This is a genomic window from Vibrio aquaticus (genome assembly GCF_003970385.1).
GTDB classification, from domain to species: Bacteria; Pseudomonadota; Gammaproteobacteria; order Enterobacterales; family Vibrionaceae; genus Vibrio; species Vibrio aquaticus.
On record NZ_RXZH01000010.1, the window covers coordinates 1 to 57671 of the forward strand.

General features: G+C 45.4%; 51 protein-coding genes, 7 tRNA genes, 1 rRNA gene and 1 riboswitch (1 of these 60 running past the window's edge). Of the genes, 45 read left to right on the top strand and 14 right to left on the bottom strand.

Annotated features, from left to right (window positions below):
• The first annotated feature begins 5 nt into the window (after positions 1-5).
• The 10 genes from rrf to thiH all read left to right on the top strand — a co-directional run bounded on the left by rrf (position 6) and on the right by thiH (position 7809).
• Positions 6-121 (top strand): 5S ribosomal RNA (gene rrf, locus EJ063_RS17090).
• 42 nt (positions 122-163) lie between these two features.
• A tRNA-Asp gene (locus EJ063_RS17095) sits at positions 164-240 on the top strand.
• 66 nt (positions 241-306) lie between these two features.
• Positions 307-383: transfer RNA gene (locus tag EJ063_RS17100), tRNA-Trp, on the top strand.
• Positions 384-774: 391 nt separating this feature from the next.
• Positions 775-1158 carry a fluoride efflux transporter CrcB gene (crcB, locus tag EJ063_RS17105; protein ID WP_126575542.1) on the top strand — a complete coding sequence of 128 codons (384 nt, stop codon included), beginning with the start codon at positions 775-777 and terminating at the stop codon, positions 1156-1158.
• Positions 1159-1226: 68 nt separating this feature from the next.
• Positions 1227-1325, top strand: a riboswitch (TPP riboswitch).
• 143 nt (positions 1326-1468) lie between these two features.
• Entirely contained in the window at positions 1469-3409 is a 1941-nt protein-coding gene (gene thiC, locus EJ063_RS17110) for a phosphomethylpyrimidine synthase ThiC (protein ID WP_126575543.1), read from the top strand.
• Positions 3409-4803, top strand: a complete 1395-nt coding sequence (locus EJ063_RS17115; RefSeq protein ID WP_126575544.1) for a thiamine phosphate synthase — start codon at positions 3409-3411, stop codon at positions 4801-4803. Before thiC ends, EJ063_RS17115 begins: the two co-directional genes overlap by 1 nt.
• The gene (locus tag EJ063_RS17120) at positions 4793-5554 is read left to right on the top strand and encodes a HesA/MoeB/ThiF family protein (RefSeq protein ID WP_126575545.1); all 762 of its coding nucleotides are present in this window, start codon (positions 4793-4795) and stop codon (positions 5552-5554) included. The genes EJ063_RS17115 and EJ063_RS17120 overlap by 11 nt, the downstream gene beginning before the upstream one ends.
• 82 nt (positions 5555-5636) lie before the next feature.
• Positions 5637-5891, top strand: a complete 255-nt coding sequence (gene thiS / locus EJ063_RS17125; protein ID WP_126575546.1) for a sulfur carrier protein ThiS — start codon at positions 5637-5639, stop codon at positions 5889-5891.
• A 5-nt stretch (positions 5892-5896) separates the two neighbouring features.
• On the top strand, positions 5897-6664 hold the full coding sequence (locus EJ063_RS17130) for a thiazole synthase (protein WP_126575547.1): 768 nt from the start codon (positions 5897-5899) through the stop codon (positions 6662-6664).
• A gap of 17 nt (positions 6665-6681) precedes the next feature.
• Entirely contained in the window at positions 6682-7809 is a 1128-nt protein-coding gene (gene thiH / locus EJ063_RS17135; protein ID WP_126575548.1) for a 2-iminoacetate synthase ThiH, read from the top strand.
• Between the two features lie 107 nt (positions 7810-7916).
• On the opposite strand, the gene EJ063_RS17140 is transcribed toward thiH, so the two are convergent.
• Together EJ063_RS17140 and EJ063_RS17145 are read right to left on the bottom strand one after the other, a co-directional pair.
• The gene (locus EJ063_RS17140) at positions 7917-9707 is read right to left on the bottom strand and encodes an aminopeptidase P family protein (RefSeq protein WP_126575549.1); all 1791 of its coding nucleotides are present in this window, start codon (positions 9705-9707) and stop codon (positions 7917-7919) included.
• Positions 9708-9804: 97 nt separating this feature from the next.
• Positions 9805-10746 (bottom strand): LysR family transcriptional regulator, encoded by a 942-nt coding sequence (locus EJ063_RS17145; RefSeq protein WP_126575550.1) that lies wholly within the window; start codon positions 10744-10746, stop codon positions 9805-9807.
• Positions 10747-10851: 105 nt separating this feature from the next.
• On the opposite strand from EJ063_RS17145, the gene EJ063_RS17150 reads away from it, so the two are divergent.
• Positions 10852-12045, top strand: a complete 1194-nt coding sequence (locus EJ063_RS17150; RefSeq protein WP_126575551.1) for a multidrug effflux MFS transporter — start codon at positions 10852-10854, stop codon at positions 12043-12045.
• Between the two features lie 82 nt (positions 12046-12127).
• A complete protein-coding gene (gene tsrA / locus EJ063_RS17155) occupies positions 12128-12412 on the top strand; it encodes an H-NS-like global regulator TsrA (protein ID WP_126575552.1) in 285 nt (94 codons plus the stop codon).
• Positions 12413-12454: 42 nt separating this feature from the next.
• Here tsrA and asnC read toward each other — a convergent pair whose 3' ends face one another.
• Positions 12455-12919 (bottom strand): transcriptional regulator AsnC, encoded by a 465-nt coding sequence (asnC, locus tag EJ063_RS17160; protein ID WP_126575553.1) that lies wholly within the window; start codon positions 12917-12919, stop codon positions 12455-12457.
• Positions 12920-13021: 102 nt separating this feature from the next.
• Between asnC and EJ063_RS17165 the strand changes: the two genes are divergently transcribed.
• The 3 genes from EJ063_RS17165 (at position 13022) to EJ063_RS17175 (ending at position 17653) form a co-directional block, all read left to right on the top strand.
• Positions 13022-16159: an EAL domain-containing protein gene (locus EJ063_RS17165; RefSeq protein WP_126575554.1), complete on the top strand. Its 3138-nt coding sequence runs from the start codon at positions 13022-13024 to the stop codon at positions 16157-16159.
• Between the two features lie 61 nt (positions 16160-16220).
• Positions 16221-17000 (top strand): class I SAM-dependent methyltransferase, encoded by a 780-nt coding sequence (locus EJ063_RS17170; RefSeq protein ID WP_126575555.1) that lies wholly within the window; start codon positions 16221-16223, stop codon positions 16998-17000.
• A gap of 101 nt (positions 17001-17101) precedes the next feature.
• Positions 17102-17653 (top strand): hypothetical protein, encoded by a 552-nt coding sequence (locus EJ063_RS17175; protein ID WP_126575556.1) that lies wholly within the window; start codon positions 17102-17104, stop codon positions 17651-17653.
• A gap of 47 nt (positions 17654-17700) precedes the next feature.
• On the opposite strand, the gene EJ063_RS17180 is transcribed toward EJ063_RS17175, so the two are convergent.
• Together EJ063_RS17180 and EJ063_RS17185 are read right to left on the bottom strand one after the other, a co-directional pair.
• Positions 17701-18576 (bottom strand): carboxylate/amino acid/amine transporter, encoded by an 876-nt coding sequence (locus EJ063_RS17180; RefSeq protein ID WP_126575557.1) that lies wholly within the window; start codon positions 18574-18576, stop codon positions 17701-17703.
• A 57-nt stretch (positions 18577-18633) separates the two neighbouring features.
• Positions 18634-19059, bottom strand: a complete 426-nt coding sequence (locus EJ063_RS17185; protein ID WP_126575558.1) for a universal stress protein — start codon at positions 19057-19059, stop codon at positions 18634-18636.
• Positions 19060-19216: 157 nt separating this feature from the next.
• Here EJ063_RS17185 and ftnA point away from each other — a divergent pair, with 157 nt between their 5' ends.
• The 4 genes from ftnA (at position 19217) to EJ063_RS17205 (ending at position 22352) form a co-directional block, all read left to right on the top strand.
• Complete coding sequence (gene ftnA / locus EJ063_RS17190; protein WP_004409725.1) at positions 19217-19744, top strand: non-heme ferritin; 528 nt, start codon at positions 19217-19219, stop codon at positions 19742-19744.
• A 71-nt stretch (positions 19745-19815) separates the two neighbouring features.
• Positions 19816-20139 (top strand): universal stress protein UspB, encoded by a 324-nt coding sequence (uspB, locus tag EJ063_RS17195; RefSeq protein WP_126575559.1) that lies wholly within the window; start codon positions 19816-19818, stop codon positions 20137-20139.
• 106 nt (positions 20140-20245) lie between these two features.
• Positions 20246-21439 (top strand): BaiN/RdsA family NAD(P)/FAD-dependent oxidoreductase, encoded by a 1194-nt coding sequence (locus tag EJ063_RS17200; protein ID WP_126575560.1) that lies wholly within the window; start codon positions 20246-20248, stop codon positions 21437-21439.
• 82 nt (positions 21440-21521) lie between these two features.
• Positions 21522-22352 carry an HDOD domain-containing protein gene (locus tag EJ063_RS17205; RefSeq protein WP_126575561.1) on the top strand — a complete coding sequence of 277 codons (831 nt, stop codon included), beginning with the start codon at positions 21522-21524 and terminating at the stop codon, positions 22350-22352.
• 20 nt (positions 22353-22372) lie between these two features.
• Here EJ063_RS17205 and EJ063_RS17210 read toward each other — a convergent pair whose 3' ends face one another.
• The gene (locus tag EJ063_RS17210) at positions 22373-23278 is read right to left on the bottom strand and encodes a DMT family transporter (protein WP_126575562.1); all 906 of its coding nucleotides are present in this window, start codon (positions 23276-23278) and stop codon (positions 22373-22375) included.
• Between the two features lie 169 nt (positions 23279-23447).
• Between EJ063_RS17210 and rmuC the strand changes: the two genes are divergently transcribed.
• The 7 genes from rmuC (at position 23448) to tatC (ending at position 29639) form a co-directional block, all read left to right on the top strand.
• Positions 23448-24998, top strand: a complete 1551-nt coding sequence (rmuC, locus tag EJ063_RS17215) for a DNA recombination protein RmuC (protein ID WP_126575563.1) — start codon at positions 23448-23450, stop codon at positions 24996-24998.
• Between the two features lie 56 nt (positions 24999-25054).
• Positions 25055-25837 (top strand): bifunctional demethylmenaquinone methyltransferase/2-methoxy-6-polyprenyl-1,4-benzoquinol methylase UbiE, encoded by a 783-nt coding sequence (ubiE, locus tag EJ063_RS17220; RefSeq protein ID WP_126575564.1) that lies wholly within the window; start codon positions 25055-25057, stop codon positions 25835-25837.
• An 11-nt stretch (positions 25838-25848) separates the two neighbouring features.
• Complete coding sequence (locus EJ063_RS17225; RefSeq protein WP_126575565.1) at positions 25849-26454, top strand: ubiquinone biosynthesis accessory factor UbiJ; 606 nt, start codon at positions 25849-25851, stop codon at positions 26452-26454.
• Positions 26451-28085, top strand: a complete 1635-nt coding sequence (gene ubiB, locus EJ063_RS17230; RefSeq protein WP_126575566.1) for a ubiquinone biosynthesis regulatory protein kinase UbiB — start codon at positions 26451-26453, stop codon at positions 28083-28085. Before EJ063_RS17225 ends, ubiB begins: the two co-directional genes overlap by 4 nt.
• A 50-nt stretch (positions 28086-28135) precedes the next feature.
• Entirely contained in the window at positions 28136-28378 is a 243-nt protein-coding gene (tatA, locus tag EJ063_RS17235) for a Sec-independent protein translocase subunit TatA (protein ID WP_126575567.1), read from the top strand.
• Positions 28379-28381: 3 nt separating this feature from the next.
• Entirely contained in the window at positions 28382-28813 is a 432-nt protein-coding gene (gene tatB / locus EJ063_RS17240) for a Sec-independent protein translocase protein TatB (protein WP_126575568.1), read from the top strand.
• A gap of 73 nt (positions 28814-28886) precedes the next feature.
• Complete coding sequence (gene tatC / locus EJ063_RS17245) at positions 28887-29639, top strand: twin-arginine translocase subunit TatC (RefSeq protein ID WP_126575569.1); 753 nt, start codon at positions 28887-28889, stop codon at positions 29637-29639.
• Positions 29640-29712: 73 nt separating this feature from the next.
• On the opposite strand, the gene EJ063_RS17250 is transcribed toward tatC, so the two are convergent.
• Complete coding sequence (locus EJ063_RS17250; RefSeq protein WP_126575570.1) at positions 29713-30474, bottom strand: TatD family hydrolase; 762 nt, start codon at positions 30472-30474, stop codon at positions 29713-29715.
• A 163-nt stretch (positions 30475-30637) separates the two neighbouring features.
• Between EJ063_RS17250 and hemB the strand changes: the two genes are divergently transcribed.
• The 4 genes from hemB to spfP all read left to right on the top strand — a co-directional run bounded on the left by hemB (position 30638) and on the right by spfP (position 35851).
• A complete protein-coding gene (hemB, locus tag EJ063_RS17255; protein ID WP_126575571.1) occupies positions 30638-31687 on the top strand; it encodes a porphobilinogen synthase in 1050 nt (349 codons plus the stop codon).
• Between the two features lie 65 nt (positions 31688-31752).
• Positions 31753-32190: a GNAT family N-acetyltransferase gene (locus EJ063_RS17260; RefSeq protein ID WP_126575572.1), complete on the top strand. Its 438-nt coding sequence runs from the start codon at positions 31753-31755 to the stop codon at positions 32188-32190.
• A gap of 624 nt (positions 32191-32814) precedes the next feature.
• Complete coding sequence (gene polA / locus EJ063_RS17265) at positions 32815-35610, top strand: DNA polymerase I (protein ID WP_126575573.1); 2796 nt, start codon at positions 32815-32817, stop codon at positions 35608-35610.
• Between the two features lie 193 nt (positions 35611-35803).
• Positions 35804-35851, top strand: a complete 48-nt coding sequence (gene spfP, locus EJ063_RS21565) for a small protein SpfP (protein WP_438356636.1) — start codon at positions 35804-35806, stop codon at positions 35849-35851.
• A 479-nt stretch (positions 35852-36330) separates the two neighbouring features.
• Here the strand turns inward: spfP and yihA are convergent, their stop codons facing one another.
• The gene (gene yihA, locus EJ063_RS17270; RefSeq protein ID WP_126575574.1) at positions 36331-36996 is read right to left on the bottom strand and encodes a ribosome biogenesis GTP-binding protein YihA/YsxC; all 666 of its coding nucleotides are present in this window, start codon (positions 36994-36996) and stop codon (positions 36331-36333) included.
• A 136-nt stretch (positions 36997-37132) separates the two neighbouring features.
• On the opposite strand from yihA, the gene EJ063_RS17275 reads away from it, so the two are divergent.
• The 5 genes from EJ063_RS17275 (at position 37133) to hemN (ending at position 41730) form a co-directional block, all read left to right on the top strand.
• Complete coding sequence (locus tag EJ063_RS17275; protein WP_126575575.1) at positions 37133-37750, top strand: c-type cytochrome; 618 nt, start codon at positions 37133-37135, stop codon at positions 37748-37750.
• 722 nt (positions 37751-38472) lie between these two features.
• The gene (locus tag EJ063_RS17280; protein ID WP_126575576.1) at positions 38473-39111 is read left to right on the top strand and encodes a class I SAM-dependent methyltransferase; all 639 of its coding nucleotides are present in this window, start codon (positions 38473-38475) and stop codon (positions 39109-39111) included.
• Positions 39111-39659, top strand: coding sequence for a Der GTPase-activating protein YihI (yihI, locus tag EJ063_RS17285; RefSeq protein WP_126575577.1), 549 nt, complete (start codon positions 39111-39113; stop codon positions 39657-39659). Before EJ063_RS17280 ends, yihI begins: the two co-directional genes overlap by 1 nt.
• An 8-nt stretch (positions 39660-39667) precedes the next feature.
• Positions 39668-40156: a DUF2489 domain-containing protein gene (locus tag EJ063_RS17290; protein ID WP_126575578.1), complete on the top strand. Its 489-nt coding sequence runs from the start codon at positions 39668-39670 to the stop codon at positions 40154-40156.
• Positions 40157-40341: 185 nt separating this feature from the next.
• Entirely contained in the window at positions 40342-41730 is a 1389-nt protein-coding gene (gene hemN, locus EJ063_RS17295; protein ID WP_126575579.1) for an oxygen-independent coproporphyrinogen III oxidase, read from the top strand.
• A 200-nt stretch (positions 41731-41930) separates the two neighbouring features.
• On the opposite strand, the gene ilvY is transcribed toward hemN, so the two are convergent.
• Positions 41931-42821, bottom strand: a complete 891-nt coding sequence (ilvY, locus tag EJ063_RS17300) for an HTH-type transcriptional activator IlvY (protein ID WP_126575580.1) — start codon at positions 42819-42821, stop codon at positions 41931-41933.
• Between the two features lie 227 nt (positions 42822-43048).
• Between ilvY and ilvC the strand changes: the two genes are divergently transcribed.
• Together ilvC and EJ063_RS17310 are read left to right on the top strand one after the other, a co-directional pair.
• Complete coding sequence (gene ilvC / locus EJ063_RS17305) at positions 43049-44533, top strand: ketol-acid reductoisomerase (protein ID WP_126575581.1); 1485 nt, start codon at positions 43049-43051, stop codon at positions 44531-44533.
• A 380-nt stretch (positions 44534-44913) separates the two neighbouring features.
• Positions 44914-45453, top strand: a complete 540-nt coding sequence (locus EJ063_RS17310; RefSeq protein WP_126575582.1) for a hypothetical protein — start codon at positions 44914-44916, stop codon at positions 45451-45453.
• A 45-nt stretch (positions 45454-45498) separates the two neighbouring features.
• Here EJ063_RS17310 and ubiK read toward each other — a convergent pair whose 3' ends face one another.
• The 4 genes from ubiK to EJ063_RS17330 form a co-directional block, all read right to left on the bottom strand.
• Positions 45499-45750 carry a ubiquinone biosynthesis accessory factor UbiK gene (gene ubiK, locus EJ063_RS17315; protein ID WP_126575583.1) on the bottom strand — a complete coding sequence of 84 codons (252 nt, stop codon included), beginning with the start codon at positions 45748-45750 and terminating at the stop codon, positions 45499-45501.
• A 136-nt stretch (positions 45751-45886) separates the two neighbouring features.
• Positions 45887-49009: a multidrug efflux RND transporter permease subunit gene (locus tag EJ063_RS17320; RefSeq protein WP_126575584.1), complete on the bottom strand. Its 3123-nt coding sequence runs from the start codon at positions 49007-49009 to the stop codon at positions 45887-45889.
• A gap of 11 nt (positions 49010-49020) precedes the next feature.
• Complete coding sequence (locus EJ063_RS17325; RefSeq protein ID WP_126575585.1) at positions 49021-50127, bottom strand: efflux RND transporter periplasmic adaptor subunit; 1107 nt, start codon at positions 50125-50127, stop codon at positions 49021-49023.
• Between the two features lie 18 nt (positions 50128-50145).
• Complete coding sequence (locus tag EJ063_RS17330; RefSeq protein WP_126575586.1) at positions 50146-50712, bottom strand: TetR/AcrR family transcriptional regulator; 567 nt, start codon at positions 50710-50712, stop codon at positions 50146-50148.
• Between the two features lie 217 nt (positions 50713-50929).
• Here EJ063_RS17330 and rep point away from each other — a divergent pair, with 217 nt between their 5' ends.
• Complete coding sequence (gene rep, locus EJ063_RS17335) at positions 50930-52945, top strand: DNA helicase Rep (protein ID WP_126575587.1); 2016 nt, start codon at positions 50930-50932, stop codon at positions 52943-52945.
• An 82-nt stretch (positions 52946-53027) separates the two neighbouring features.
• Here rep and EJ063_RS17340 read toward each other — a convergent pair whose 3' ends face one another.
• Positions 53028-53441, bottom strand: coding sequence for a c-type cytochrome (locus tag EJ063_RS17340; protein ID WP_126575588.1), 414 nt, complete (start codon positions 53439-53441; stop codon positions 53028-53030).
• A 310-nt stretch (positions 53442-53751) separates the two neighbouring features.
• On the opposite strand from EJ063_RS17340, the gene EJ063_RS17345 reads away from it, so the two are divergent.
• The 7 genes from EJ063_RS17345 to EJ063_RS17375 all read left to right on the top strand — a co-directional run.
• Positions 53752-53828 (top strand) — tRNA-Arg (locus tag EJ063_RS17345).
• A gap of 33 nt (positions 53829-53861) precedes the next feature.
• Positions 53862-53937, top strand: a tRNA-His gene (locus EJ063_RS17350).
• 165 nt (positions 53938-54102) lie between these two features.
• A tRNA-Pro gene (locus tag EJ063_RS17355) sits at positions 54103-54179 on the top strand.
• 46 nt (positions 54180-54225) lie between these two features.
• Positions 54226-54301: transfer RNA gene (locus EJ063_RS17360), tRNA-His, on the top strand.
• Positions 54302-54353: 52 nt separating this feature from the next.
• Positions 54354-54430, top strand: a tRNA-Pro gene (locus tag EJ063_RS17365).
• Positions 54431-55154: 724 nt separating this feature from the next.
• Positions 55155-56870 (top strand): dipeptide ABC transporter ATP-binding protein, encoded by a 1716-nt coding sequence (locus tag EJ063_RS17370; protein ID WP_126575589.1) that lies wholly within the window; start codon positions 55155-55157, stop codon positions 56868-56870.
• 93 nt (positions 56871-56963) lie between these two features.
• Positions 56964-57671, top strand: the beginning of a protein-coding gene (locus EJ063_RS17375) for an ABC transporter substrate-binding protein (protein WP_126575590.1). 846 nt of this gene lie beyond the right edge of the window; 708 of the gene's 1554 nt are visible here — the first part of the coding sequence; it begins with the start codon at positions 56964-56966; the stop codon falls past the right edge of the window.

Consider the following 57671-nt stretch of genomic DNA (forward strand, 5'->3'; position numbering starts at 1 on the left):
ATTTGCTTGGCGACCATAGCGATTTGGACCCACCTGATTCCATGCCGAACTCAGAAGTGAAACGAATTAGCGCCGATGGTAGTGTGGGGTTTCCCCATGTGAGAGTAGGACATCGCCAGGCTTTAAATTATGGAACCATGCCCAAGGGCATGTTTGCCACTGCGGAGTGGTAGTTCAGTTGGTTAGAATACCGGCCTGTCACGCCGGGGGTCGCGGGTTCGAGTCCCGTCCACTCCGCCATTATTCTAGAACCTCGCTTATGCGAGGTTTTTTAGAATCTACAATATGATAAACTGTAGTTTCTACAGGGGTGTAGCTCCAATTGGCAGAGCAGCGGATTCCAAATCCGCGTGTTGGGAGTTCGAATCTCTCCACCCCTGCCATATCTAAGGCCTTAGTCGAAAGACTAAGGCCTTTTTGCTTTTATGTTTAAAGACGCTGATACAGTGCAGCGGATTCCCCGATTTACCCAAACAGTGCGTGTTGGGAGTTTGAATCTCTGGATCGCCAGCCCAGCCCACCCCTGACATATTCAAGGCCGTAGTCTTTAGAGTCGGGCCTTTCTGCATTATTACTTTCCAATTTATGCCCCACACATTTTTAGTATAGAATGTTTTTAGAACAGCTCTAAACCAGCTCAAATTTTGATTTTCGCCTAGGCTTTACACTAAAGTGACTCCTGTAACTTTTAAATTGTATAGATTAGGCGTAAATGAAGTGTCGTTGTTCATGCGACTTTTTAGATGAATAAGATTAACTAGCGGAGTAATAATAATGGGACAGCTTTCAATATTGGGCTTCATTGCAATTGGTGGGGCAGTTGGTGCTTGCTCTCGTTACTTAGTCGCTGAACTATGTGCCTTACTCCTCGGAAGAGGCTTCCCTTATGGTACGCTTACAGTCAACGTGGTTGGTTCGTTAATGATGGGGCTACTTATTGCAGCCTTTGAGAATGAAATGATCTCGACAGAACCGTGGCGCCAAATCATTGGGTTAGGTTTCTTAGGTGCCTTAACAACTTTCTCCACATTCTCCATGGATAACGTTCTCTTAATGCAGCAAGGTGCGTTTTTTAAGATGGGCCTCAACGTATTACTGAACGTGGTTCTCAGTATTTCAGCGGCATGGATTGGCTTTCAGCTACTAATAAAAAGCTAGTAACTGCTCACTTTTTAACATTTTTGTACAAGTCGGCTTGGTTTAACCAAGCCGATTTTATATACTGATTTCACTTGTCGGAGTGCCATAAGGCTGAGACCGTTAATTCGGGATCCGTTGAACCTGATCAGATTAGAATCTGCGAAGGGAACAGGAGAAGAGATCACTACACCTTCACATCAGTGATCTATCTATTATCAAGCTACAGTATCTTTCTTTATGTAGCCCTGATACCTCTTGTCGCATCTATCCGCCAAGCATTTTTATCCAAAATCTTTTTATTTAGAATAACAAAGCAAGGAAAAATGCTATGTCGAGTCGCAAACAAGCGAGACTGGAAGCAAAACAGTTTATTGATACTCTTTCGGTACAGCCGTATCCGAATTCAAACAAAGTCTATGTAGAAGGCTCACGCCCGGACATCCGCGTCCCGATGCGTGAAATATCTTTAGCCGATAGCCTTAGAGGCGGCACTAAAGAAGATCCAATATTCGAGCCTAACGAGCCTGTACGTGTTTATGACACTTCAGGAGTGTATACAGACCCTAAGCATACTATCGACCTCTATAATGGCTTACCGAAGCTTAGAGAAAGATGGATTGAAGAGCGTACAGATACTGAGCTATTAAACAATGTGAGCTCTGTTTACACCAAAGAACGCTTGAATGACGAAACGCTCGATGAACTTCGTTATGGCAACCTTCCTCGTATTCGTCGTGCCAAAGCTGGCCAATGCGTCACGCAATTACACTATGCTCGAAAAGGGATAGTTACCCCTGAGATGGAATACATTGCACTGCGTGAGAATATGGGACGTGCTCAGTACCGTGATGAAGTATTAAATCAGCAGCATCCGGGCCAGAGCTTTGGTGCGAATTTACCTAAAGACATTACGGCTGAGTTTGTACGAAAAGAGGTAGCCGAAGGTCGCGCGATTATCCCTTCTAATATCAACCACCCTGAATCTGAGCCAATGATCATTGGCCGTAACTTCCTTGTTAAAGTTAATGCCAATATTGGTAACTCATCAGTCACCTCATCAATTGAGGAAGAAGTTGAGAAACTGGTATGGGCGACTCGTTGGGGTGGTGATACTGTCATGGATTTATCGACTGGTAGAAACATTCATGAAACGCGAGAGTGGATACTGCGTAATAGCCCAGTTCCGATTGGTACTGTACCTATGTATCAAGCACTAGAGAAGGTTAATGGTATTGCTGAGAACCTTAACTGGGAGGTGATGCGTGATACTCTAATTGAGCAAGCAGAGCAGGGTGTCGACTACTTCACTATCCATGCTGGTTTACTTCTTCGTTATGTCCCAATGACGGCAAAGCGTGTAACAGGCATTGTTTCTCGTGGCGGATCTATCATTGCTAAGTGGTGTCTTGCTCATCACCAAGAGAGTTTTCTTTATACTCATTTCCGAGAAATCTGTGAAATCTGTGCTCAGTATGATGTTGCACTGTCGCTGGGTGACGGTCTTCGCCCTGGCTCGGTCGCTGACGCTAATGATGAAGCGCAGTTTGCTGAGCTTCGTACCTTAGGCGAGCTGACCAAGATTGCTTGGGAATACGATGTTCAAGTTATTATCGAAGGCCCAGGTCATGTCCCAATGCACATGATCAAAGAGAACATGGAAGAGCAACTGGAGCACTGCCATGAAGCCCCATTTTATACACTAGGCCCACTGACTACCGATATAGCCCCTGGGTATGACCATATCACTTCCGGTATCGGTGCCGCGATGATTGGTTGGTATGGTTGTGCGATGCTTTGTTATGTTACGCCAAAAGAGCACCTAGGTTTACCAAACAAAGATGATGTAAAGACTGGCTTGATTACCTATAAGCTAGCTGCACATGCCGCTGACTTAGCGAAAGGCCATCCAGGTGCACAGGTGCGTGATAATGCATTATCAAAAGCGCGCTTCGAGTTCCGTTGGGAAGACCAATTTAACTTATCGTTAGACCCTGATACTGCACGTACTTTCCACGATGAAACCCTGCCTCAGGAGTCAGGTAAGGTTGCTCATTTCTGCTCGATGTGTGGACCAAAGTTCTGTTCGATGAAGATCTCACAAGAAGTCAGAGAGTATGCTAAGGACACAGAACAGGTAGCGGCCGATCAAGCGATTTCAATTAAAATGCTTGATGATCCATTAGAAGGGATGCGCAAGAAATCTGAAGAGTTCAGAGCAACGGGCTCAGAGCTATATCACCCAGCTGCGACAGCGGAAGTGAGTGACTAATGGCAAAAATCCTAATTCCGCCTGCGCAGAACGATATTACTGGTTTAGTTCAGCAATGTCTGCTGTTGGCTGAGGAACAAGGGTTTTGTATCGAAGATATTGAGTTGGGTGTTAGCCCAACTCATTCCATTCAACTTGTTCACGAACAGCAGTGCATTCACTTTAAATCTGATTTGATCGAGATGGATGACTCTCATATTGAAGAGTCTTTTCTAATCCACTATCGATCAAGTTTATCCGTAGAAAATTGCGCGAATCAGGGCACCAACTCAATTTTTGTTGGCATTAAGGATCACGATAGAGTTGATGACAACTCATCGTATCTTGATATATGGCGTCATCAGATTACCAATGATATGAGAGCGCTGTCCTTTTACTCCGACTTCAAGGATGAGTTTATACCTGAATATCATCTATCATGGCTTGTGACTTTGTCAGTTCTCGACTTTCCTATTGAGGACTCACTAACGCTTGCCAGAGCGATGGCGACTCGACAAGCTCATGTTTCACGTGAAACGCGATTGGGTGAAGGTGGAGCTTCGTCTTCGTCTAACCTTTGGGCTCACCAATTTAGTGACTTTCCAACCCCAGTTCTAGAAGATGAACGTTTAGGAATTCACGTCGGTTGGGCTAGTACCGGATCCAATATCCACTTTTCTAAGCTGAATAAGCAAAGCCTTGGACTTTATCCCGTTGTAGATGATGTTGAGTGGATTAAGAAACTGCTTCATTTAGGCATTAAGACGGTACAGTTACGAATTAAGAACCCGCAGCAAGGTGATTTAGAGCAGCAGGTTATTCGTGCCATTGAGCTTGGTCGTGAGTATGACGCTAAAGTGTTTATTAATGACTATTGGCAGTTGGCAATAAAGCACAACGCTTTTGGCGTACACCTTGGTCAAGAAGACATTGAAGAGTCGAACCTAAGTCAATTGAGTGATGCCGGAATCCGATTGGGCCTATCTACCCATGGCTATTACGAACTATTACGAATTACTCAAATCCACCCAAGCTATATCGCTCTTGGCCACATATTCCCAACTACAACTAAGAAAATGCCGTCAAAGCCGCAAGGGCTTGTACGCTTAGCTTTGTATCAGAAGTTGATTGATAGCATTCCTTATCGACCTATTTCTCCAGTGGAACCTTCGTCAAAAGATACTGTGGAACTCGGCTATCCTACTGTCGCGATTGGTGGCATTGATCTAGATAATGTGCGATCAGTGTGGCAAACCGGTGTGTCGAGTTTGGCGGTAGTTCGAGCAATTACTTTGGCGGACTCTCCAAAGGCAGTCATTGATATGTTCTCTCAGTTAATGAGCAGAGAAGAAGGTAATCAGAGTGGTGACGAGGTCAACTTGAGTGGTAATGAAAGGAGTGAATGTGCTCTCTGATCAACAATTTCTTCGTTACCAGCGACAAATCTCTATACCTGAAATTGGTGAAACTGGTCAGCTCCAACTATCAAAGGCTCATGTGCTAATTATTGGCTGCGGTGGGTTGGGTAGTGCGGCGAGTTTGTATTTGGCGGCGGCTGGTGTTGGCAAGTTAGTGATTGTCGATGACGACGACGTTGATTGCAGTAACTTGCAACGCCAGGTGATTTATCGTGAAGGCGACATAGGTGCCTCAAAAACTACAGCGGTAACTAAGCAACTTTCTCAGGTCAATCACTTAGTCCAAGTTCGTGCTATCAACAAACGTTTGGATAAATCGCAACTGCTCCTAGAAGTGATGTTGGCGGATGTTGTTTTAGATTGTAGTGACAATATGCCGACAAGACAGCTAATCAACAGTGCGTGTTTTGAAAGATCGACACCGTTAATCTCTGCCGCCGCGATCGGTTGGCAAGGCCAGTTTGCTGTTTTTGATTTTCAAGCATACGAAGGTGACCAACCTTGTTACCGTTGCTTATTTCCTTTTGATGAATTGCCTCGGGCCCAATCATGCAGTGAGAACGGAATTGTGGGGCCAGTTGTTGGTACGCTTGGCAACTATCAAGCATTGGCCGCTATCCAAAAAATTGCAACTGGAATGTTTCACGTGAAACCTTTCCACTTGAATCAATTCGACGGTATGCAAATGCAATGGAGCACTATGGCAATCGGCAAAGATAAAGCATGTCAGGTATGTTCCGAAGGGTAACAGTATTGACTCCGCGCCACGACGTAACGAAGTGTGCAAACTGGCGATGGGTTAATACCAACAGATAAACATGGAAGCAATTATGTCATCGCATCAAATCTCAGAATCAGGTTCACTGACTGAAGACAATGACTTGATAACCATTGTGATAAACAACCAATCTCATCAAGTCGCGAGTCAATCCAATCTGACGCAAATCATTAACCAGTTCGAATTACCCGAAATGGGCTGTGTGCTGGCAATCAACAACAATGTCGTCCCTCAAAGCGAATGGGCGAACACGGTGCTTTCTCAAGGAGATAGCATCTCTCTATTTCAAGCAATAGCAGGAGGGTGAGCGAGATGCTGAAACTAGGTGATAAGCACTTTGAATCTAGGCTGTTTACTGGGACTGGAAAATTTTCTAACAACCAGCTGATGAGTGATGCGATTCAAGCGTCGGGTTCTCAATTGGCGACAATGGCTCTAAAGCGTGTTGATGTAAATGATCGTCAAGACGATATTCTCAAGCCACTAGTTCAAGCAGGTGTTAACTTGCTGCCTAATACATCAGGTGCAAAAAATGCCAAAGATGCAGTGTTCGCAGCTCAGTTGGCACGAGAAGCACTTGGCACCAATTGGGTAAAGCTGGAGATTCACCCAGACCCTAAATACCTCATGCCTGATCCTATCGAAACGCTTGCCGCAGCTGAGCAGCTTGTCAGACAAGGTTTTATCGTGCTGCCTTACTGCCACGCTGACCCTGTTTTGTGTAAGCGACTTGAAGAAGTCGGCTGTGCTGCAGTGATGCCATTGGGTGCGCCGATTGGTTCGAATAAAGGAGTCGTCTCTCAGGACTTCCTCGAAATCATCATTGATCAAGCCAACGTTCCTGTCATCGTTGATGCTGGTATTGGTGCGCCTTCACATGCCGCGCGAGCGATGGAAATGGGTGCCGACGCGGTACTTGTTAATACAGCGATTGCTGCATCAAATGATCCCGTGGCGATGGCTATCGCGTTTAAGCTTGCTGTTGAATCAGGTCGAATGGCCTTCGAAGCGGGGCTTGCTGGAAAGGTATCTCACGCAGTTGCTTCGAGCCCATTGACTTCATTCCTTGATGAGCTTTAAAAGTAAGCGAGGGTAACATGAGTTTCATTGAGCAATTTAAAAAACTGGATTGGGATGATATCTCAATGTCGATCTACGCTAAAACTGCGAGTGACGTTGAACAAGCACTCAGTAAACCTAAGCGAAATTTGGAAGATTTCAAAGCACTAATATCTCCAGCAGCAGAGCCATATTTAGAGCAAATGGCGCAGTTATCTTATACCGCGACTCGACAGCGGTTCGGCAATACCATGTCGTTGTACATCCCATTGTATCTCTCCAACTTGTGCGCTAATGCTTGTACCTATTGTGGTTTCTCTATGGAAAACCGTATTAAGCGGCGCACGTTAAATAGGGATGAAGTGACTGCGGAAGTACAAGCGATAAAAAGGATGAAGTTTGATAGTGTGTTGTTGGTGACCGGAGAGCACGAAACCAAAGTAGGGATGAAGTACTTTCGTGAAGTGGTGCCGATGATTAAGCAAAGCTTCAATTACTTGGCGATGGAAGTACAGCCTCTTGATCAACATAGTTATGCTGAACTTAAAACGTTGGGCTTGGATGCCGTGATGGTCTATCAAGAAACCTATCATCCATCGACCTATGCAGAGCACCATTTGCGTGGCAATAAGATGGACTTCGAATATCGCTTAGATACCCCCGACCGTTTAGCCAAAGCCGGTATTGATAAGATTGGTATTGGAGCGCTAATTGGCTTAGAAGAGTGGCGAACGGATTGTTTCTATGTCGCAGCGCATCTCGATTACTTAGAGAGAACCTATTGGCAAACTCGATACTCCATTTCGTTTCCGAGATTGCGCCCTTGTGAGGGAGGCAGCTCATTAAATGGAATGCAGCCTAAGTCGGTGATGACAGATAAACAGCTTGTACAACTTATTTGTGCTTATCGTTTGTTAAATCCAGAAGTAGAACTATCACTTTCAACTCGAGAGTCATCTGTATTTAGAGATAACGTATTACCTTTGGGGGTTACCTCGATGTCCGCTGCTTCAAAAACTCAACCCGGTGGTTATGCCATGGGAGATGTAGAACTAGAGCAGTTCGAGATCAGTGATGAGCGGAGTGCTGCATCTGTTGAGGATATGATTCGCTCTAAAGGGTTTGCTCCTGTATGGAGAGATTGGCATTCCGCATATTCAGGATAGCTTAAGATTAGCGGTTTGGACCGTACAAACTAAGATGTTTCACGTGAAACACAAACAAAAAAGGGCTGACGCAAAACGTTAGCCCTTTCTATGATTATCGGCTCAGCTTAGCTGTGTGCTAGAGGCTGGGTAGCTTCACGCAGCCACTCTTTCACATCGCCTTCTACAAGTGGGCTAATGTCATCCCATACTTTCTGGTGATAGTCGTTTAGCCAAGCAAGTTCTGGACGGGTAAGCAAATCCACATTGATGTTACGTTTGTCGATAGGACAACGAGTCAATGATTCGAACGTCAATACAGGGAAGTCGCCTTGAGTTTCAAGTTCAACCACCAACTCTAGGTTTTCGATTCGAATACCGAATTCATCAGCTCGGTAATAACCAGGCTCGTTTGAAAGAACCATTCCCTCAACAAGCGGTGCTTCGATAAGCTTCTTAGAAATACTTTGTGGGCCTTCATGAACACTCAGGAAGTGGCCGACGCCATGACCAGTGCCGTGGTCGTAGTCAAAGCCTTCTGCCCACAGGTGCTGACGCGCTAAGATATCTAACTGGTAACCACGGGTTCCTTTCGGGAAGCGTGCGCGAGCAATACCGATATGGCCTTTCAGTGCGAGAGTAAACTGACGGATCATCTCTTCTGACGGTTGGCCAATGGCGATAGTTCGGGTGATATCTGTTGTGCCATCAAGGTACTGACCACCTGAGTCGACAAGGTAAAGCGTGTTTAATTCTAGCTTACCCGGTTCCGGCTGGTTTGCATGATTATAGTGACACATTGCCGCATTGCCACCAGCTGCCGAAATGGTGTCAAAGCTTAAGTCTTTAAGGCTTGGGTCTTGGCGACGGAATTGCTCGAGAGTATCTGAAAGAACGGCTTCATCATGCAGGTTACCTGCTAATACTTCCGCGTCTAGCCATGTTAAGAATTGCACCATCGCCACGCCATCACGAATATGACACGCTTTCATACCTGCAATTTCAACATCATTCTTCGCCGCTTTTGGCATCAAGCACGGATCAGCAATTGAAAGTACTTCAGCACCACTGTTTTGCAGTACTAACTTAAACCACGCATTTGAAGTATTAGGGTCAACAAGAACCTTCTTACCTTGAAGTCGTTCTAAGCGCTGTTGAAGTTGCTCTGGGGCAAACACGTCTACGCCTTGTCCAACGTGAGAGGCAAATTGCTCAGGGATACGTGCTGGGTCTAGGAAAAATTCAACAGAAGCGTCTTTGTGAATAATTGCATGTGAAAGTAGGACTGGTAGACAAGAGACGTCTAGGCCGCGAATGTTGAGTAACCAACAGATGGAGTCCAATGCAGTAATCACAGCGCTATCTGCACCAGTATCCGAAACCAACTTAGCGATTTCTGCACGCTTACTTGTACTTGTTTGACCCGATGTTTCATCTGGCATCAAAATCATATCAGAGATCACTGGCTCAGGTCGGTCACTCCAAAGAAGGTCGATAGGGTTTTGCTCAAGAATTACCAACTCGTTGTTTGCTGCTAACTTGGCTTGCGCTTGATTCAACCAGCCTGCGTTGTGCATGCGAGGGTCTATCGCAACGGTGCAGTTACGTGGCAGTTGTTGAGTGATCCAGTCTAACGCCGGTTCTTCGATTAGATGGCGGTACTCAAATAGGTCTTGTGGTACTTCTTTGGTGACCTGAACGGTGTAGCGTCCATCAACAAAAATAGCGGCTTTTTCTTGGCTGATTACGGCTACGCCTGCTGAGCCAGTGAAGCCCGTTAACCAATGAAGACGTTCGTTATGTGCAGGAACGTATTCACCTAAATATTCGTCTTCATGTGGGACTAGTAAAGCGTCGATATTGTTTTGTGCAAGCCATTGGCGAATCGCGGTTAAGCGCTGCTCAGTATTCGTTAGCATCTGTGTTAATCCTTCATTATGGTTATAGCGTCCATTTCAACAGGCGCACGCTGTGGACGAAGTGAATAAGCTACTCTTTTTATACCCGAGCTGCAAACTATCTCAGGGCAGTGGTTTTATCTTCAATCATTTGGCGAATCCAAGACAAAGCTGGGTCGTTTTCTCGGTCTCGATGCCAAAACAAGGTGTAGGCCATTGGTGGGAATTCCATTGGCAAAGGAAGTACCGTTAAGTCGAGCTGTTTAGACGCTAGCTTAACGAAGTGGCTTGGAGCCGTGAAAACGAAATCTGTGTATGAACATAAACTGGCTGCGCTATTAAAATCCGGTACAGTAATCGCAATATCTCGCTCTTTGCCGAAGTCCGCCAACCGGTAGTCGAGTAGCCAGCGCTCATTGCCATCACACCTTACTTGTACATGTCGTTGCGACAGGTAGTTCTCCAAGTTCCAGTTTTGTGTAAGAGCAGGGTGGTCTTTACGTACCAGGCACATTTGAATGTCACGATAGATTTCTTGCTCGCAAATATCGCTCGGTGGCAGCATGGTCAGTTTTGCGTCATTAATGTCGATGTCTTTGCCAGTGATGCCTAAATCGATTTCGCCTTTTTGTATCTGACGAAACGTTTCATCGGCCCAAGCATGCGTGGCAATAGTCACCCCTGGTGCACTCTTGAATATCTCAGGTAAGAAGTGAGGAAGAATCAGTGGGTAGACACTTTCAACCGCAGCAATCTGATAGCGGTAATCACTCGAACTAGGAGAAAACTCTTCTGGCTGAGTGAGTTGCTCTAATTGGTTGATTAGAATATCAAGCTTTGGCTTTAGGAATAGTGCTTTTGGTGTCGGCTTTAGCCCATGAGCATGACGAATAAAAAGGGGGTCATCAAATTGTGTACGCAGTTTGGCTAAGTTCTTACTCACCGCAGATTGGCTTAAGCAAAGTCGGTGAGCAGCTCGAGTCACATTGAGTTCTTCAATAAGGACACGTAAGCAAACGAGAAGGTTGAGATCGATACGGGCGAGTTTTTCAATGTTCACTAGAAATTCCTATATAGAATAACTTTGATGATTAATTGTCATTATGAGGCATAACTAGTTTAGCCTACTATATGGCCAAATTCATCAGCTGCTATGGAGTAATAAGTGCAACTGGCAAATCAAAATGGTCCATCAAAAACTCAGCTCGCGTTATTGACGCTGCTTGTTCTATTTAGCCCTCTTGCGATAGATATCTATTTGCCTGCATTGCCTTTGATCTCGTCAACGTTCCACGTGGAACATGCTTTAGCACAAGATACGATTACATGGTTTTTGTTTGCGATGGGTGTAGGACAGTTGTTTGCTGGCCCGTTGGCAGACAAACTAGGACGTCGGACTGTTGCATTGGCAGGCGTTAGTATCTATGCCGTGAGCGCTTTATTGGCGTGGAGTGCTCAGAATATCGAGTGGATGCTAGTGGCTCGTTTGCTACAAGGCTTAGGTGCGTGTGCGACATCGGTAGCAGCCTTTGCAACAGTTCGCGACATTTTTGGACCAAAGAAAAGTGGAAAAATGATTAGCTACCTAAACGGTGCAATCTGCTTTATTCCTGCACTGGCGCCTATTCTTGGTAGTTGGTTGACGCAGCAATTTGGCTGGCGCTCAAACTTTAGTTTTATGGCGGGCTTCGCTGTAGTGGTGCTTGTGTTCCTTTGGGTAGGTATGAAAGAGAGCAATCCACAGTTAAGCAAAGAACCAGTGTTTAAGCTCAATCGCTACTTAGATGTATTGAAGACGCCATCATTTATTTTCCATGCATCTCTTTGTATGTTGGCCATGGCGGTAATCATAGGCTATGTCACATCTGCGCCCGTGGTATTGATGGAAAACTCAGGTCTAACAATGAACGAGTTTACGTTCTGGTTTGGTGTGAATGCGGTAATTAACATCGCAGCATGCATGAGTGCACCTAAGTTTATGGAAAAGTATGGCACTCACGCTGCACTGACGGTTGGTATTACCACCTTGATGATTGCGGGTATGGTGATGCTGCTGATCATGAACCACGCGACGCCTCTCGCGTTTATGCTGCCGATCTTCATGTCATCGATCGGGTTTGCTTGGATTCTTGGTGCAGCGGCAGGTAAAGCGCTGGCGCCATTTGGAGATAAAGCGGGCACCGCGGCGGCACTGCTAGGGCTATTTCAGATGAGTGGTTCTGGCTTGGTTGTGGGTACGGTACAACGCTTAGGGATGGAGCCTCAGATTATGATCGCCACATTAATGTTGATTGTCACGCCGGCTCTCGCAATCTTATGGTCGAAGTCAGGAAAAACTTGGCATTATGCAGAGGCTTAAAGCGCATCTAGCTCTTTGCTATTGATTGTAAACGCTGTATATTTGAGCTTCTTATATCGAAATCTGTGGATACAAACCAACGATGTCAATGACTGCCTACGAGATGGCTCGCGTTATGGAGCAATTGGATACTGCTCCAGATAAAATTATGTTTGGTAAAGTGCTTAATGAATTAGGCAGCCAAAGTGCAGAGCGCATCCAAAGCGCGGCAAAACAGGTACCGATTGCGGTCCTACGCGACATGGTCTATCAGTTTCAACAAGTGATTGAGTCTCGTAAAGAAGAGCAGCTTGATGTGTTAGCAAAAGAGATCGCTGCTCAAGGTATCTCAGTTGAGCAGCTAAAAGCGTATCTCGCTAATAACTAGCAGACAGATAAATCGCAATTAAACTCGCTTCGGCGAGTTTTTTTATGGGTTCACGTTACGATTGATAGGGTTTTGCAATGAGATTAACGTCTCGGTTGATTGGACTTCATCGATGGCTTGTAGCTTATCAATAAGCACATATTGCAACTCTTCTATCGAACGACACATCAACTTAACGAAGATATTGTAAGCCCCCGTCGTATAGTAAGCTTCAACCACCTCCTCTAATGCATTGAGCTTTTCAAGTGCAGAATGGTAATCGCGCGCGGCATTCAAGTTGATCCCAATAAAACAGCACACGTCATAACCAAGCTTCTTGGTATCCACGATGACTTCCGTTCCCTGAATAATATCGGCTGACTTCATCTTTTCTATCCGCACGTGGATAGTGGCTGGGCTGACTTCAAAAAGCTTGGCCATCTCTGCGTAAGGAGTACGAGCATCTTCCATCAATGTCTTTAAAATCGCTTTATCCAGGTCATCTAACTTCATACTTTGAGTGTGCATTCTTTCGGGTCGCTCATGTTAACATCATGGAATAAGTACAAATTATCACCATTGATGATACAATTAAACTCATTCTTCCATTCAATTTAAGACTTCCAATTAGTGCGCTTTTGTCTCTTATTTCTTACTGCTTTCGTAAGCTTTTTCGCTACAGCTGATGATAAAGACGTGCTGATCGTCCACTCCTATCATCATGGCTTCTTCTGGACCGACAGCTTCCAAGACGGGCTTGAGGTGGGTCTTAAAGGCAAAGATATTTCAACGCGAGTGCTCTATTTAGACTCAAAGCGTTCACAGACTGACGCTTATTTAGATCGGCTGTACCAGTTATACAAAACCAAGTTTGAGCAAGAGTCATTTCGGGCCGTGGTTGTCAGTGACAATAACGCTTTGAGCTTAATGAATCGGTTGGCACCAGAGTTAGGAGATACACCGGTTATTTTTGGTGGGATTAACAATTACTCTCCCGAGCTGCATGCCGAGCTTCACTCTACCGGTGTGATTGAAGATATCGATCTCTATAGCAACATCTCTTTGATTGAACGCCTGCAGTCCGACATTGAGTCGATCTACATCATTAGTGACTACTCGGTCACAGGAGATGCGGTTCGCCAGCAGACGAAACGATTCCTCACTAATCATCCTAAATACCAAAATAAAGTCATTTCAGTGGTACCAGAAAGCTATAGTGAGCTTTTGACATTTGTTGCTAGCTTAGACGAAAGCAGCAGCGTGTTGTTTTGGGTCTATTATAGAGATAGAAACGGAACGGTGAGAACCGAACTCAGCCAGTGGAAGCAGCTGAATGAAGTGTCAAAGGCGCCAATTTACATGGTTCATGACTTAGGTTTGGGTTACGGTGCGGTAGGGGGCGTAATCCAAAATGGTAAGGCACATGGCCAGAAAACGGCGGACATTTTACTCGATGTATTGGCTCATCCAGAAAAGTCGTTACCGAAAGTCAGTGTGGGTATCCCTGAAATTAAACTCGATTATCAAGCGGTGCTGAAGTGGGGGCTTGGTATTGAAGGTGAAGCGGCGTCGGTGATCTTCAATAAACCGCTCTCGTTTGCTCAGCGTTACCGAAGTGAACTGCGATTATTGGGTAGTGTGGTCTTAGTACTCTCGGGCGTCATACTCGCGTTGGTTTACTATCTAAGCCGAATCAAGCGCAGTGAGCAAATGGCCAAAGAGAGCCAAACGCTGATTGAAATGGTCTTTGATCAAAGTTATCACTTTATTGGCTTGCTGGATAAAAACGGCACAGTGACCTCAAGTAACAGCAAACTTCAGCAACTACTTTATGACCAAAACTATCAGGTTGAACGACCTGTATGGCAGCACCCGCACTGGGAAGATGCGGCGGCAACTCAGCTCAAAAGTTATTTTAATGGCGATAGCAATGATTCAGTGACTCAGTTTGAAGCGGAAATATGGAACGCTGAGCATGGTTCATTGGTACTAGAACTGTCGTTAAAACCGATCCCATCACTCAATAATGAGCAGCAATACCTGCTGGAAGCTCGTGATATCTCCTCAAGGAAAATAACCGAAGAGCGTCTGTTTCAACGCGAAGCGAACCTAAGTCATTACTACGACCAACAGCCAGTGATGATGCTAACGCTGGATGAACAAAATCGCATCCAACAAGCGAACCAGTTTGCAGAGCAGCTCTTGGGTTATACCTCTGAGCAATTACTAGGTCATCGTCCAAGAGAGTTCTACCTCGACCCAAATGCATTAATACCTCGTCAGGTGTTGTTACAACCTCAGCAAGCGATCAAAGGAGTCTGGAGACGAGATATTGAGTATCGTCACGCAGATGGTCATACCGTGTGGATTCGCGAAAATATTCGTCCATTGGTAGAGTCGGGCCACCTATTGATTGTGGGTGAAGACGTTACAGAAACTCGCCAATTGTCTGAGCAGCTCCAATACCAAGCACAACATGACTTACTGACTGGCACTTATAGCCGTAATTACTTTGAGCAAGAGCTGATAAAAGCGCTGCAAGAAGTGGAAAGCTATACTCGAACCCATGCGATGTTGTATATCGACTTGGATCAGCTAAAGGTGCTCAATGACACCGCTGGCCATGATGCAGGCGACGCCGCGATTCAATTTTGTGCCAGCATGTTGGAAGAGATCTTGCCATATAACACAATATTGGCACGTATGGGCGGTGATGAGTTTGCCATTCTATTTAAAGACTGCACTGAAACCGACACCAAGAAGCTCGCATCATCGATCATTAATACCCTCGGTGAGTACCCATTTGTTTGGGAAGATATCCGCCTTAGCTTGAACTGCTCTATCGGCATTCGTTTGATTGACCATACCGCGTTGTCACCACAAATGGTTCATGCGCAGGCCGACACCGCTTGCCACATCGCCAAAGAAGAAGGGCGTAACCGCTTCAGCTTATATTGCCTTGATGACAAAGAACTGCGTCGTCGAGAGCAAGAAATGGAAAGTGTTAACTTGGTACATAACGCATTGGCGAACGACCGCATTGAACTGTTTGCTCAACAAATCTTAGATCTTAAAGATAACTCAGAAGGCATTCACTTCGAGATTCTGATTCGAATCAAGAATGCGCAAGGAGAGTACATTTCTCCTGGGATCTTTATGCCTGCATCGGAACGATACAATATTGCCCACTTGTTGGATAAACAGGTCGTTACCCAGACATTAGATTGGTTTGCCACCCACCCAAGAGAGTTAGAGGCTCTGGGTATGTGCGCAATTAACTTGTCTGGTCATTCGATGGGTAACAAAGAATTTATCGCGTTTCTCTTGGATAAGTTGCAAAGCAGCCCAGTACCGTGTGACAAAATTTGTTTAGAGATCACCGAAACAGCAGCCATGAGTAATATGAATCAAGCCATAGAGTTCTTTACTCAATTGAAAGAGCTTGGTTGCTGGATTGCCTTAGATGATTTCGGTTCGGGCCTGTCTTCATTTGGTTATTTGAAAAAGCTGCCTGTTGATATTGTGAAGATTGATGGCTTGTTTGTTCGTGATATTGATGTCAACGAAATGGACCATTTGATGGTGCGCTCGATTAACGATCTCGCGAGACAGATGGGCAAAAAAACCGTGGCTGAATTTGTCGAAAATACCCGAATCATCGATCAACTGGTTGAGCTCGAAGTGGACTATGCTCAAGGCTATATCATTGGCAAGCCAAAGCCGTTGGGCGAACTCGTACAAGAGCTGATGCACAAGCAGAAAGCTTAGTACCTAATTAGAAAATCCAGTACACTGCGCACAGATATCGTAATCGGCTTTGGAGCACTTCGTGCAACTACAACTTCAATGTGAAGACTCAACTCAACTCGACCGTTTTCAACAGCTCACCGCACGCTGGGGGCTGACTCATGATCAAGACAGTCTTTTCGCTTTAGTGCTGACGGCGGAACGTCTTGAGCTGCGTAAGCTCGATGAGCCAAAGTTGGGCGCGATTTTTGTTGATCTTGCCGGTGGGGCTGTCGCTCATCGTCGTAAGTTTGGTGGCGGTAAAGGGCAGGCAATTGCCAAAGCTGCAGGCCTCAATAAAGGTACGACACCGACCATTCTAGATGGTACAGCGGGCTTGGGCCGAGATGCGTTCGTGTTGGCTTCATTGGGTTGTAAAGTTCAAATGGTTGAACGTCACCCAGTGGTCGCAGCGTTACTTGATGATGGCTTAGAGCGCGCTAAACAAGACGCTGAAATTGGCGGATGGGTGAGTGAAAGAATGTCGCTCATTCACGCATCAAGCCTCAATGCGCTTGATGATCTCGCCCAAGATGAAGAATTTGCTAAGCCTGATGTTGTGTACCTCGATCCAATGTACCCACACCCAGAAAACAAAAAGAAAAGCGCTCTGGTTAAGAAAGAGATGCGAGTTTTCCAATCTTTAGTCGGCGCTGACTTAGATGCTGATGGATTGCTAGAGCCTGCTTTAGCGTTAGCGACTAAACGAGTTGTAGTAAAACGCCCGGATTATGCCGACTGGTTACATGAACAAAAGCCGTCAATGGCGATCGAGACCAAAAAGAACCGCTTTGATGTTTATGTCATTGCTTCAATGACTTAGTGAACAGAGTAAAAAACTGACGATTTTATTGCTTGCGCATCAATACTTTTGAAGGTATATCTTACTAAGAACTATTCGTATTCTTAGCTAAGGTTGTGGGTGTGGCTAAACGTCTGTGTAAGATGAATCGCAAACAAATTGCAGAAAACTTGGGAGATATTCACCGCCTTGTCGTTGAACCTAAGTTTGTATGTCGATCCTGTGCTCGTTCGTCATCGGACAACGCTAGTCTGTGCAAGCCTGCAGCGATTCCTCCTCAAGCCTGCCAAGATAAGCCTATCAGTGAGCAACAGAAATGCGGCTTATTAATCGAAGCATTACCTAAACCTCAGCAATCACCACAAAAAGCCGAAGCGGTTCGTCGCATTGTAGATCGAGTGAAGCACAAAGCTCAGCAAGATAAGTCCGTTGTGCGTGAAGATAGTATCGAAGCAACTGCATTAGAGTTAGTCGACAAAAAGGCGATTAAGAAAGCGAAGAAGGCCGCTAAGAAGCAATTTAAGCAGCAGAAAAAGCTGATTAAGCTGGCGAAAAAGCAACACAAGCTGATGAAGAAACAAAGGAAGCTAGAAGCGAGTATTGAATACTCTCAAAAGCAGTTGGCGGTTATCCCGCAAGAGAGCTCAGCTTGCAAAGGTGCTAATCTGCACTAATCAAACCGGTATTAAAAAAATCGCCCTCCAAACGGAGGGCGATTTTTTTATGCTTGGTAGCTTTGCTCAACTCTGCGTTTTACCCAGGTTTCATTGACCCAAAGAGACAACAAGATAATTGCACCACCAATGGCTAATTGTGGGATATCAACATCGCGATTCCAGATAACTATGTTAACGATCAAGCCGGCAGGAACGAGGGCATTGTTCATCACAGCCAGCGCGCCGGCATTAACCATGGTTGCACCTTTGTTCCACGCAAAGTAACCCAGGCCAGATGCAATTAATCCTAAGTAGGTTAATACGCCCCACTGAGTGCTGGTGGTTGGTAGCTTATCTAGGTTACCCATTAAGGCGAAAGCCACGGTTGCCACACACAGAGCACCTAAGTAGAAATAACCAAAGATCGTGTGCTGAGGCAGTTCAACTTCATACTGCTCCATTAAATGTTTATAACCGACTTGGCCTATCGCAAAACAGATGTTCGCCCCTTGAACGACTAAAAAGCCCGCTACAAAGTTTTCGTTGACGCCGGCAAACTTAATGAAGGCCGCACCTGCTACCGCAATGACCGCGCTAACCAAATACCAAGGTGAGAAACGACGTTTCAGTAAATCATAAATCAGAGTGACGTAGATCGGCGTGAAGACGGTGAAAAGTAGCACTTCTGGAACAGAAAGCAGTAGGAAAGATTGGTAGTAGAAGCAGTACATTAAACCGAGTTGGAATCCGCCAACGGTCATTAACTTAGCAATCAGTCTTTTATCGACCCCTTTGAATTTAAGGAACGGCAAAAAGACCAAGCTTGCCAACGCGACACGCATGAAAACGGAAAACCATGAATCAACCTGACCGGCAAGATAGACACCAATCAGGCTGAATGAAAATGCCCACAGAAGAGTGACGGCAGAAAGATAACCCATAACTAAGACTCATTATCAAAAATTATGGGCGCAGTTTATACCAATATCGCTCACGAATCAGTCTTTCAGTGGTACAACCAACATATCGACTGGCGAACAGTTGATTAACTGACGCGTTGAGGAAAGCAGCTTACTCCAGAAATCTTGATGATGGCCGCACACAACCAAATCAATATTGAACTCTTTGATGGTATCGCACAGCTCATTACTTAAGTCGCCACTGCCGACCAAGGTATGTTTCACAGGGAAGTTAGCGTGTTCGGCTAGGTTCTGTAACTGGCGCTGAGACGCTTCAATTGCCTGATGCTGGGTTTCCGCAAGGTTAATATCAATTAAGCCAGTATAGAGCTCAGCGTAGTTCACATCGATATGAACAAAGGAAAGATCTGCGCCCAGTGGTTTGGCTAACGCGACGCTCTTCTCGACCAACAGCTTGCTGTCTTCAGACAGGTCAATGGCAACCAAAATATGTCGATAACTCATGATGCTATCTCCTTGTAGAGGGTACTGATTAAAGATTAGCACCTTCGTTAGGCAAATTTTGTAGAAGTGATCTCAGATCCACATTTGTTAAACAAAGTGTTAAGGTGGCGATAATGATATAGTCAATTTAACTTCATAGACTTAGTAGGAGTAGCAAATGCTTTCTCAAGCAATGGTTGAACAATTGAATGAGCAAATTAATCTCGAATTTTTCTCATCCAATCTATACTTACAAATGAGTGCTTGGTGTGAAGACAAAGGATTCGAAGGCGCCGCTGAATTTTTACGTGCGCACGCCGTAGAAGAAATGGAGCACATGCAACGTCTTTTCACTTACGTGAGCGAGACAGGCGCAATGCCAATTTTGGGTGCGATTGAAGCACCAAAGCACGAGTTCAATAGTCTGGGTGATGTATTTCGCGAGACGTTTGAACATGAACAAATGATTACTGAGAAGATCAATAAACTGGCTCATGTCGCGTTTACTTCTCAAGACTATTCTACGTTCAACTTCTTACAGTGGTACGTTGCTGAGCAGCACGAGGAAGAGAAGTTATTTAAAGGGATCTTAGATAAGCTGGATCTAGTAGGTGAAGATGGCAAAGCGCTGTTCTTTATCGACAAAGATTTAGCTGCTTTGGCAAAAGAAGGTTCATCTTCAATTATGGATGCCCCTGCTGAATAAACTTCAGCAAAAGACACTCTAAGCAGATCGTCTTTTTCTCCGGGGATGCATGAAGATGTAGGGAGGAAAAGATGATCAGTGCAGACACAATTCTATTCGCATTAATGATGGTAACCATCGTCAATATGGCGCGTTACCTTACCGCATTACGCTCTCTCATTTACATTATGCGAGAAGCGCACCCCTTGCTTTATCAACAAGTCGATGGCAATGGTTTCTTTACCACCCACGGCAACGTGACCAAGCAGTTTCGACTTTTCCATTACCTGAAGAGCAAAGAGTACCACCATCACCATGATGAGGTATTTACTGGTAAATGCGATCGTGTCAGAGAGTTGTTTATTCTCTCAACGTCACTGTTGGCTGTAACCTTACTGGCAGCGATGATTCTTTAGCCACTCAATTGGCTTTCCAATGAAAAGTCGATAGAATAAGCGTTCGAATTACAAAGGATGTGCGTTATGCACATCCTTTTTTATTGGTTATTTGTGAGTAGTTTTCATGTCTGAAAAGTTTGATGTCGTCATCATCGGTGCCGGTGCTGCAGGGTTAATGTGTGCGGCAGAAGCGGGTAAACGAGGTCGTAAAACCTTGGTACTAGACCACGCGAAAAAACCGGGGCGTAAAATCCTTATTGCGGGTGGCGGTCGATGCAACTTCACCAACTACGATGTTTCTGCGAACAATTTCCTATGTCAGAACCCTCACTTTGTGAAATCGGCGTTGTCTCAATACACCAACTGGGATTTTATCTCGATGGTGAGCAAGCACGGTATTGAGTTTGAAGAGCGCGATCACGGTCAGCTATTTTGTGTTGGTGACTATGACTCAAAAGACATCGTTAAGATGATGCTCGCTGAGTGTGATTTACCAAATGTCAGTCAGCGCTATCAGCAAGATATCCACCAAATCGAAAAGACTGAAGCTGGTTTTACACTGCGTACCAATACCAGCGAGATTGAATGTGAGTCGCTGGTGGTCGCGACAGGCGGCTTATCAATGCCGAAATTGGGCGCTACGCCATTTGGTTATAAGATTGCTGAGCAGTTTGGCCTAGAGATCGTCTCAACTACCGCTGGTCTTGTGCCATTTACATTGCACAAAGAAGACAAAGAAGCCTTTGCTGAATTGTCTGGGATTGCGATTCCTGCTGAGATCACCGCGCAAGACGGAACGGTATTTAAAGAAGCGTTGCTGTTTACTCACCGTGGTTTATCTGGCCCATCGGTACTTCAAATATCATCTTTCTGGAAAGCGGGTGAGAAAGTGACGATTAACTTAGTACCAGAAGCCGATATCGATGAATTGCTCGAACGTTCACTTGAAAAGCACCCAAACCAGAGCCTTAAAAACACCCTAGCTAAGGTTCTGCCAAAGCGCTTAGTCGAAGTGTTGATTGATAGAAAAGTGCTGCAAGATAAGCCACTTAAGCAGTTTAATCCCAAGCAGCTTAAAGAGATCACTCATACGTTAGAGAACTGGCAGATCATGCCGAATGGCACGGAAGGCTACCGAACAGCCGAAGTGACTTTGGGCGGCGTAAATACCAAGCACATCTCCTCTAAAACAATGGAGTGTAACCAGGTCAACGGGTTGTACTTTATCGGTGAAGTGATGGACGTGACCGGCTGGTTGGGCGGCTACAACTTCCAATGGTGCTGGAGCTCAGGCTTTGCTGCCGGACAAAGGGTCTAACTTTCTCTGATAATTTCCGATTAGAGTTCATTCATGCGACTACACTTATTTTAGTAATAAGGGTGTCAAAGGAGTGAACTCTATGAGCCAACAAGCACTTATCTCACGTATTAACGAGTTGCCACGTATTGAGAGCGTTCTTCAAGAGCTGCTTGAGATGGTTAACCGTGATTCCATCGACTTTGGGGAATTGGCCCACAAAATGGCGATGGATCAAGTGTTATTGGCAAGAGTGCTCAGGATGGCCAATTCTGCTCAATTTGGCGGAATCAAAGGCGTCTCCAACATTAACGATGCCATCGTTCGTATCGGTATTGGTGCGATTCGAAACCTCATTTCATCTTCGATACTTGCTTCAACCTTCCCGAAAATTGAAACTCTCAATATCAAAGACTATTGGGCCGGGACGTTTGAGGTGGCCACCATTGCCAGTGCCATCGCCAAAGACATTAAGCTCGACCCCAATGAAGCGTTTACCACCGGAGTTTTACACAACATTGGTGAGTTGATGATTCATACCTTAGAACCTGAAAAAGCGGTGATCATCAGTCACCGTATTGAAAGTGGTGAAAATCCTGCGCAAGTTCAGCGAGAGCTGCTCGGTGTCGATGCCCAGCAGCTAGGCGCGGTATTGGCTGAAAGCTGGATGTTCCCCAATCAACTGGTCGATGCGATCGCTAATGTGAATCACCCAGCCAAAGCGGTGGAGTCTAAACGTTTAGCATGCTTGATGTATCTAGCGCGTGACGCACACCAACGCTGGGATAATATGCTTGATGTGGATGAAAAACAGCGCTATCTCGCCAATAGTAAAGCGGCGCAAGCACTGCACGTGTCGCCTTTACTGGTTGAAAAAATCGATGAGATAAGAGGTCAGGGAAGTGAACTTGCCTATCAACTGTTTGACGGTTAACAGGCAAGGTTAATTAAATGTTAAGTGGTTTGTTTTGACGGATCTTTTTTGCCAAATTTGATCTGTTGGATCACAAGACCAGTGATAATCAACAATAGGCCGATTAGGGTTGTTGGATGTATTTGCTCACCAATGATGGTGGCCAGTAGCACCAGCGAAATAAACGGTGAAGCAAAAATAAGGTTACTGATTCGAGCCGTATTTTCCGTTGCTTTTAGGGCGCTTAGCCACAAGACGAACGTCACGCCCATTTCAAATAAACCCACGTAAGTCACCGCTAACCAACCTTGAGTGGTAATCTGAGCAAAGCTTTCACCTTCATAGAGGGTTAAGCCGATAGCAAAAGGGATCGCCACTAAAAAGCCCAACAACACGCCTACCACTGGATCGGCTTTATTCTTGGCATTGAGGATCCAATATCCTGCCCATAATAACGTTGATAGCAGCGCTAAACCCACACCTAATGGGCTATCAAAGTTCAGTCCTAAGATGTCGCCCTTAGTCGCAATCACAATCACGCCAATGTAGCTGAACGTACAGGCAATCCAGTCTTGCTTGCGGATTTTTTGGCCTAAGAATACCGCTGCCATCAGGGTTAATGTAATCGCCCAGCTGTAATTGATTGCTTGAGCTTGAGAGGCAGGCAATAAGTCATAGGCTTTAAACAAGATGATGTAATACGCCAGTGGGTTAACTAAGCCCAGTAACAAGTAATACCAAGGGTTAGAAAGAAAGGTGCTTGGCAGCAACTTGAGTTTGCCAGACACGGCACAAATCACGAGCAGCGCAAAGGCCGAGACAATACTCGCGATCGTTAGCATTTGAATGGGAGAAAACTCAGCCAAAGTCAGCTTGAAAGCCGTGGCGACCGTTGACCAGAGTAGTACAGCAGATAGACCTAATCCTAAAGCGCGGCGCTCGTTCATGATGTTCCTTATGCAAAACCAACGACTTATTGTTCACTGATTCATTGAGAGTGGTACAGAGTACGGAGCGCCTAGTCTAGCTGTTCGATATCTAGCCGACAAACTGGACATTTATCCAGTGGTAAAATACCATTGAAAACATCAAAGTTTGAAAAGTTAAATCATTATTATGCAATGGATTCTTGAGCATCAAAGCGTGTTGGTCAGTGGCTTAGCAGGCGCGATTACCAGTGGTGTCGCGGTAGGCTGGTGGGTGAAGCAGAAAATGCGTTTTGATAATCAGCTTTTAGAGCAGCAATTGGAATCAAATCAGCAATTATCGACCAGTCAAATCACCCAATTACGAAAAGAGCTGGCTGAAGCTCAAGATGAGTTAGATGAGCTTGATACTGAACGTGATAAAGCGGCCTACGAGCTAAAACAGTCTCATGGCAAACTGATGGCGGTATTGGAAAAGCTGCGTTACTTCGATGCTGTGAAGCAGGAGCGCCAGCAATACGCCGACGACCTTAATCAGGTACGAGAGCATAAATCACAACTTGAAGCGCAATTGCGTGAACAAGAAGCTCGCCATGAACAAGAGAACAAAGCCAATCAAGAAAAGCTGCAGCTGTTAGAACAAGCAGAAGAGCGTCTAAAGCAGCAATTTGAACACTTGGCGAATCAACTTTTCGAAGCAAAAACCGCTAAAGTCGATCAACAAAACCGCCAGAGTCTGGATGGTTTGCTTTCGCCACTGCGTGAGCAACTGGAAGGCTTTAAAAAGCAAGTTAATGACAGCTTTAATCAAGAAGCCAAAGAACGCCACACCTTGGTACATGAGCTTAAGAACCTACAGCGTCTTAATGAGCAAATGACCAAAGAAGCCCTCAATCTGACCCAAGCCTTAAAAGGGGATAACAAGCAGCAGGGTAATTGGGGCGAAGTGGTGTTGGCGCGCGTGTTAGCCGAATCGGGATTGCGCGAAGGTCACGAGTACCAAACCCAAGTGAGTTTGCAAAATGAGGCAGGTAAGCGTTATCAGCCGGATGTGATTGTTCACTTACCTCAAGACAAGCAAGTGGTGGTCGATTCGAAAATGGCGCTGGTGGCCTACGAGCGCTACTTCAATGCGGAAAACGACCATGAACGTGACAGAGCGCTAAGTGACCACTTACTTGCCTTGCGTGCCCATATTAAAGGGTTATCACAGAAGGATTACCATCAACTGAAAGGCATTCAAAGCTTAGACTATGTGTTGATGTTCATTCCGGTCGAACCGGCTTTTCAGGTCGCTATTCAAGCTGACCCAAGTTTGGTTAAAGACGCCATGGAGCAAAATATTATCTTGGTCAGCCCAACCACTTTACTAGTGGCACTGCGCACCATTGATAACTTGTGGCGCAATGAACGACAAAACCAGAATGCGCAAATCATCGCTGAGCGAGCAAGTAAGCTTTACGACAAGCTGCGTCTGTTTGTTGATGATATGGAAAGCTTGGGCGGCGCATTGGACAAAGCTAACCAGAATTACCAAGGCGCAATGAATAAGCTAGCGACAGGACGTGGCAACGTGATTCGCCAAGCAGAAAGCTTTAAACAGCTGGGGGTTGAAGTGAAAAAACCGATCTCTAATGAACTTGCGCAGCTTGCTCAACATGATGGCCTCACAGAAAAGAATGTATTGAATAAAAATGATTCTTTCCTCGAAAGACATCCGGATGAGGATAAAGTAAACTAATCGCCCGCAGCGCTTAGGTCGTATTATTTTAAAGCGCTGCTCGAAGAGGAATCATCATGACGGATACAAGCGTGCAATCGAATACAGCTTTAGAATCAAATGAAACCACGCATTTTGGTTTCACAACCGTAGCGAAAGACGAGAAAGTGACGAAAGTTGCTGAGGTTTTCCACTCTGTGGCAGCCAAGTACGACATTATGAATGACTTAATGTCGGGTGGTATCCACCGTCTATGGAAGCGTTTCACTATCGATTGTAGTGGTGTTCGTCCTGGTCAGCGTGTGCTTGACCTTGGTGGTGGTACTGGTGACCTGACGGCTAAGTTTTCACGCATCGTGGGTGAAAAAGGTCATGTGATCCTAGCAGACATCAACAACTCAATGCTGAATGTCGGTCGTGATAAGCTTCGCGACAGCGGCATTGTTGGTAATGTTCACTACGTTCAAGCGAACGCAGAAGAACTGCCGTTCCCTGATGACTACTTCGATGCCATCACGATCAGCTTCTGTCTACGTAACGTAACAGACAAAGACAAAGCGCTTCGCTCAATGTTCCGAGTGCTTAAGCCTGGTGGCCGTCTATTGGTTCTTGAGTTCTCTAAGCCAGTGCTTGAGCCATTATCAAAAATCTACGATACCTATTCTTTCCACCTATTGCCGAAAATGGGTGAGCTGGTTGCGAACGACGCAGAAAGCTACCGTTACCTCGCGGAATCTATCCGTATGCACCCAAATCAAGAAACCTTGAAAGGCATGATGGAAGAAGCAGGCTTTGAAAACACCAGTTACTACAACCTAACCGGTGGTATTGTTGCGCTTCACCGTGGTTACAAATTCTAAGGTGACTGACGATGCCATTTGAACCTCTTGTAACGGCTGTGATTGAGACAACGCTCAACACCTTGATTAAAGACGACCCTGAACTGGGTCGTCGACTTGCTCGCTTAAAAGGGCAAGTGATTCAAGTTCATCTTAAAGAACTGAACAAAACTCTTACCTTTATCTTTAGCCAACAAATTGATGTGTTGGCCAATTATGAAGGTCAGCCAGATTGTTACCTTTCTCTTAATCTCTCTGTGCTTCCAGAGCTGCGTGACCAATCCAATATTACTAAGCTGATTAAGCAAGATAAGCTGATTTTGGAAGGGGACATTCAACTCGCTCAGAAATTCTCTCAGCTAATGACTGACTGCAAGCCAGATATTGAAGAGTGGCTTTCAAAAGCGACGGGCGATGTTGTCGCTCACACGGTCGTTCAAGGTGTGACAGGCGTTGGTCAAATGATCAAAGCACAAGCGCAAAAGCACCAGAGTCATCTTGCTGAAGTATTGACCGAAGAGTGGCGAGTAGCACCTGCACCACTTGAAGTAGCACACTTCTGCGACCAAGTGGACGAGGTGAAAAGCCAAGCTGCTCGCGTTGAAGCAAGACTGAATAAATTGCTGGAGCTGGCATGACGTTAACCGAGCTACGCCGCTTATATCAGATAGTTAAAGTCCAGCTTGAGTATGGCCTTGATGAACTTCTTCCTGAACATCAGCTCACCAAAGCGCCTCTACTCGCGAGAAAGAGCCTATTCTGGATTAAGAATCAGCACCCAGAAAAACCTTTGGGTGACAGACTGCGTTTAGCTCTGCAAGAGCTTGGTCCGGTATGGATTAAGTTCGGCCAGATGATGTCTACCCGTCGTGATCTCTTTCCTCCACATATCGCAGACCCTCTAGCACTGCTGCAAGATCAAGTGTCACCGTTTGATGGTCAATTAGCGAAAGAGCAGATTGAACAAGCGCTTGGTGGTCCGGTTGAAAATTGGTTCAATGACTTTGAGATTAAGCCTTTGGCGTCGGCATCGATTGCTCAAGTGCATACTGCAACGCTCAAAGAGACTAACCAAGAAGTAGTATTAAAAGTGATCAGGCCAGATATTCGCCCGGTCATTGATGCAGATCTAAAACTGATGTACCGCATGGCGCGTATAGTCGCCAAGGCACTGCCTGAAGCACGTCGTTTGAAACCGGTCGAAGTGGTTCGCGAGTATGAGAAAACGCTACTTGATGAACTCGACCTTCGCCGAGAAGCTGCCAATGCCATTCAGCTGCGTCGAAACTTCGAAGGCAGTGAAGAATTGTACGTTCCTGAGGTAATTACTGACCTTAGTAATGAAACTGTCATGGTTTCTGAGCGAATATACGGCATCCAAGTCTCTGATATTGAAGGCTTGAAGGCGAACGGCACCAACATGAAGCTATTGGCTGAGCGTGGTGTGAGCGTATTCTTCACTCAGGTATTCCGTGATAGCTTTTTCCATGCGGACATGCACCCGGGCAACGTATTTGTTGAACCTGAGCATCCAGAAAACCCGCGTTGGATTGGTTTAGACTGCGGCATCGTGGGCACACTGAATAGTGAAGATAAGCGCTATTTAGCGGAAAACTTCCTCGCTTTCTTCAATCGTGACTATCGCCGAGTGGCTGAATTGCACGTTGATTCAGGATGGGTTCCACGTGAAACCAACATTGATGAATTCGAGTTTGCGATTCGCATTGTGTGTGAGCCTATTTTTGCTAAACCACTGTGTGAAATCTCGTTTGGTCATGTGTTGCTGAACCTGTTCAATACGGCACGTCGCTTTAACATGGAAGTGCAGCCTCAGTTGGTGTTGTTGCAGAAAACCTTGCTTTATGTAGAAGGTTTAGGTCGCCAGTTATACCCGCAGCTCGATCTATGGGAAACTGCTAAGCCATTCTTAGAAGAATGGATGATGAACCAAGTTGGTCCGCAAGCGGTAATCAATGCGGTGAAAGACCGAGCGCCGTTCTGGGCAGAGAAACTGCCAGAACTGCCAGAGCTTCTGTATGACAGCTTGCGCCAAGGTAAAATGATGAACCAACGTATGGATCAGCTTTACCAAGGTTACCGAGCGAGCAAAAAGCAGCAAGCAACCGGTAAATTTTTATTTGGTGTTGGGGCCACATTAGTCGTATGCTCGGCAATATTGGTCAACAGCCCTTATGAGCAACTCTCATTGGCTAGCGCTATCGGCGGAGTCACATTTTGGTTGCTAAGTTGGCGAGCTTACCGTCAATAGACGTTAAACTCTTGAAATAAATTTGTTTAATAAGACCCGAGGTAAAAAGAATGGGTGGTATTAGTATTTGGCAACTTCTTATCATTGCTGTCATCGTTGTTCTACTGTTTGGTACAAAGAAACTGCGTGGTATTGGTGGTGATCTTGGCGGCGCTGTAAAAGGCTTCAAGAAAGCAATGAGCGAAGAGGATGCGGACAAAGACAAGAAAGACGCAGACTTCGAACAGAAGAATTTAGAGCAGCAGAAGACGGAAGCGACTGCTGAAACTAAGAAAGACAAAGAGCAGGCGTAACTCGTGTTTGATATCGGTTTTTGGGAACTGGTATTGATATCTGTCGTTGGGCTGGTGGTGCTTGGTCCTGAGCGATTGCCACATGCGATTCGCAGCGTTTCCAAATTTATTGGTGCGGCGAAAAGTATGGCAAACAGTGTGAAAGACGAACTTTCTCATGAGCTTAAGGTACAAGAACTGCAAGAGAACTTGCGTAAAGCGGAGCAAATGGGAATGGAAGATCTGTCTCCTGAGCTTAAGTCTTCAGTGGAACAATTGAAGCAAGCAGCGCAAGACGTTCAACGCCCTTATGCGAGCAAAAGCGACTCAGCCACGAACAGTACTGAGACTGCGGATGACAAAGTAGCATCCGTTCAGAGCGCCAATGACTCCGCTGGTGTTGTGGAGAGTCTAGAGACTCAAACAGCACCACAGGCAGATAAAAAAGCCGAATAGTCTCGTATTAGAGGAGCTACGACATACATCTTTGTTCGTAGCTCCTTTTCTTTCTTTTAGAGTAGAGGTTTTCATGTCTTCTGTAGAGCAGACACAGCCTTTGATCAGCCATCTGTTGGAACTTCGTAACCGTCTTCTACGCGCAATCGTAGCGGTTTTGGTGGTGTTCTTAGGTCTGATCTATTTTTCCAATGACATCTATGAGTTTGTCTCAGCACCTCTGGTAGAACGCTTGCCAGAAGGCGCAACGATGATCGCAACGGATGTGGCATCTCCGTTTTTTACTCCGCTTAAGTTAACCCTAATAGCGGCCATCTTCCTTGCGGTCCCGTTTATCTTGTATCAGGTTTGGGCGTTTGTCGCTCCGGGTTTGTATAAGCATGAACGTCGCCTGATCATGCCACTGATGTTTTCAAGCTCGCTGTTGTTCTACTGCGGTGTAGCCTTTGCTTACTTTGTGGTGTTCCCATTAGTGTTTGGCTTCTTTACTGCCATCTCTTTGGGTGGGGTTGAGTTTGCCACGGATATCTCGAGCTACCTCGATTTCGTTCTGGCGCTGTTCTTGGCCTTTGGTATCGCGTTTGAAGTGCCAGTGGCGATCATCTTGCTATGTTGGACAGGGGCAACGAACCCTAAGAGCCTGAGCGAGAAACGTCCGTATATCATTGTTGGTGCGTTTATTGTCGGTATGATGCTGACGCCACCCGATATGATTTCTCAAACTCTGTTAGCGATTCCAATGTGCTTACTGTTTGAAGTCGGATTGTTCTTTGCGCGCTTCTATGTACGCAAAGATCGAGATGAAGAAGAGCAAGTGGAAGAATAACCACAACGCTTAATGAGTAAAATAAAAAGGGGCTGATACGGTGAGTATCAGCCCCTTTTTGCTATTCGGTGTTTTACAGTTTGAACAGTGAGGTCGCATTCTGAGTCGTGATGGTATCGACTTCTTCGATGCTCAGTTCACGCAGGTCAGCCACTCGCTTCGCCACGAGTTCCGTATAAGCGGGCTCATTACGCTTGCCGCGATGTGGGACTGGCGCCAAATAAGGACAGTCTGTTTCTAAGATAACGTAGTTCAGATCAAGGTGAGGGATAACTTTGTCCATGCCACCATTCTTGAATGTTGAAACGCCACCTAAGCCAAGGTGAAACCCAAGGTCATTGATTGCTTTCGCTTCTTCAACGCTGCCGCCAAAGCAGTGGAACACGCCACTCAATGAGCCATTTTGCTCTTGGCGAAGCAGGGTAAGCGTCTCTTCAATTGAATCACGCGTGTGGATCACGACGGGCAAGTTCATCTCTTTTGCCCAGTTGAGCTGAGTGATAAACGCCATCTCTTGCTCAGCTTTATAGGTTTTATCCCAATACAGGTCGATACCGATCTCACCGACCGCAATGAAGTTGTGTTTATCAAACCAAGAATGAACGATGTCGAGTGTCTGTTTGACATTCCCATCCACGTAGCAAGGGTGCAGACCCATCATCGAGCGACAAATCTCTGGGTAGGCCGCTTCGGTTTTTAACATCGGCTCAATGGATTCTAGGTCAATGTTAGGAAGAAGGATCTTATCAATACCTTGGGCAAGGGCGCGCTTTACGACATCATCGCGATCAGCGTCAAACTCGCTGGCATAGATATGGGCGTGGCTATCAATCATGGTCGTTCTCTTGGCAAACTAATTCTTGGTTATCGGTGTGGCGTTAGTATACGGCAGTGTGAGCATTGGGTCATTTTTTGCATTTTTATTGTTTGTTGCTAGCGTAGTCTCGAAGGAGTGATATCATTCATTTCAAGCACTTTCACCACACAAGGAGAATAGAGTGTCAGTTTCGATTCAAGGCCAATTCCCTGGCCGTCGTATGCGCCGTATGCGTAAACATGACTTTAGCCGTCGCCTAATGGCTGAAAACCAACTCTCTGTTAACGATCTGATTTACCCAATGTTTATCTTAATGGGTAAAGATCGCCGCGAAACCGTGGATTCAATGCCTGGTATTGAGCGTCTGTCTATCGACTTGATGTTAGAAGAAGCGCAATACCTTGCTCAGCTGGGTGTTCCGGCTATCGCTCTATTCCCTGTGGTAAACCAAGATGCAAAAAGTCTCTGTGCTGCTGAAGCTTACAACCCAGAAGGTTTGGTTCAGCGCGCGGTACGCTCACTCAAAGAGCATGTGCCTGAAATCGGTGTGATTACTGACGTGGCACTCGACCCATTCACGACGCATGGCCAAGATGGCATCATCGATGAAGAGGGCTACGTACTGAATGATGAAACCACCAAGGTATTGGTTAAGCAAGCACTGTCTCACGCGGAAGCGGGCGCAGATGTGGTCGCGCCATCAGATATGATGGATGGTCGAATTGGTGAGATTCGCAAAGCACTCGAGCAAGCGGGCCACATTAACACGCAAATCATGGCGTACTCAGCAAAGTATGCGTCTTGTTATTACGGTCCTTTCCGTGATGCGGTCGGCAGTGCAAGCAACCTAAAAGGCGGCAACAAGAAGAACTACCAAATGGATCCTGCTAACAGCGATGAAGCGATCCATGAAGTCGCAATGGACGTTAACGAAGGTGCTGACATGGTGATGGTTAAGCCAGGCATGCCTTACCTAGACATCGTTCGCCGTGTGAAGTCTGAACTCGAAGTCCCGACGTTTGCTTACCAAGTATCTGGTGAGTACGCGATGCACAAAGCCGCGTTTGCCAACGGTTGGCTTAAAGAGCGTGAGACAGTAATGGAATCTCTGCTTTGCTTTAAGCGTGCGGGTGCAGACGGTATCCTAACTTACTTTGCTAAAGATGTGGCTGAGTGGTTAGCGGAAGAAAATGCCCAAGCGGCGACCTTCTTGAAAGGCGAACAAGAGTAATCTCTTGAATTGATCAAGTTCTAAAGGCTGGCGATTGTCAGCCTTTTTTAATGGCGAGAAAAACTATGAGTGTGACTTATCGTCTAGGGACGCTGGAAGAATGTGTTCAAGTCGTGGAGCAGATCGATGAGTTTGCCCTTAAAGAAACGGTTGAAAGCTTATCGGCTCGGTTAGAGGGTAAGCAGCGTTGGTTGATTCAAGTTGCTCAAGAAGAGGACAAGCTGCTTGGGTTTAAGATTGGCTACCAGTTGGATGACGAGACGTTCTATAGCTGGTTTGGCGGGGTATCGCCGCTTGCGAGAAATAAGGGCGTTGCTCAGTCTTTACTGGAACACCAGGAAGAATGGGCGCAACAGCAAGGATATAAATACCTCAAAGTGAAGTCGCGTAACCAGTTTCCGAGCATGCTAAGACTGTTAATAAAGAATGGTTATCTGATTGAAAATCATGAACAAAAAGAGCCAATGCTAGAAAGCCGCATACACTTTTTAAAGTCATTATAGTGCTGTCATAAAAATTAAATGAGATTTTTTCTCATTTAGGTGTTGACGAGATAAATGAGAATGGTTATTATTTATCTCGTCTTAGGGAATGAGAGAAGTTCACAAGGACGTTGACTTACCAGATTCAAATTGGAGACGGTGATGACACAGAACTTAATCGAACTTGCACGAGTTCTTTTTGACACGACATTGCTCACATTGCTTCCAGTGTAATTTATAGCTTTATGGCAAAGCGGATCATTCACCTGAAATGCTTTGACCCCTTTTTGCTAGGCGACATCGAAAGATGTCGCTTTTTTTATGCCTGCCGTTTTTGATCGAATAAAAGGACACCAATAGTCTTTTCCACAACGCAAGATCGTTTCAGGATCGATCTGTTAATGATCGATCTGTGTTAATTGTCCATACTTACAATTACTTATGTTTGTTTTTTCGTTTGGACCATCGCATTTCACATCCTGTGAATAAATACTATAAACAGACTTATCCACAGATGGTTGCTTGCATCGGTGGAAGAATAATCACACTCCTTTATCGAGTTCTGAGAGTTAAAATGGATTCACTGACCCAGTCATGGCATCCTAAGCAGATCTTTTTTGCATTTTCTTTGGATACGTAAAGACTATGGCTAACATTCCTGATAATCCGTTGATTCTTATCGATGGTTCTTCTTACCTATATCGCGCATTTCATGCCTACCCAGGCACGATGAGTAATGGTGATATTCCAACTAATGCGGTTTACGGCGTGGTTAACATGCTGCGCAGCATGATGCGTCAATTCGCTTCTGACCGTATTGCCGTAGTCTTCGATGCGAAAGGTAAAACTTTCCGTGATGATATGTATCCTGAATACAAAGCCAATCGTCCACCAATGCCAGACGATCTTCGTTGTCAGATTGAGCCATTGCACAATGTGATTCGTGCGATGGGCTTACCGTTGATCTGTATTCCTGGCGTGGAAGCGGATGACGTGATTGGTACTTTGGCTTACCAAGCGTCGCAAGCGGGTATGCCGGTTTTGATCAGCACGGGCGATAAAGATATGGCTCAGCTGGTGGATGACAACGTTACTTTGATCAACACCATGACTAATGTAGTAATGGATCGTGAAGGCGTGGTTGAGAAGTTTGGTATTCCACCAGAGCTTATCATCGATTACTTAGCGCTAATGGGTGATAAGGTTGATAACATTCCGGGTGTACCGGGTGTGGGTGACAAAACAGCAACGGCACTGCTGCAAGGTATTGGCGGCCTAGATAAGCTGTATGACAACCTCGACGACATTGCACCGCTTGGTTTCCGTGGCTCTAAAACCATGGCGAAGAAGCTGGTCGATAATAAAGACAATGCGCAGCTGTCTTACGAACTTGCGACCATCAAGCTTGATGTTGAACTAGAAGAAACCCCTGAGTCTCTACTAAAAACAGAACCCAACACAGATGAGCTGATTAAGCTTTACGGTCAGCTTGTGTTTAAGTCTTGGTTGAATGAGCTGCTTGACGGTGGCACTGGCGTAGTCGAAGCGGACGAAAAGTCGGGTGCTGCGACAGGTGCGGCGAAAGCGTCTAGTAGCGTAGAGATGAACACGTCAGCAGTGACTATCGATCGCAGCCAATATGAGACTATCTTAGATGAAGCGAGCTTTAACGCGTGGCTAGAAAAGTTGAAAGCGGCAGAAGTCTTCGCTTTTGATACTGAAACTGACAGCCTAGATTACATGGTTGCCAATCTGGTTGGTCTGTCGTTTGCGACCGAAGAAGGCGTCGCGGCGTATGTTCCAGTCGCTCATGACTACTTAGATGCGCCACAGCAGCTTGATCGTGACTGGGTGCTAGAGCAACTGAAACCGATTCTTGAAGATGATGCTCAGGCGAAAGTGGGTCAAAACCTCAAATACGATGCGAGCGTATTAGCACGCTACGGTATTGAGATGAAAGGCATCAAGCATGACACTATGCTCGCTTCGTATGTTTACAACAGCGTTGGCGGCAAGCACGACATGGACAGTTTGGCACTGCGTTTCCTTCAGCACAGCTGCATTTCGTTCGAACAAATTGCAGGTAAAGGTAAGAAGCAACTGACGTTCAACCAGATTGAGCTTGAGCAGGCTTCACCTTATGCCGCTGAAGATGCCGATGTGACATTGCGTTTGCATAACCGCCTCATGGAAAACATTGATCAAGATGAGAAACTGAAATCTATCTATGAAGAGATTGAAGTTCCGCTTGTGCCGGTATTATCTCGCATTGAACGTACTGGTGTTCTCATTGATGACATGAAGCTAGGTACGCAATCACAAGAGATCGCTCAGCGCCTTGATGAGCTAGAGCAAAAAGCGTACGAAGTGGCTGAGCAAGAGTTCAACATGAACTCACCGAAACAGCTGCAAGCGATTCTGTTTGAGAAGATGGGCCTACCCGTTATCAAGAAGACGCCATCAGGCACGCCTTCAACCAATGAAGAAGTGCTGCAAGAGCTGGCTCTGGATTACCCATTACCAAAACTGATTTTGGAATACCGTGGTTTAGCGAAACTAAAATCGACCTACACCGATAAGCTACCGAAGATGATCAACCCAGAAACGGGCCGTGTGCATACTTCTTATCATCAAGCGGTGACGGCAACGGGGCGTTTATCATCCACCGATCCAAACCTGCAGAATATTCCAATTCGTAATGATGAAGGTCGCCGTATTCGTCAGGCCTTTGTTGCGCCACATGGCTTTAAAATCCTAGCAGTCGATTACTCTCAGATTGAACTGCGTATCATGGCGCACCTCTCGGGTGACAAGGCATTACTTGAAGCGTTCCAACAAGGTAAAGATATCCACGCGGCAACGGCAGCAGAGATCATGGGCACAACCATTGACCAAGTGAGCTCAGAGCAGCGTCGTCGTGCCAAAGCGGTCAACTTTGGCCTTATCTACGGTATGAGTGCATTTGGTTTGGCGAAGCAGCTGGGTATCCCACGTGGTGAAGCGCAAGATTACATGAACAAATACTTCGAGCGTTACCCTGGCGTTATGCAGTACATGGAAGACACGCGCAGTGCAGCGTCCGAGCAAGGTTACGTAGAAACCATCTTTGGTCGTCGTTTGCACCTACCAGAAATTCAGTCTCGTAATGGCATGCGTCGCAAAGCGGCTGAACGTGCTGCGATCAACGCGCCAATGCAGGGGACCGCGGCAGACATTATCAAGAAAGCAATGTTGCTTGTGGATGAGTGGATTCAAGCGGAAGGCGCTGGTCGCGTTAAGCTATTGATGCAAGTACACGATGAATTGGTATTTGAAGTTGAAGAGTCAGCTTTGACCGAAATTGAAAGTAAAGTACAAGAATTGATGGAGTCAGCGGCAGCGTTAGATGTACCGCTGGTGGCGGAATCAGGACATGGTGATAACTGGGATCAGGCTCACTAGACACTAATTCATCAAAAAGCAGAAAATAACATGAGCTAGTGCACAAACACTGGCTTTTTTTTATCAATAAATAAGTTTGTCTGAACTGACTATAAATGTAGTTTAGTAAAAGTGTAATGAAAAAAAATTACGAAAATAGTTTCCATTTCTGACCAATTGTTGTACATTTAACGGCGTAGGGTACAGAGGTAAGATGTTCTATCTTTCAGACCTTTTGTTTCACGTTATTGGATTAGGCTGATTCAGCCGCCCCAGTCAGTTTTTGATTGGGGCGTTTTTTATTGGGCCAAAGAAAAGTCAATAAATTCATAACTCTACGTCTCATCTCTCTGCTTTTATCTTTATCACCACTCCGATGATGCATTCTCTTTATCGAATAGCCCTGTTTCAGCCAAAAAATCATTCGTTGACGCGTTGTAAATTTACTCCCTTCACATTTTGGTTATTTTGGGCTGAAAATCAAACCTGTTTTGGTGACGTTAAGATGTTTTAAATTTCATTAAGTTATTGATTAATAATATTTAATTCTATTTTTGAGATTGCTAAAACAGGCAGGGGTGGGAGTTGACTGGAAAGAGGAAACGAGTAATCTTGAATGCATAATAACGTATAACAACGATTTCTCTCCCGTTGCCCTGCCAGGATGGTGGGGCATTTTATTTTCAGCAGAGACAAAAAACCCCGCTATTACAGCAGGGCTTCATTAATCAACGAGAGCAATTATTCTTGTTCGTTATCTAGATTCTCTTCTTCAACAATCTCTTCGATTATCGAATCAGCAAAGACAGGTGCAAACCACTCATCCAGTTTATTGCGAAGAACATCCACACCGATCCCTTTCAGTGAAGAGAATGCAGCCACGCTAACATCACCACCAAAACCAACTGCATCTTTCTTGATTTTTAGCACTTGAGCTTTGCGAGCACCGCTTTTCAGTTTGTCCGCTTTTGTTAACAAAACTTGAACAGGAATGCCGCTGTCGACTGCCCAGAAGATCAGTTGTTGGTCGAGATCTTTCATTGGGTGACGAATATCCATAAGGACAACAAGACCCTTTAGGCTTTGACGTTTTTGTAGGTATTCACCTAGAGACTTCTGCCACTTTTTCTTCATCTCAAGTGGAACTTGAGCAAAACCGTATCCTGGCAAATCGACGATATGACAACCGTCAGTGACCTTAAATAGGTTGATAAGCTGCGTACGACCAGGGGTTTTACTGGTTTTCGCTAAGCTACGCTGGTTCGTCAGGCGATTAAGAGAGCTTGATTTGCCCGCATTGGAGCGTCCTGCAAACGCAACTTCGATACCTTCATCTTCTGGCAAGGCGCGGATATCCGGCGCACTTGTGATGAAATGAGTGTTTTGATAATGAATTTTTACGCTCACTGTTAACTCCATCTCGACTTTGTGTAGTCGATTGATTACTTTTTTGTGAAATTGTGTAAAATAACCGTGCTCGGCATAAGGTCGCCTATTGTACCATGAGTGGTACTGGAAGCTTGATAATTATAAATGGAATGTCATGAAGAAATTAGCGCTAATATTGAGTCTTTTAGCCAGCTGCTCCGTATGGGCCCAAGGCAGCATCGAAGCTGGTAAAGCAAAATCTCAAACCTGTGTTGCCTGCCACGGTGCAGACGGCAACAGTCAACTCGCAATGTACCCTAAACTTGCTGGTCAGCATGCTAAATATATTGAAAAGCAGCTGAGAGACCTAAAACTAGGTATGACAAGTGGTGGTAAACAAGGCCGCGTTGAACCTGTTATGGGTGGTATGGCGATGCCTCTGTCTGAGCAAGATATGAAAGATCTTGCGGCTTACTACGCATCTCTGCCTATCTCAGACAACTCAACACCTGAGAACGTAGTTGAAGCAGGTAAAGTTCTCTACACCGCTGGTGATGCAGAGCGTGGCCTAACAGCATGTATCGCGTGTCATGGTCCTCGTGGTAACGGTACTGAACTTTCAGGCTTCCCGAAAATTTCTGGCCAGCATGCTGACTACATTAAGCAGCAGCTAGAAAAATTCCGTGATGGCTCTCGTGCAAACGACATGAACGCGATGATGCGTGATGTAGCGAAGAAGCTAACGGATGAAGATATCGATACACTTTCAAAATACGTTGGTGGCCTACACTAAGCCCAATCACTGTGTTCGAGCATAAAGTTGTATTGAAAAAGCCCAGACCTGAGTCTGGGCTTTTTCGTATGATCAACATCACACACCGAAAATCACTCAATCGTTGAGATCTCCGCTCGTAATGTAAGAGATCGCCCATACTTGCTTGGTCTATCTTCTTGCCTCTTTATATAACGCATTGAAAAACAAGGCTTCAAAAAAACGGAACAAAAAAGAGCGTATTTATTCTGTTTGGTGGATTGTTGTTATGGCCTAAGAAGGTAAAGTGGACTCATCGGCAGGGCGCTGATAACGGATTTCAGACTAGGAGGTCTCCAAGGACGCAAGCGAGGATTGCTTGGGTGATAAGCATGAAGCTGGGTAGGTAGGAAACCTACTGGATATGGATGGTCACCTTGTCTAATGGTTTAGATATCGAAACGGATCAGGTTCAGGATGAACCCAGGTAGCAGGAAGTAAACGGAAAGCCAAAACTCACCAGGATGGTGGCAAACAACACTTTTGGCAGGGAAAGCACTTAAAACAAATGGAATATTGGTGTACTGAAATCAGTACCACACAGTTTGGCCGCAAGGCATTTAGAAAGCGATAGTTAACCCTATCGCTTTTTTTATCTCTAAATTTTAAAGAATCGATGATTATTTGCACAATAGTGCTCCACTCCAAGGCCAGTTTCTGGTATGTTTCGCATCCCCGTTTGAGGATGAGTTAACGCAGTCGATATGCACCATTGCCCCCTTTGTCAAAGCCAAGATACTCAGCACTACTATCAAGATAAGCGCCGAGAATATCTTCAGTGCTCGCAATGTGAGCTTGTGTTTGTTAATCCAGACCAGCGTTTGGGGGCTCAAGAAGAAAAAGCGCACTATGATCTGCATGAGAACAACCCATTAGATCAAGGGTATAGACGCTTCTTATCTCGCGTAGCTGATCCAATATTAGAGCGTGTAGAGCCGAGTTCTCACGGGATAGATTTTGGCTGTGGCCCAGGCCCAACATTGTCATTGATGTTGGAAGAGCAGGGACACACCATGAGTTTGTACGATATCTACTATCACCCTGATACTGCGGTGCTAGATCAGTCGTATGATTTTATGACTGCTACGGAAGTGATTGAGCATCTTTATGAGCCCAACAAAGTGTGGCAGCAATGGTTGAATTTAGTTAAGCCAGGTGGCTGGATTGGTGTAATGACCAAGATGGTTATCGATGTTGAAGCGTTTGCCTCATGGCACTATAAGAACGACCAAACCCATGTGGTGTTTTTTAGTCGTAACACGTTTCAATTTTTGGCAGAGCGGGATCAGCTCAAGCTTGAATTTATTGGTAATGATGTAATTTTACTGAGGAAAGCCCAGTAATGAGCCGTAATAAAAAAGTAAGATCAGCTGGCAACAGTGATGTTGTCGTTGTACGTAACCGTACTCAGTCAGACGTTGATGGACGTCTGCGCAAAAAAGAGAAAAAGCGCAAAGGCCTAAAAACAGGTGGTCGTAACTCTGAAGCAAAGACGAGTAAGCAACAAACAGCAGGCCAGCAGCGTGATCCACGTTTAGGCAGCAAAAAGAAAATTCCACTGATTGTAGAGCCGCAGAAGAAACTATCGAAAGCTGAGCGCCGTATGAGTGCAGAGAAAGAGCTTGAGATGCTAGAAAATGATGCTCAACTGAACGTGCTACTGGATCGTATCGAAGAAGGTGAACATCTAGGTGCTGGTCTACAGAAGTATGTTGATGGGAAATTGGCACGTATTGAAGTGCTAATGAAGCAGCTTGGCATTTATGAAGATGACGAGTTTGAACAGCCTGAAGATGCGCCATCTATTGAATCAAAAGGGCAGTCAGTTTCATCAGACGATGACCTGCTTTCTCAATTTGAAGATATGGACCTGGATCAGTTTAAAGGATAATAGCGCCAATGAACGTAACCTTATTAGCCATTGCAGGCGGAGCAATCATTCTCGGCCTAGCGTCTTATGCAGGTTACCTTCTGCTCAAGCTTAAAAAGCAAAAGGAATTGCAGTTGCAGCAACAAAAGCTGGCAATTGAAAAACGCAACGCTAACATTTTTGAAAGCGTTAACGTCCTTTGTCTCGCAGGCATCCAAGAGCAGTGTGACTTGTCGGAAATCAGCATTCGTCTCTATAACATCATGGACTATGTTCAAGGTGAAGATAGAGTCGACTTTGACAAAGAATACCCAGCAACGTCTGAGCTGTTCCATATCGTAAAAGATATGGCACGTGGTGAAGCTCGTCAGGAGTTAGCCAAGCAAGATCGCATGAAGCAAAACCTTGAGCGCCATAAAGCAGAGTCTCGTCTTCAAGAGAACATTGTGGAAGAGCTAAAAGCGCTGCAGAAAAAGGTCCAACCTTTAAACAATCAGATCAATATTCAAATGATCTAGAACCAAGCATTTGTAACTCGATCGCTTACACTTAATGGGTAGTGATCGAGTTATCATTTCTGACTTTTACTACTTAAAAAGCACTTTGCCCATCCGTGACTCGTAACTAGGTGTGGCAAAATAGTCTGCTTATTATAATGGCCCTTTCGCCACACGAAGCATTACAGCCCAACGGAAATACCATCATGTCGCAGCCAGTCGCCTCAAGCCAACAAATTGTTTGGGATCAAGCCGTTCTTGATAAGTACAACTACTCAGGTCCTCGCTATACCTCATACCCAACCGCGTTAGAGTTTCATGAAGCCTTTACGGTTTCTGACTATGACATGGCTTGTACTCAGTACCCAGAGCGACCGCTTTCTCTCTACATTCATATCCCTTTCTGCCACAAGCTTTGTTACTACTGTGGCTGTAATAAAGTGATCACTCGTCATGCTCATAAAGCCGATGAGTATTTGGATGTGTTAGAGCTAGAAATTCGTACTCGCGCGGCGTTGCTACAAGGTCGTAAAGTGACTCAGCTTCACTTTGGTGGTGGTACTCCCACTTTCCTAACCAAAGCACAAATTAGCCGTGTGATGGCCATTCTTCGCGGTGAGTTCTACTTTGAAGGTGATGCTGAAATCAGTATCGAAGTCGACCCGCGTGAAATTGAACTCGACATGCTGGATCACCTGCGTGGTGAAGGCTTTAACCGTCTAAGTATTGGTGTTCAAGACTTCAATAAAGAAGTGCAGGTGTTGGTGAATCGTGAGCAGGATGAAGAGTTTATCTTCGCGATGGTTGAGCGAGCGAAGCAGCTTGGCTTCCGTTCAACCAACCTGGATTTGATTTACGGTCTACCTAAGCAGACTAAAGACTCTTTTGCAGAGACATTAAAGCAAGTGCTTGAGATGCAACCTGGTCGGTTGTCCGTGTTTAACTATGCGCACATGCCTCAGCTTTTCGCTGCGCAGCGTAAGATTAAAGATGAAGACCTACCAGCTGCAGAAGAGAAGTTGGCGATTCTGCAAGACACCATCAGCACGTTGACGGGTGCAGGTTACCAATTTATCGGTATGGACCACTTTGCACTGCCTGATGATGAGTTGGCTGTGGCGCAACGTGAAGGCATTCTTCACCGTAACTTCCAAGGCTACACCACACAAGGTGAAGCCGATTTAGTGGGTTTTGGTGTCTCAGCGATCTCTATGATGGGTGATGCCTACGCGCAGAACCAGAAAGAGCTGAAAAAGTACTACGCACAGGTGAATGACCAGCGCCATGCTTTATGGAAAGGTGTCGCTCTTGATAGTGATGACTTACTGCGTCGCGAAGTGATCAAGCAGCTAATCTGTAACTTTAAGCTCGATAAAACGATGATTGAGTCTGAGTTTAACGTCACGTTCAATGATTACTTTAAAGAAGACTTGGGCTTACTACAGACATTCATTAATGATGAGTTGGTTGAAGTCGATGACAAAGAGATCCGCGTGACACTACGTGGTCGCTTACTGATTCGTAACATCTGTATGTGTTTCGATAAGTATTTAAGAGCTAAGGCTAGGCAGCAGCAGTTCTCTCGCGTAATCTAAATTTTCTTCGTATTTGAAGCCACAGCGTTGTTGTCTTCACCACCTTATCCCAATCACATAGCGAACTATGCTCATGGGAATAAGGTTGTTTGACGCCTAGCTGTGACTCCAACTACTTTGAAAATTACAACTGTTTGAAGCCACCGTGTTTCTTTATATCTGAAGAAGCGGTGGCTTTGTTGTATTTGGCTGTTGGAAAGTTAAGGTGCGATATAGGTATCGTGCGCCATTTCCCACAAGGCTTTAACTAGCGGGTTATCGAGCTGTGAGCGTTTGCAACATACGCCCAGTTTAAATGGCTTAATCGACGCCACCTTCAAGCGTTCAATCTTATCTTTAACTGGGCTGTTATTGATCACCACATCGGGCGCAATCCCCACACCACACCCCAGCGCCACCATACTCACAATCGCTTCGTGACCTGATACCTGAGCGTAGATGTTCGGTTTTATCTTCATTGCCTTAAACCAAGCGTTCGCTCGCTCTCGGGCGGTACCGGATTCAGGCACGATAAAAGGAATCGCTGACCAATCTGGCTTATCTTTTTGCAGCTCCTGAGCAAAGTTACTGACGCCACCTGGCGCGATCACCGAGAGTGGAATTTCACTGATGGTTTCAAATTCAATACGAGCAGGAAGCTGCTCTGGTTGGGCGGAAATCGCAATATCCACTTCATCGGCTAACACTTTCTCAATCGCTTGAGCTGGGTCGCCTGTCGAGAGCTTAAATTCGATAAACGGATGCTGAATCCGAAAATCTGACAGCAGCTCAGGTAAGTGGCTGTAGCTGGCGGTTACTGAGCAAAACAGTCGAATTTCACCTTTGAGCTCTTCGTCATGGCCGCTGAGCTGAGCATTGTAGTTTTGCCATTCACCAATAATGTTAAGCGCGACAGGCAGCAGTTTCTTTGCCGCAGGCGTGAGCTCGACACTGCGGTTATCCCTTAAGAACAGAGTTTGATCGATCTCTTCCTCAAGCTTTTGAATCTGACGACTGAGTGCCGATGGGCTGATGTGCATCGATGCCGCTGTTTTGGAAAAATTTTGGCTCTCACATAAGTGAATGAAGAGTTGCAGACTTTTTATGTTCATATTTCGATCTTGAAAAGAGAATAAAACTGACTTTTTGCCAAGTTACTATATGAATGCCATACGCTTTTAAGGTATAACAGAATCAATGGATGTATAACTTGTTGCAAAAAACGCAATTACTAATTGTGAATATATCACTTTAAGCAACAGGAAGTCTGCATTAGTATCAGGTCATTCGATAGTGAAATATCGACCAAATGGAAAAATTTTTTAAGGAGAGCCCGACCATGGCTAACTATTTCAATACCCTAAACCTTCGTGAGCAATTAGACCAATTAGGTCGTTGTCGTTTTATGGACCGCAGCGAATTCGCAACAGAAGCTGATTACCTAAAAGGCAAGAAGGTGGTAATCGTTGGCTGTGGTGCGCAAGGTCTTAACCAAGGTCTAAACATGCGTGACTCTGGCCTAAACGTAGCATACGCACTACGTCAGGCGGCGATTGACGAACAGCGTCAGTCATTCAAGAACGCAAAAGAAAACGGCTTTGAAGTAGCAAGCTACGAAACGCTAATCCCTGAAGCAGACCTAGTTATCAACCTAACTCCAGACAAACAGCACACGAACGTTGTTGAGACGGTGATGCCGCTAATGAAAGAAGGCGCTGCATTAGGTTACTCACACGGCTTCAACGTGGTTGAAGAAGGTATGCAAATCCGTAAAGACCTAACGGTTGTCATGGTTGCACCTAAGTGTCCAGGTACAGAAGTACGTGAAGAGTACAAGCGTGGCTTCGGTGTACCAACGCTAATCGCTGTTCACCCAGAAAATGACCCTAAAGGCGAAGGCTGGGATATCGCGAAAGCATGGGCAGCAGGTACAGGTGGCCACCGCGCAGGTTGTCTAGAGTCTTCATTTGTAGCAGAAGTTAAATCTGACCTAATGGGTGAGCAAACTATCCTATGTGGTATGTTACAAGCGGGCTCTATCGTATCTTACGAGAAGATGATCGCTGACGGCATTGACCCAAGCTATGCGGGTAAGCTACTTCAGTACGGTTGGGAAACCATCACAGAAGCACTGAAATTTGGTGGCGTAACGCACATGATGGACCGTCTATCTAACCCAGCGAAAATCAAAGCATTCGAGCTTTCTGAAGAGCTAAAAGAGCTAATGCGTCCGCTTTACAACAAGCACATGGATGACATCATCACTGGTGAATTCTCTCGCACTATGATGGCTGACTGGGCAAATGATGATGCAAACCTACTAGGCTGGCGTGCAGAAACGGGTGAAACCGCATTCGAAAACTACCCATCAAGCGACGTTGAAATCTCTGAGCAAGAGTACTTCGACAACGGTATCCTAATGGTTGCAATGGTTCGTGCTGGTGTTGAACTAGCATTCGAAGCAATGACAGCATCAGGCATCATCGATGAGTCAGCGTACTACGAGTCTCTACACGAGCTACCACTAATTGCAAACACAGTAGCACGTAAGCGTCTATACGAAATGAACGTAGTAATCTCAGACACAGCGGAATACGGTAACTACCTATTCGCTAACGTAGCAACACCGCTACTACGTGAGAAGTTCATGCCTTCAGTAGGTACAGACGTAATCGGTAAAGGCCTAGGCGAAACGTCTAACCAAGTTGATAACGCAACGCTAATCGCTGTGAACGACACAATCCGTAACCACCCAGTTGAGTACATCGGTGAAGAGCTACGTGGTTACATGACGGATATGAAGAACATCGCGGTAGGCGGCTAATTACTTGTCTTAAGGTTCCATTTCGGTGTCGAAGGTGCTCATTTACTATCGTAAACTCCGCGCCTTCTCCTAGAAATGAAACCTTAATTCTTCGAAATTTGTTTACGACAGAACCTAAGCTCTTAGCTTTGAAACTATTTCTGCGTAATTGCCTTAAAGCAAAGCAGTAAGAACTCCAGATAGACTGGGGTCGATAAATACACATAAACACAACATCGAATAAAGGGCTTGGTCGCCGTTGACCAAGCCCTTTTTGTTTGTGCTCAGTAAAATCGGTTAATGTTTAGTCAGAGTATTGTAGGGCGTCCTACAAGTGAGGCACGGTTTGGTGAGTAAATGTGTTTGAATGGCATCAGTGATAACAACAAGGCTTATATGTGATGAACAAATATTTGGTTGGTGTAGTGATCGGGCTTACTTCTGCTTCGTGTTTTGCGATGGGGCGGCCACTGCCTGAGTTGGATCGAAGCCAATACGACACTGAGCAGTGGCAGTATGTTGAAGGTGTTGGTGCCACGGTTGCTTCAGAAACCATTAATGCAGATGAGCAAAACTATGGCCATTTGATGCTTCGATTTGATGGTGACTTTACATTGTACTTTGTCGACCGCAGTCATCGTTGTAATGGGGAAGATGATGTTGGCCCAGACAATCAAACGTTGCCTAACCGTCATGTCGCCGTTGATGGACAAGCAATAGAAATGAAAGGCATCTGCCACCAAGGATTCACGCAGTATTCTCCGGCTAACGTCGCAGGTAAGAATTTCTTAAATGGGCACTTTATTGGTAACAAAGAGGTGAAGGTCGGTGGGTTGATAAGTGCTGTCGATGGGGTTGTGACCGATGAGTATGCTTATTCTGTTTCTGCAATGGGGTTCAAGAACGTATCGCTTAAGGTACTTAAAGCCAAGCATCAATAAAAATAAAAGCAGTGACAAAAAACGCTTCCAACCGGAAGCGTGTTTCTATTTGTCTGCTAGCTTCTCTTCAAGATCTGCCAGTTTCTTTTCCATCTCAGTTAGCTTTTGACGAGTACGAAGCAGTACTTGTGTTTGTACATCGAACTCTTCACGGCTAACCACGTCTAGCTTGTTCAGTTGGCCTTGAATAACTTGGCGAACTTTTTGGTCTACGTCTGAGCCAAGCTCTTTTACGGGTGCAGGCATAGAATCATGAATTTGTTTAGCGATTTGTTCTAGTTTCTTTGGGTCAAACATGGTGACGAAAACTCCTTTCAATTTGTTCTCATTCTATGTAATTGATACGGGAAAGTCGCTACCTCGATAGCAAAAATTCTACAGAATGCGCGCAATAAAAAAGGCCACCGAAGTGACCTTTTTCATTCAATGCAGATTATTTGTTTTCTGCAAGCTCGCGATGTGCTGCTTTCGCTTCATCAACGCGCGCCAGCTTCTCCAAGTCTTTGTCTTCAACAAACACTGGTAGAGGCTTGTGTTTCTCAGCTAGGTAGCTGTAGATAACTGGCAGTACGAATAGGGTAAAGATAGTACCAATCGCAAGACCCGCAACAATTACGATACCGATACTAAAGCGCTGAGCCGCACCTGCACCTGTCGCATACATTAACGGGATAAGACCCGCAATCATCGCTGCTGTTGTCATTAGGATAGGACGTAGACGTACTTTCGCCGCCTCCATTACCGCTTCCATTCTGCTCAGTTTATTGTGTAGCTGCTCTTCTTTGGCCACTTCACAGATCAAGATACCGTGTTTGGTGATCAGACCAACCAGGGTAATCAGACCTACCTGAGAGTAGATGTTCATGGTTGCTGCGCCCCAAGCAAGAGCAATCAAAGCGCCACATACCGCTAGAGGAACCGAAACCATGATAACGATTGGATCTTTTAGTGATTCGAACTGAATCGCTAGAACCAAGAAGATGATTGCCAACGCTAAACCAAATGTTGCGTACAGTGCGCTACCTTCAGTTACGTATTGACGTGCTTCACCCATGTAATCGTGGTTGTAGCCGCTAGGCAGTTTCTCTGCCGCAACACCTTCAAACCAAGTGATCGCATCACCCATAGCAGTGCCAGGAGCTGGTACGGCACCAACCGTTGCTGAGTTTAGCTGGTTGAAGTGAGGAAGAGAGCGAGGCTCTGCCACAACATCAATCGTGATCAAGCTACCTAGAGGTACTGCTTCACCGTTTGCACTGCGAACGTAGTAGTTATTCATCGACTCTGGATTTAGACGCCACTTACGCTCAACTTGAGGGATTACCTCATAAGAACGGCCATTTAGGTCGATACGGTTTACGTAACCGTCCGCCATCATGGTACTTAGCGTGATACCAATGTCTTGCATCGTCACGCCGTAAGCGCCAGCTTTGTCCTTGTCGATGTTGATTTTCATCGTTGCCGAGTCGTAGTTCAGATCCAAGTCTGAGTAAACAAACATCGGGCTAGACTTCACTTCTGTTAGCACGTCGGTTGCGATTGAGAATAGGCTCTCAAAGGCATTTGGTGTTGTGATAACGAACTGAATAGGTAGACCTGAACCCGCACCAGGAAGTTCTGGCATCTGGAATGCCGTTACTGCCATACCTGGAACGTTTGATACTAAACCACCTACACGGTTTGCCACTTCAGACTGGCTAGCTTCACGCTCACTCCAAGGCACCATAGAAGCGATACCAAAGGCTTGGTTCGAGTTAGGCACACCTGTAAACACCTGAGCAAACGCAACTTCTGGCTGATCAGACAGAATCTGGTTTACGTCATTCATGGTGTTTTGCATAAAGTCTAAGTTGGCATTCGATGGGGCAGTACCCATCAGCATCACTACGCCTTTATCTTCCGATGGAGCAAGTTCACTTGGAATGAACTTAAACAGCATTGGCAAGCTACCAAATACGATAACCGCGAATGCAAGAACCACAGGGCGGTGCTGCATAACGGCTTTTAGCATGCCTTCGTAGCGGTTCGTCATACCATCAAGAATATGATGCACTTTCTGTTCGAATTTGCTTGGCTCTTCATTCGCCTTAAGCATTTTTGAACACATCATTGGTGATAGCGTTAGCGCCACGATACCGGATACAAATACCGAACCGGCCAGGGTTAAAGCAAACTCTTTAAATAGCGAGCCGGTAATACCACCCATTAAGGCGATCGGCGCATACACAGCACCTAGCGTTAATGTCATCGCGATAACCGGTACCGCAATTTCACGCGTACCAATGATGGCAGCACGGAATGGTGATTCACCCAGCTTGATGTGACGGTCAACGTTTTCAAGAACAACGATCGCGTCATCTACTACTAGACCGATAGCCAGTACCATCGCCAGAAGCGTCATCAGGTTCCAAGAGAAGCCCATTGCTTGCATCACCATCGCTACACCAATCAAAGAGAGTGGGATAGTAACGATCGGAATGATTACCGCACGGAACGAGCCTAAGAACAGAGTGATCACGATAAGTACGATAAGTGCCGCTTCGATGATCGTTTTAACAACTTCATTGATGGATTCGTTGATCGCAATCGTTGAGTCGTACATTACGTTCATCTTGATGTTGCTTGGCAGGTTGCGCTCAAGTTGAGGCAATAGCTCAAGTACATCAGCTGCGATGTTAATCGGGTTTGCACTTGGCGCTGCATTGATTGCAGCTACAACCGCTTCTTGGCCATTCGCACTTGCACGGTAAACATCGTGACTCTTCTCTAGCGTTACTTTCGCAATGTCGCTTAAGCGAGTTACGTCGCCGTCGTCAGTGCTCACCACTAGGTTAGACAATTCATCAACGTTTGACACCTGAGTATCAGCGCTACCGTTGTACAGTACGAACTCACCCACCGCCTGACCTGTTGCTGACTGGTAGTTGTTGGCGTTCAGAACACCCATAACGTCAGTTGCAGTTAGGTTTAGCGCCGCCATTTTGGCTGGATCTAGCCAAATACGTAGGGCGTATTTCATACCACCGTATAGGTCAACCTTAGACACACCATTTACAGTGAATAGCTGCGGGTTGATTACACGCTCAAGGTAGTCAGTGATTTGGCTTGAAGAAAGCTCGTCACTGGTAAAGCCGATGTAGAGTACCGCCGTCGTAGAACCTGTCGACATGGTTACTGTTGGGTCTTCCGCCTCTTTAGGAAGCTGAGAACGAACAGAGTTGGTCTTGGCCAATATGTCTGAAAGTGCTGCGTTCGGGTCAGTGTTCAGCTTCATGTTCACGGTAATTGTAGAGCTACCGAGAACCGAAGATGAAGTCATATAGTCGATATTATCGGCCTGTGCGACCGCTTGTTCCAAAGGCTGAGTAATGAAGCCTTGGATAAGGTCGGCACTGGCACCGTAGTAACTGGTTGAAACCGTTACTACTGTATTCGTCATTTCAGGGTATTCACGGACCTGCATTTTGAACACTGCTTGTAAGCCAAGCAGGGCAATCAAAAAGCTGATCGATACCGCTAAAACTGGACGTTTAATAAAAACATCAGTAAAGCGCATGAAGCCTCCAATTACAGCATTGGTGTTTCAGCTGGTGGAGTAGTCGCATCGCTTTCTACTACACGAACCTTCGCGTGGTTACTTAGACGAACTTGACCAGAAGTCACGATAACGTCACCTGGTTTAACGCCTTCTAGAATGTGCGCGATATCTTGAGTGCGCTCACCTACTTTAACCACTTGCTGTGTTACACGCTTCTCGCCATCTTCCTCTGTCACAACGTACACGTTGTCACCGTATAGCGTGAAAGTGATCGCCGTTTGCGGTAGCGTTACTTGGTTATCTAGTTTAGGTAGGATGATGTTTGCACGCGCGAACATACCACTACGCAGTTTGCCATCGCTGTTCGGAATATCCGCTTGAACTTGAATCAGACCACTTTGAACGTTAACCGCTGGTTCAATCGCTGAGATAGACCCTTTGAACGCGATCTCTGGGTAAGAATCAACGAAGATATCCACTTCTTGCTCAATGTTGATGCGAGAGATGTCTGTCTGAGGCACGGTGAAACGCAGACGCATCACGCTAGTATCTTCTAGACGAACGATATCAGTACCTGCTTGAAGGTATTGACCTAGATAAACATTACGAATACCGACAACACCAGCAAATGGTGCTTTGATTTCACGACGGTCAATCGCTGCTTTTAGGCTTTCAATATCCGCTTGAAGAGAGAAGTAGTTAGCTTCTGCTTCATCGTAAGCTTCTTTAGAGATAGAGCCTTTTTTGTATAGACCTTGGTAACGCTTGTACTTCGCTTGCGCTGCAGGAAGTTTCGCTTGAGCGCTCTTTAGGTTTGCTTTTTCTACTTCAGAATCAAGCAATACTAAAGGCTGGCCTTCTTCAACCTGAGTACCAGAGTTAAAAGCAATCTTATCGATCACGCCGCTGGTTTCGTTTGCAACCGTAACACCTTGGTTTGGTTCAATAAAACCAATCGCTTCGATAACAGGAACCCAATCAACCGCTTGAACTTCTGTGACAGTCACAGGAAACTCAGGTTCAGGTCGATTCGCCATGTACTCTGCGATCTTCTGTTGTTTGAATAAATTGAAACCTATCACACTGCCAAACAGCAGTATTGCGATAAGCAACATAAAGAAAGTCCACTTTTTCATTCTAGTTAGAACTCCAAGTTAATGTGTAATGATTGCATCCCAGCTAGCCTCAATGGCTGCTTCGATAGCATCTTGATCCAGTTGGTAATATCCAAGCGATTGTTTACGAGCCAGAGTGACACTGACTTCTAAACTAAGTGCAGCCAACACTGGGTTGTCTAGAGGTTTAAATACCCCCGTCTCACGTCCTTCTGTGAAAAGCTGATCAACCTTACTGAACATCTTTCGCTCAATTTCTTTGGTCTCATGGCTACGAACACAAGGTAAAGAATCGTACTGAGCACGGTTCTTTAAGTTGTCGATATTCGACACCGAGAGATCAAAAATGTTTAACCACATTTTGCGAAAGCGTTCTTTTAGCGGCATGGATTCATCAACATCACGCTGAATAGCCTCGGCGTTCCGTTGAGCTACCTCTAAACGAACTTGTTGCAGTAAATCCTCTTTATCAGAGAAGTAGCGATAAATCGTTCCTGCTGCGACCCCAGCTTCTTTGGCCAACTTATGCATCGAGAGGCCTTGAAACCCTGATTCTGCAATCAATGTTTCTGCGGCATCTATGATTTTTTGTCTTTTATCTTTCATCAAAGCAGATCCAGACAGTGCATATAGCGGGTTAGTGAATGAACGTTCATTCATTATAGCCTAAAGAGCCACCACATATGCAACAAACTATTGCATGAATAGAGCAAAAAAATTGTGAATAAAAGGCGCTAGGTTTACGTTGCCTTTGAGTAAACATAGCAATCTTGTGATTGCACTATTATTATAGGCGCCACTTTTTTGTACCGTAGAGATAGCGATGAAGCTGAACCCCAATCAAGACGCAGCCGTTAAATACGTATCTGGCCCTTGCTTAGTGCTGGCAGGTGCAGGCTCAGGTAAAACGCGCGTAATTACCAATAAGATTGCTTACCTTGTTCAGCAGTGTGGCTACAAAGCACGTAACATCGCTGCGGTTACCTTTACCAATAAAGCGGCCCGAGAGATGAAAGAACGTGTCGGGCAGACGCTAGGTAAAAACGAATCGAAAGGCTTGATGGTGTCGACGTTCCACACCTTAGGCCTCAATATCATTAAGCGAGAATATAAGTCACTGGGCTTAAAAGCAGGCTTTTCGCTTTTTGATGACCAAGACCAAATGGCACTGCTAAAAGAGCTGACCGAAAAGCAACTCGATGGTGACAAAGATTTGTTACGTCAGCTGCTCAGCACGATTTCCAATTGGAAAAACGACATGCTGACGCCTGACCAAGCGAAAGCTCAGGCGAAAGGTGAGCAACAGCAGCTGTTTGCTTTCTGTTTTGAGATGTACCAAAAGCAGATGAAAGCATATAACGCGCTCGACTTCGATGACCTGATTTCTCTTCCGGTGTTACTGCTCAAAACCAATGAGGAAGTGCGTCAACGTTGGCAAAATCGTATCCGTTACCTGCTTGTTGATGAATACCAAGATACCAACACAAGCCAATACGATTTGGTGAAGCTCATTGTCGGTGAACGTGGCCGCTTAACGGTCGTTGGTGATGATGATCAGTCTATCTACTCATGGCGTGGTGCTAAACCGCAAAACCTGGTGCTGCTTGGTGAAGATTACCCGAACTTGCGCCTAATTAAGCTAGAGCAGAACTACCGTTCAACTAGCCGAATTTTGCGTGCGGCCAACATCTTGATCGCTAACAACCCCCATGTCTATGACAAGTCGCTGTTTTCAGAAATCCCTGATGGAGAGAAACTCAAAGTCTTGTTGGCAAAAAATGAGGAACACGAAGCGGAACGTGTGACCGGTGAGTTGATCGCACACAAATTCCTTAATCGCACTGAGTACAAAGACTACGCGGTGTTATATAGAGGAAACCATCAATCTCGACTGATTGAAAAGTCGTTGATGCAAAACCGCGTGCCTTACAAGCTGTCAGGTGGCACGTCGTTCTTTGCTCGCGCTGAAATCAAAGACATCATGGCGTACTTACGTGTGTTGGTGAATCCGGACGATGACAATGCTTTCCTACGTATCGTGAACACACCGCGCCGTGAAATTGGCCCAGTGACGCTAGAGAAGCTCGGTAGCTACGCCAATATGCGCGGCAAAAGCTTGTTTGAAGCCAGCTTTGAAATGGGGCTTGAGCAAACACTTTCAGGTCGTGGCCTAGAGAATTTACGCCGCTTCACTACTTGGCTGGTGAAAATTGCCGATCAAGCGGAGCGCGGTGATACGGTGGAAGCGGTTCGCTCGCTTGTGCGTGATATCAACTACGAAGATTGGTTGTACGAAACCTCTGCGAGTCCAAAAGCCGCAGAGATGCGTATGAAGAACGTTTCTGATCTCTATTCTTGGATCGTCGCTGACCTTGAGGGTGACAATTACGATCAAGAAGAGAAAACCATTAAAGAAGTGGTTCAGCGTTTAACGCTGCGCGACATGATGGAGCGTGGTGAAGAAGACGAAGACAGCGATGCGGTTCAGTTAATGACATTACATGCTTCGAAAGGTCTCGAGTTTCCTTATGTGTACCTAATTGGTTCGGAAGAGGGCATTTTGCCGCACCAGACTAGTATTGATGAAGAGAATGTCGAAGAAGAGCGCCGTTTGATGTATGTAGGCATTACTCGTGCGCAGCGAGAGCTGACCTTTACTATGTGTAAAGAGCGCCGACAGTTTGGTGAGTTGATCAAGCCAACCCAAAGTCGCTTCTTAGATGAGTTGCCATTTGATGATGTTGAGTGGGAACAGACTAAAAAACCTGTCTCGGCCGAAGAGCGGATGGAAAAAGGTCAGGCACACATTGCCAACTTACGCGCAATGTTTAAGAAGTAGAGAGCTGCTTCTATATAGAGGGAACAAAAAAGGCTTGAGTGTGATACTCAAGCTTTTCTTTTATCTTGGGTTGATTAACGTCTTATAGACCTTCAATCATATGGTCGATGGCTGCGATGATTTCATCGTCAGAACAATCCATACAAGAACCTTTCGCCGGCATCGCGTTAAAGCCGTTGATTGCATGGTTGTTAAGTACATCTCGGCCTTGTGCAATACGTGGAGACCAATCGCCAGCATCACCAGTCTTCGGTGCGCCACTTACGCCAGATGCGTGACAAGCAATACAGAAAGTGCCATAAACAGTTGCACCATCGCGAGGGCCAGTTGGCTCTGCTTTCACTGGCTCTGCGCCTGCAAGGTAAACATCACCAACAGGTTTAATACGTTCTGCAATTGCATCATATTCTTCTTGGCTTACGCTTGCTGCAAAAGAGGCGCTAGAAAAAGTGATTGCAGCGACCAAAGCGGTTAATAATTTTCGAGACATATCCATTAAACTCACTTTACATTCCTGAAGGTAAGTTCGTGCTTACCCATTATTAGAGTGTGATTTGATATCAACAGCCGAAACGGACGTAAAAAACGGGTAACGCTGTTAAATCAATGTAAATAATGGGTGATTATATCCTGTTAACTTGTTGCAATAAACAGCAAGTTACCTCGTTAATATCAGTTATCTAATCGGAAGTAGGGGTTTATCACACTTTAATTGTTGAAAAAGGCGTCAAACGATAAAAAAAGTTGAAAAAGTACTAGACGACATAGTGTGATATACGTATTATTCCACTCCGCCGATGGGGCATGCGCCCGTAGCTCAGTTGGATAGAGCGTTGGCCTCCGGAGCCAAAGGTCGAAGGTTCGAATCCTTTCGGGCGTGCCAATCGCCTTAAGGTTTATCGGTAAAAAATCAGTGGTGGCTATAGCTCAGTTGGTAGAGCCCTGGATTGTGATTCCAGTTGTCGCGGGTTCAAGTCCCGTTAGCCACCCCATTCTCTTCTTTGAAAGTAGAATGCGGTAACTTCGGTTTCCAGTTTCGATTCGAAACAAAACATAAGTCGGTGAATAGCGTGTTTGTAGCGCATTTCGGCTCTTGGAATAAGCGGGACCAGAGGGTTGACTCTCTATAACGTAAACCAAGTAAAAAAATACTATGTCGGTGAATAGCGCAGCTTGGTAGCGCATCTGGTTTGGGACCAGAGGGTCGGGGGTTCGAATCCCTCTTCACCGACCACTCTTTCGTTTAACGCTCAAGAAGCGGTGAACAACAAAAATTAGCGGTGGCTATAGCTCAGTTGGTAGAGCCCTGGATTGTGATTCCAGTTGTCGCGGGTTCAAGTCCCGTTAGCCACCCCATTATTCAGGTAGCTTTGCTCCCTTTCTTGTGAAAACGAGATAAAACATAAGTCGGTGAATAGCGCAGCTTGGTAGCGCATCTGGTTTGGGACCAGAGGGTCGGGGGTTCGAATCCCTCTTCACCGACCACTATTAGAAAGCCCCGTCAGAAATGACGGGGCTTTTTTGCATCTAGAATTCTTAACTTTATATCCAATAAACCGTCATTCCATAGACCGAAGAATGAGGGAGTAGGGAATCTGTTAACGCTTGCCGTAAAGCAGAAGATTTCTCTATATCATTGGCCTTTCATCCGCTCGCAGACTCTTCCATTCTCGATCTTTCCTTTACTGCCTTCTCACCTTTCATGTCCTCATACTTAAGCATTCCACTTAACCATAGTGATCAAACTAGATAATATTAAAACTAGCTTATCGGACTAATTTATTTGTTTATTGCATTGGATAAAGTCTGCCATTTGGTCTAAACATAAATTAATGAACTAAATATATTATTAATCTTGGTTGTTTGTTTTTAATTTGTTAATCAAGCATGGTGGTGGTGGTTTGAATTTATATTCATATTCACTTATTGCTAAAAGTTGTATGAAATAGCCAAAAGTTTAGCTATAGCGGTGTTTTGTTGCTAATTATTATCAGGTTAGACCAACCGATCATCTAACCTAATTGCATATTTATTTTGATAAGCTGCTTGGTTTTTGTCCTAACTCAACTTTTTATCCTATGTTTGTTGCTTTTCTGTGAAATTTTTGCCAAATTGATGAGCTTATAAATTGCTAGAACGATATTCTGGTAAGAATGGATTCACTTTTCAGACAGGGCAGAAAGCTGCCGAAGCAGTAGAGGTCTGGTTAATGTCACTTTTAGAAGTTAAAAACCTTCGAATAGAGTACCCGTCGCGTCATGGTGTTCATGCCGCAGTTAAGTCGCTTTCTTTCAACATCGAACGTGGTGAAATTGTCGGTGTTGTTGGCGAATCCGGTGCAGGTAAATCAACAGTTGGTAACGCCGTTATCGATCTATTGAGTCCTCCTGGTCGTATCGCGAGTGGTGATGTCTATTTGGATGGCGAGCAAATCTCAGGATTAACGCCAGAACAAATGCGCACAGTGCGTGGTTCAAAAATTGGATTTATTTTCCAAGACCCAATGACGTCACTGAACCCTCTTTTCACCGTTGAGCAGCAATTAAAAGAGACCATTCATGCCAATATGAAGGTTTCAGATGAAGAAGCGTATCAACGCTCGCTTTCTTTAATGCAGCAGGTTGGTATCCCACAGCCTGAAAACCGACTCAAACAGTACCCTCACCAGTTCTCTGGTGGTATGCGTCAGCGTGTGGTTATCGCCATTGCACTTGCTGGCGAACCTGAACTTATTATTGCTGATGAGCCAACGACCGCTCTCGATGTATCAATTCAAGACCAAATTCTAAGCCTTATTCGCGAGTTGTGTATTAAGAACAACGTAGGTTGTATGTTGGTTACTCACGATATGGGTGTGGTTTCTAACGTTACGGACCGTGTTGCGGTGATGTATCGTGGTGACCTAGTCGAATTTGGTCCAACCGCTAAAGTACTGGGTGACCCTGACCATTCCTACACACGCAGTCTTATTTCGGCCGTTCCTCGTTCAGATATGAAGCTTGATCGCTTCCCATTGGTTTCTTACATCGAAGAAGCCCATGAAATGGAACCGCTGGATGTTAAAAACCACTGGCTTGGTCAAAGCCAAGATCACCGTGACTACACCGGTTCTCTGCTGAACGTTGAAAACGTAAACCTACGCTTTGTCACTAAAGACTCTTTGTTTGAAAGCCGCCGTGAATACGTGCAGGCATCGAACAACGTTAGCTTTGAAGTGTTTGAAGGTGAGACGTTTGGTTTAGTGGGTGAATCTGGTTCTGGTAAATCAACTATTGCACGTGTTATTGCCGGTCTTTATGCACCGAACTCAGGCAAAGTAACGTTTGAAGGTATCGACCTGACTTCATTGAAATCTGAGAAAGAGCGCCGTCCGCTGCGTCGTCAGATGCAGATGGTGTTCCAAAACCCATACACTTCAATGAATCCGCGTATGAAAATCTTCGATATCATCGCAGAACCTATTCGATTCCATAAACTGACCAACAGTGAAGTTGAAACGCGCACGATCGTAAATGATCTACTTGATCACGTTGGCTTGGGCAAAATGGCAGGCGTGAAATACCCTCACGAGTTTTCTGGTGGTCAGCGTCAGCGTATTTCGATTGCTCGCGCACTGGCGACTCGCCCTCGATTGCTTATTTGTGATGAACCGACGTCGGCCCTAGATGTATCGGTACAGGCACAAATCCTAAACTTGCTGAAAGACCTGCAAGATGAGTTAAATCTAACCATGCTATTTATCAGTCATGACCTACCGGTTATTCGTCAGATGTGTGACCGAGTGGGTGTGATGCAGATGGGTACGCTACTGGAAGTGGCCCCGACTGAACAGCTGTTTAACTCTCCTCAGCATGAATACAGTAAGCAACTGATTTCTCTAATGCCTGAATTTACGGGCTTAAGAGAGGAAATAAAAACGGCGTAAGTCGTAGATCTTTCCTGACACGCGCAGAGTCAGGTATTTAACAGACGCAAATACAACAACTAGGGATAGAAATCCCGCATAAGGAGTTATGCAATGAAAACCATGAAAAGCAAACTAGCAGTGGCTTTAATGGCAGCTGGCCTTAGCTTTGGCGCAGCGGCAGCAGATATTACCGTCGCTTATGATGCAGACCCAGTGTCACTTGACCCGCATGAGCAATTGTCTGGCGGTACACTGCAAATGTCTCACATGGTATTTGATCCGCTAATCCGTTTTAACCAAAAAATGGAATTTGAACCTCGCTTGGCTGAGTCTTGGGAGCGTCTTGATGGCGAAACAATGCAGTTTAATATTCGCCAAGGCGTTAAGTTCCACTCTGGTAATGCATTAACTGCAGATGACGTAGTGTGGACATTTGACCGTCTGAAAAGCTCTCCAGATTTCAAAGGCATCTTCGGCCCAATCGTATCTATTACCAAAACTGGCGATTACACAGTTGAAGTAAAAACAGACGGTGTTTACCCACTAGTAGAAAACGTAATGACTTACCTGTTCCCAATGGACAGCAAGTTCTACTCAGGTAAGACAGAAGATGGTAAAGACAAAGCTGAGCTAGTGAAGCACGGTAACTCTTACGCCTCAACGAACGTTTCTGGTACAGGTCCTTTCGTTATCACTCAACGTGAGCAAGGCGTTAAAGTAACGTTTGAGCGTTTCGCTGATTACTGGGACAACGGTTCTGAAGGTAACGTAGACAAGCTAACGCTAGTGCCAATCAAAGAAGACGCGACTCGTGTTGCA

Excerpts from the sequence above, each read along its gene's own strand:
- EJ063_RS17185 (WP_126575558.1), bottom strand. The coding sequence starts at position 19,059 with ATGAGTTATCGACATATTTTGGTTGCCATTGACCTGTCTGAAGACAGC.
- uspB (WP_126575559.1), top strand. The coding sequence starts at position 19,816 with ATGATCAGTGCAGACACAATTCTATTCGCATTAATGATGGTAACCATC.
- thiC (WP_126575543.1), top strand. The coding sequence starts at position 1,469 with ATGTCGAGTCGCAAACAAGCGAGACTGGAAGCAAAACAGTTTATTGAT.
- EJ063_RS17310 (WP_126575582.1), top strand. The coding sequence starts at position 44,914 with ATGAACAAATATTTGGTTGGTGTAGTGATCGGGCTTACTTCTGCTTCG.
- yihI (WP_126575577.1), top strand. The coding sequence starts at position 39,111 with ATGAGCCGTAATAAAAAAGTAAGATCAGCTGGCAACAGTGATGTTGTC.
- ubiB (WP_126575566.1), top strand. The coding sequence starts at position 26,451 with ATGACGTTAACCGAGCTACGCCGCTTATATCAGATAGTTAAAGTCCAG.
- tsrA (WP_126575552.1), top strand. The coding sequence starts at position 12,128 with ATGTCAATGACTGCCTACGAGATGGCTCGCGTTATGGAGCAATTGGAT.
- polA (WP_126575573.1), top strand. The coding sequence starts at position 32,815 with ATGGCTAACATTCCTGATAATCCGTTGATTCTTATCGATGGTTCTTCT.
- thiH (WP_126575548.1), top strand. The coding sequence starts at position 6,682 with ATGAGTTTCATTGAGCAATTTAAAAAACTGGATTGGGATGATATCTCA.
- ftnA (WP_004409725.1), top strand. The coding sequence starts at position 19,217 with ATGCTTTCTCAAGCAATGGTTGAACAATTGAATGAGCAAATTAATCTC.
- EJ063_RS17115 (WP_126575544.1), top strand. The coding sequence starts at position 3,409 with ATGGCAAAAATCCTAATTCCGCCTGCGCAGAACGATATTACTGGTTTA.
- EJ063_RS17130 (WP_126575547.1), top strand. The coding sequence starts at position 5,897 with ATGCTGAAACTAGGTGATAAGCACTTTGAATCTAGGCTGTTTACTGGG.
- crcB (WP_126575542.1), top strand. The coding sequence starts at position 775 with ATGGGACAGCTTTCAATATTGGGCTTCATTGCAATTGGTGGGGCAGTT.
- rep (WP_126575587.1), top strand. The coding sequence starts at position 50,930 with ATGAAGCTGAACCCCAATCAAGACGCAGCCGTTAAATACGTATCTGGC.
- EJ063_RS17330 (WP_126575586.1), bottom strand. The coding sequence starts at position 50,712 with ATGAAAGATAAAAGACAAAAAATCATAGATGCCGCAGAAACATTGATT.
- EJ063_RS17320 (WP_126575584.1), bottom strand. The coding sequence starts at position 49,009 with ATGCGCTTTACTGATGTTTTTATTAAACGTCCAGTTTTAGCGGTATCG.
- EJ063_RS17275 (WP_126575575.1), top strand. The coding sequence starts at position 37,133 with ATGAAGAAATTAGCGCTAATATTGAGTCTTTTAGCCAGCTGCTCCGTA.
- ilvY (WP_126575580.1), bottom strand. The coding sequence starts at position 42,821 with ATGAACATAAAAAGTCTGCAACTCTTCATTCACTTATGTGAGAGCCAA.
- EJ063_RS17250 (WP_126575570.1), bottom strand. The coding sequence starts at position 30,474 with ATGATTGATAGCCACGCCCATATCTATGCCAGCGAGTTTGACGCTGAT.
- EJ063_RS17280 (WP_126575576.1), top strand. The coding sequence starts at position 38,473 with ATGCACCATTGCCCCCTTTGTCAAAGCCAAGATACTCAGCACTACTAT.
- hemN (WP_126575579.1), top strand. The coding sequence starts at position 40,342 with ATGTCGCAGCCAGTCGCCTCAAGCCAACAAATTGTTTGGGATCAAGCC.
- EJ063_RS17205 (WP_126575561.1), top strand. The coding sequence starts at position 21,522 with ATGAGCCAACAAGCACTTATCTCACGTATTAACGAGTTGCCACGTATT.
- ilvC (WP_126575581.1), top strand. The coding sequence starts at position 43,049 with ATGGCTAACTATTTCAATACCCTAAACCTTCGTGAGCAATTAGACCAA.
- EJ063_RS17140 (WP_126575549.1), bottom strand. The coding sequence starts at position 9,707 with ATGCTAACGAATACTGAGCAGCGCTTAACCGCGATTCGCCAATGGCTT.
- EJ063_RS17370 (WP_126575589.1), top strand. The coding sequence starts at position 55,155 with ATGTCACTTTTAGAAGTTAAAAACCTTCGAATAGAGTACCCGTCGCGT.
- thiS (WP_126575546.1), top strand. The coding sequence starts at position 5,637 with ATGTCATCGCATCAAATCTCAGAATCAGGTTCACTGACTGAAGACAAT.
- EJ063_RS17225 (WP_126575565.1), top strand. The coding sequence starts at position 25,849 with ATGCCATTTGAACCTCTTGTAACGGCTGTGATTGAGACAACGCTCAAC.
- ubiE (WP_126575564.1), top strand. The coding sequence starts at position 25,055 with ATGACGGATACAAGCGTGCAATCGAATACAGCTTTAGAATCAAATGAA.
- EJ063_RS17210 (WP_126575562.1), bottom strand. The coding sequence starts at position 23,278 with ATGAACGAGCGCCGCGCTTTAGGATTAGGTCTATCTGCTGTACTACTC.
- rmuC (WP_126575563.1), top strand. The coding sequence starts at position 23,448 with ATGCAATGGATTCTTGAGCATCAAAGCGTGTTGGTCAGTGGCTTAGCA.
- tatC (WP_126575569.1), top strand. The coding sequence starts at position 28,887 with ATGTCTTCTGTAGAGCAGACACAGCCTTTGATCAGCCATCTGTTGGAA.
- EJ063_RS17260 (WP_126575572.1), top strand. The coding sequence starts at position 31,753 with ATGAGTGTGACTTATCGTCTAGGGACGCTGGAAGAATGTGTTCAAGTC.
- asnC (WP_126575553.1), bottom strand. The coding sequence starts at position 12,919 with ATGCACACTCAAAGTATGAAGTTAGATGACCTGGATAAAGCGATTTTA.
- EJ063_RS17325 (WP_126575585.1), bottom strand. The coding sequence starts at position 50,127 with ATGAAAAAGTGGACTTTCTTTATGTTGCTTATCGCAATACTGCTGTTT.
- EJ063_RS17340 (WP_126575588.1), bottom strand. The coding sequence starts at position 53,441 with ATGGATATGTCTCGAAAATTATTAACCGCTTTGGTCGCTGCAATCACT.
- EJ063_RS17290 (WP_126575578.1), top strand. The coding sequence starts at position 39,668 with ATGAACGTAACCTTATTAGCCATTGCAGGCGGAGCAATCATTCTCGGC.
- ubiK (WP_126575583.1), bottom strand. The coding sequence starts at position 45,750 with ATGTTTGACCCAAAGAAACTAGAACAAATCGCTAAACAAATTCATGAT.
- EJ063_RS17180 (WP_126575557.1), bottom strand. The coding sequence starts at position 18,576 with ATGGGTTATCTTTCTGCCGTCACTCTTCTGTGGGCATTTTCATTCAGC.
- tatA (WP_126575567.1), top strand. The coding sequence starts at position 28,136 with ATGGGTGGTATTAGTATTTGGCAACTTCTTATCATTGCTGTCATCGTT.
- EJ063_RS17200 (WP_126575560.1), top strand. The coding sequence starts at position 20,246 with ATGTCTGAAAAGTTTGATGTCGTCATCATCGGTGCCGGTGCTGCAGGG.